This window comes from Arcicella sp. GW458-12-2-14-TSB2 (assembly GCF_059423785.1).
On the sequence record NZ_JBWKYN010000028.1, the window covers coordinates 1 to 41,768 of the forward strand.

Below are 41,768 nucleotides of genomic sequence, written 5' to 3' on the forward strand. Positions count from 1 at the left end.
CCCTTCAAATAGCCTTTAAAGCCAAATTAATCGCTTGTTTTCTCCTATTTATTTTGAAAAACATTACCGTATAATAAAAATACGCTTGTCGTTGTCAGTTTTATTTCAAAAAATTATTAATTTTAATTAACTGAGAGATAGGCAGATGAATGCTATTATTGAACTCAAAGCTGATTGCTCTAAGCTACCTTATTGTTAATTTCTTACTTTTTCAAAATTCAAAAAAATGGCTACAACATCAGAAACAGGACACTACGCTATTCGATTTGTTACGAAGGTCAAATCGAATGAATGATAAAAACATTCTCTGAACGTTTTAAGGTCTTCTTTTTTGATTAAAATCTAATTTTATCAAACCTTCTATTTACCTCTCAGCGCAAGTAGAAGAGCAGTAATAAAAAACGCTTGATAAGAATATCCTACCAAGCGTGTTATTAATCTTCAGCTTTCTCTCTTCCATCTGCCATTCTTACAATTTTAGGAGAAAATCTGGCTAATACATGGACTAGTTCTTCCTGCGACGCCATTACTTTATCAATGTCTTTATAAGCTTGTGGGGCTTCATCTAAATCTGCGCCAATTAGTTGTACTCCTGCTTTATCAAGAGCGTCTTTTAAATCGCTTTTGGTAATCATTCCTAATGCTTTGGTACGCGACATCCTTCGTCCTGCACCGTGTGCAGTCGAATTAATACCAGCATCAATGCCTTTGCCACGAATTACAAATCCTGGCTGTGTCATCGAAGCAGGAATAATCCCTAAGTCGTTAGCTCCTGCTGGTGTTGCTCCTTTTCTATGAACCATCACCTCTGTTCCATCTGACAATTGTTCTTTCCAAGCAAAATTATGGTGGTTTTCAATGCGTTTTAAAGGCGTTTGATTCATGGCTCTCGCAATTTTATCATGAATTTCATGGTGATTTGCCGAGGCGTAATCACCTGCTAAATTCATTGCCAGCCAATATTCTTGTCCTTCGTCGGTATTCATATCCAACCAAGCCAAATGCTTGGCTTCTTTAGGTAACCGAGTTTTATTCATGGCAATTTTTGAATAATGATTCGCAATATTGCCCCCTAAACCACGTGAACCAGAATGTGAAAGTAAGGTTAAGTAGGAGCCTTTAGGCAGATTCATTAAATCGTCTTCTGCCAAAATCTCTAAAACGCCCCATTCAACAAAATGATTTCCTGTTCCCGATGTACCCAATTGTCTATATGCTTTATCCTTTAAATCACGCGTGATTTTGAGTGCTCCCCATTCCGAACGGTCGAATAATGAATCATCGAATTTCTTTCCTGATTCTGCGCCCATGCCAAAGAAAGTGTTTTCAGTTAATACTTTTTTCAACAATTTATCTTCTTTTTGAATCATATTGGCTGGCAAATCAAAAATACTCATACACATTCTACAGGCAATATCAACGCCGACTGCATAAGGAATAATGGTGTTGGCAGTTGTCGCCAATACACCACCAATAGGCAAACCATACCCTTGATGGGCATCAGGCATTAAAGCTCCTGCTACCGAAATAGGTAATTTCATGGCAGTTTGCATTTGGTCTAATGCACCTTGCTCAATTTGAGCAGCACCATAAATTTTATATGCTAAAGCTTCTTCCCTTAAATCAATATCTACATTGGCTTGGCGACCTACTTTAGGTAATTCAAATTTAGGTTTAGCATTCTCTGCTTCGATTAATGACTTACCATATTCACTCAATATGATTTCCTGACCTATTTCCTTTAGGTGCTTGGTATAAAGTGCTAGATTCGTTAGTTTATTTTTAGAAAACGAAAACTTTTTAGGTGATTCTATCATTTGCGCAAACATCAATAGCACTTGTGCTTTTGGATAGACTCCATTATTTATTAAGCCCCCAGCAACTCTTGAAAACTTGGCTAAAGCTTCTTCTGATTGTACGCCCAAGGCTTGCAAATCTTCTTGGACGATTGTTTCTTCTAGTAAAATGTTCATTGGTTTTATTTAATTTTTTCAAAATTGTTTTTCATAGTTTAAATAGAGGAGATTCATAAAGAATAGGTGTAGATGTATTTTATAAGGCAAAAAACAAAAAGAGATTTATTTGCTCTACCAACTGAGCTACAACTCGATTAGAGAAGGTGAGGCTCGAACTCACGACCCAATAGTTAAGACGAAGTATCTCTTTTTTACGGCACTCATTTCTTTGAGGTAACAGGCATCAAATGTTGTATTAAGCTGGGACTCGAACCCAAAGCATAGAGCTTTTACCACGAAGTAACATTTGATTAACGACACTCATTTTACAAGAGCAAAAAGTACACTGAGGGCGGGGCATTGCATTGCTGGAGTCGAACCAAGATGACCTCATTGAATCTTATTCAATCTCGTCATTCCTCCCCTAATCTTGCTACGAAGTAACTCAGCATCTACGGCATCCTGTAAATATCTTAAAGCGCTATTTTCTCTATCATAGATAAAGCTGATTCCCCAGATTCAAGAGCAGATAATACATCAAAAATTTTATCTGACCATCCTGCAATTAAAAATACATCATCTCTTTGCACATTGATGGGTGCTTGACCATACCCAGCTAAATCAAATAAATATAATTTAGCATTTGGAGCGATTCTTTTGTATTGCTTCCAATTATGCGATAAAGATTCATCTGTTCCTCTTGAATCCCACAATTGCATATCAGTAAACATCATTACTTTATCTGCAATGTACTTGCGGTTAATCAAATCTTGTATGACCAAATAGCCATTTGTTGAATAGCCCACTTCTCCTTCTCGTCGGTAAAAAGCATCAACATTTGCCAAAATTCCTTGGGTTGGTAATTGTATTACTTTCCAAGTATCGCCAAATATGCCTGTTACTATGTTTTTGCATTTTGATTGCAAAATCATCCCTAAGAGTAAACCTATATCATACAATAAAATCTTACTTTTAGAAGAAATACTTTTCTGCATAGAGCCTGAAACATCGCAAGCAATGACCACTTTTACATGATTATCAAATCCTTTCAAACTAGCTACACTGTATTTTATAGCTTGTTCTAAAGCATTCAGAATTAATGGAACATTGCCATGATTAACTTTAGATAATTCTCTATACGCTGCTAAAAACCTAAATGGCAATTGTTTTGAATTAGCTACCGCTCGGCTATCTGATAAATAAGTACATACTTTTTGTAAGTATATTTCTTCTACATCAGCTTCAAGTATGTTTCTTAGATTACGCATCAAAGCCATATAGCCTACTTTCTGAGAATCAATTAGTTCTTGCCATTTATGTTTAAAGGCGAGTTTTCTTTCATCCTTATTGTTAAAAGACTGCTGTCCTAAAGCTGAAAGTTCTGTTTCCCATGTGTAGGGAATAGCTAAAGTATTCTGAGCGATTTTATTAAATATTACTTGTTGAGCTTCGTCTTTTGGCTTAGGGTGTACTAAAAATAAAGCATCTCTCAACTTAATCCCATTAGCCTGATTATACTTTGCAAATTGATATTCGTCGAAATTATTAAACGCATTGGCTAAACCTTTCTGAATTTGTTTTGATAATCTATTGAGTTGTTTTGTACCTGTACGAACATTGCTTTTTTGATAATAAGCTAATACTTCTAATATTTCATCTGGTCTGACAACGATATGTTCGATGGTTTTTCTAACTAAACTATTCCCTTGATTAACTTTTGCCAATTCAACAGAGAGCAAGACAGGCACTGTTCGCAAATACATTTGCTGACGTACATACACTGCAAGCTTTGCCACAAACTCGGGACTTACTTTAGTCATTAATTCCTGAATTCTTTTTTGTCTGCTATCCTCATCTTCATAAGTAGTAGCTTCTATCATACTTGTCACTGAGGCAGAATATAATTCCATTTCAGGACTTACTTTATAAGCTGGTGCTCCTTCATAGTTTTTAGAGAGCGTAACAGCATCTTTAAACCAGTTAAATTTCATCATTATAGGCTGTTTTCATTGTTGACACTACAAAGTTGCAAAGCCACAACGCAGTCTTTTTGCGTAGTAAAATTTATTTTCTATTTTTAGCAAAATATTTTATCATTGCCTAAAATAAGTTGCCTTCAAACAGTGACAACCCCTCACTCACAATTCAAAACTCAGTTGATATGCCTACTAACAGAAATGCCCTAATCCGTTATAAAACCATTGATACTTGTTTGCAGAATCGTCAACGAAAATGGACACTCGAAGATTTAATTGAAAGTGTATCGGAAGCCCTTTATGAATATGAGGGAATCGACAAAGGAATTAGCCGCAGAAGTATTCAGGCTGATATTCAAATGATGAGGAGCGAAAAATTGGGCTATGAAGCACCGATTATCGTGATTGATAAAAAGTATTATACTTATGAAGACCCTAATTTTAGTATTACCAAAACACCTCTGACAAGTGCGGATATATCAAGGATGAATGAAGCCCTTGATATGCTAAAACAATTTAAAGGGTTTTCTCATTTTGATCAACTAAGCGAAGTAGTCAATAAGCTTGAAGAACATATTTATAGTAATAAAGAAAAAAGAGCGTCGGTAATTGACTTTGAGAAGAATGAGAATTTGCGTGGGCTGGGTTACTTAGATACCATTTATCAAGCTATTCTTCAGAAAAAAGCAGTATATATCAATTACAAATCATTCAAAGCCAGAGATGCTAACCAATTTCATTTCCATGTATGGTGGTTGAAGGAATATAAAAATAGATGGTTTGCTGTGGGCGTAAAACACGATAGAGACTCTATTACCAATTTGGCTCTTGATAGAATCTTAGATTTACAAGTTGATACAGAGTTTCCTTATATAGAAAACCTAAGGTATAGCCCAGAATTGTATTATTATCATGTGATTGGTGCAACAGTTAGCCATAATATTAGAAACAGTCGAGTACGTATTCAGGTATCAAATCTTCATGCTCCTTATGTAGAAACTAAACCGCTTCATCATTCACAGCAGGTGATAGAAAGAAACCATAAAGGAATAATTATTCAAATAAAAGTTCAGCTAAACTTCGAACTGGAAAGGGAAATATTAGGCTTTGGAGATGGAATGGAAGTATTGGAGCCTAAATTATTAAGAGAAAAGATACAAAAGCGATTAACAATTGCTAGTAATCAATATTAGCATTAGTTACTGATGGCATGACTTGAAGTCATGCCATCAGTTGTATTGGGAAAAATTACTTGCCTTGTGCCTCTACTACGGCAATGGCTACCATGTTGACAATCTCTCTCACAGATGATCCTAATTGAAGTACGTGAACAGGTTTTCTTAATCCCAATAATATTGGTCCAATATATTCTATATCACTCGTTTCTTTCAATAAGTTATAAGCAATGTTAGCAGCTGAAAGGTTAGGGAAGATTAAAGTATTGGCTCCTTCATCTGCTAATTTAGAGAAAGGATAATTTTCCTTAATCAATTCATTATCAAAAGCTAAGTGCGCTTGCATCTCTCCTTCTACAATCATCTCTGGATGCTTCTTTTGTAAAATAGCGGTTGCTTCACGCATTTTTACAGCATCATCACCATTGGCAGTTCCAAAGTTTGAATAAGTCAATAAAGCGATTCTTGGTTTTAAGTTAAAACGCTCTACTGCCTTGGCTGTTAGTTCCGTGATTTCTACGATATCTTCTACTGTTGGGTTGAAGTTTACTGTCGTATCCGAGAAAAATACTGGCCCTTTTTTAGTAAGGAGTATATACATACCTGCTACTTTCTTCACGCCATCTTCACGACCAATAATTTGTAAAGCAGGACGAATAGCATCTGGATAGTTACGCGTAAGACCCGAAATTACGCAATCGGCATCGCCAGTTTCTACCATCATCGAGGCAAAGTAACTGCGTACTTGCATCTGTTTGTGGGCTTCGTATTGGTTATAGCCTTTGCGTTTTCTTTTATTAAAGAATATATCGCCATATTCTTTCAATCGTTCAATCGTTTCTGGGGCACGTGTATCGATGATTTGTACTTCGCTTAAATCTAGGTTATTCTCTTGAATAATTCTTCTGATTTTAGTCTTATCGCCCAACAATATCGGCACACAAATACCTTCATCTTTCGATTGTTGTACAGATTTCAATACCTTCAAGTTTTCAGCATCGGCAAATACTACACGCTTAGGTGAGCGTTTTGCTTTGTTGAAAATGTATTTCATCAATTGGTTATCTAAGCCCAAACGCTTACTCAATTCTAGTTCATAAGCATCCCAGTCTAAAATAGGCTTTTGTGCTAATCCTGCTTCCATCGCTGCTCTGGCTACTGCTGGTGCTACCGTAGTAATCAGTCGTGGGTCAACAGGTTTAGGAATGATATAATTTCTACCAAAAGATAAATTCTTTTCGTTGTAAGCTAAGTTTACAATATCAGGCACTGGCTTTTTGGCTAATTCAGCCAACGCTTTAGCAGCCGCCAATTTCATTGTTTCGTCAATTTCCGTTGCTCTTACATCCAAAGCACCTCTGAAAATATAAGGGAAACCCAATACATTATTCACTTGGTTAGGATAGTCAGAACGACCAGTCGCCATGATGATATCCTCACGAGCAGCTACTGCCTCTTCATAAGAAATCTCTGGTGTTGGGTTAGCCATGGCAAAAACAATAGCATCTTTTGCCATTGTTTTTATCATCTGTTGAGAAACGATATTTCCGACTGATAAGCCAAGAAATACATCCGCCCCAACCATTGCTTCTGCCAGATTATGAATATCAGTACGTTCAGTAGCAAAAGGTTGAACATATTTGTTTAAGTCTGTGCGTTCTTTAGAAACCAGACCGTCTTTATCAAACATCAATATATTCTCTACTTTAGCACCTAAGCCCAAATATAATTTAGCACACGATAAAGCAGCGGCTCCAGCACCCGAAATCGTGAATTTACATTCTTCGATACGTTTGTTTACCAATTCCAAAGCATTCAACAAAGCTGCTGCCGAGATAATGGCCGTGCCGTGTTGGTCATCGTGCATGATAGGAATATTGAGGTCTTTTCTCAGTCTTTCCTCTATTTCAAAACACTCTGGCGACTTGATGTCTTCAAGGTTTACTCCTCCAAAAGTTGGCTCTAGAATCTTTACAGTTCTAATTATTTCTTCGGGGTCTTCTGTATTCAATTCTATATCAAATACATCAATATCTGCAAAGATTTTAAATAATACGCCTTTACCTTCCATCACTGGTTTTGAGGCTTCGGCTCCGATATTACCTAATCCCAACACGGCTGTACCGTTTGAGATTACAGCTACTAAATTACCTTTGGAAGTATATTTATAAACGTCTTCTCGGTTGGCCGCAATCGCCAAACATGGCTCGGCTACACCCGGCGAATAAGCTAATGAAAGGTCTCTCTGTGTTTCGGTTTCTTTGGTGGGAATTACTGCAATTTTACCCGGACGACCTTTTGAATGATAGTCTAAGGCATCTTGTTTCCTAATTGAAATTTGGCTCATAATGAAGTGTCACAAAAAATGGTTTGTTTCAAAAACTGTCGCAAAAGTAAGTCAATGGTTTTTGATAAGCTAAGAAATTACGATGTATTAGGAATAGGTTAAAAAACAATGATGAACCTTTGATTAGAAAAAACATTGCCTAAACAATTCAACATAAAATTTTATTAAACTGATACAGTCCAAGTACGCAAGAATATTTGGTTAGAACCCAAAACTTCCATACCTTCTTTTTCTATTAATTCTTGCTCATGAATTTCGCTATCTGCTATACCACACCAAGGTTCAATACAAACAAAATCGGCATTAATGGCGGCCCAAATTCCTAAAAATGGAAAGCCTTCAAAAGTAAATTTTAATTGTGTCAGAGCTTTATCTGTCTTTAAAACTACTTCTGTAGATTGCAGGTGTTTGAAAACAAGGGCATCCTGATAAAACAATTCTTTTGTTAAAGGCAAACGATTGGTGTTTTCTAAGAAAGTACTCGCTTCTTTTTTGATTAATCCACCATTGGCTAATTCCCATCGTGGAAAATCTTCTGTTTTATCAAATGCCAAATAATAATCTTCATAAACAGTATCTTCCGAAAGTGGCACAGCAAAAGCTGGGTGACCGCCTACTGAAAAATACATTTCATCATTCCCAGTATTTGTAACCGAATATGATACCGACAACGTTTTCCCAATTAATGTATAAATCAAACGAAATTCGAAAGTAAATGGGAATATTTTCAAGGTTCCTTCATCTTCCGTTAACAAGAAAACGATGCTATCTTCTGTTTTTGATTCAACCTTAAATACTTTTTCACGAGCAAAACCATGGCGAGGAAGCGTATAGGTATGTCCTTGATAAATGTATTGATTATTCTTTAATGCTCCTACAATAGGGAATAATACAGGCGAACTCTTTCCCCAAAAAGCGGGGTTGGCTTCCCACATATATTCCACACTATTTTCTTTATTAAATAGGCTTACTAGCTCTGCTCCTAGCGAATTAACACTTGCTCTTAAATATTGATTTTCAATTATTTGCATAATTATTTATCGTAATTATTGTATCGGTTTATATATTTATTCCCTTAAAATTAATAATCAATAGCGACAATCCCTTGCGTTTACCAAATCCTAGAATAATCTCATACAACGGCAACCGCAAGGGATTGCCACTACGTTTTATAAAAAACTCCTCCCTCAAAACTCCAAACTCTGCACTCAAAGCACTCTTTCCATTTGTTCGCGGTCAAACTCTTTTTCATTATTGGCTAACCAGATGGTAGCTACGCCATTTCCAATAAAGTTGGTAATAGCTCTTGCTTCCGACATAAATCTATCAACACCCAACAATAAAGCTAGTCCCTCTACAGGTATTACTTTAATCGCTGTTAGTGTAGAAGCCAATACAATAAAACCACTGCCTGTTACTCCAGCCGCGCCTTTTGAAGTTACCATCAAAATGCCAATGACTGTCAGAATCTGTTGCAAATCTAAATGAACATTGAATACTTGCGCCAAGAAAAGTACTGCCATAGATAAATAAATGGTGGTACCATCTAAATTAAAGGAATATCCCGCGGGCACTACCAAGCCTACTACTGATTTTGAACAACCCATTTTCTCTAGTTTTTCCATCAACGACGGTAAAGCTGCTTCTGATGAAGATGTCCCTAAAACAATCAGTAACTCTTCACGAATATACTTTAAAAATTTCCAGAGATTGACTTTATACATTCTCAAAATAAAATACAATACTACAAAAATGAAAATTGCCATTGTGCAATATACTGTTACCATTAGTTTACCCAAAGGTAAAAGTGTATGAACACCATATTTAGCAATGGTAAAAGCCATTCCTCCAAAAGCACCCACAGGGGCAAAAAGCATTACTTTGTGTAAAGCCCAAAATATTTTCTTAGATACTGGCTGAAGAAATTGGACAATCTCATTTCGTTTGGAATAATTGCTCAATATAACGCCTAATATAATGGCTAAAATAAGGATTTGAAGGGTAGCATTATCCATTAAAAACTTTAGCCAACTGAATGATTCGGCAGATTTAGTATATTTAGAAATATCGCCTCCTTTTATTTCAGAAGTAACTACACCATCGCCCGGGCGAATGATATTTGCCATGATTATTCCAATAAACAGTGCTAATGTCGTAACAACTTCAAAATACAACAACGATTTAGCTCCTACTTTACCCACCTTTTTTAAATCTCCCATCGAAATAATGCCTAGCATGATGGTGATGAAAATAATAGGACAAATAAATATTTTCACAATGCTGATAAAAATACTACTTAGCAATTCACTAAAACTAGTTTTTATCTCAAATTCAGATAAATACAGGCTAAATTTTATCGGTTTTTCTAAAATAGGCTGTAAGGCTATTTCTGGTGCGAAATGCCCTAACAATACCCCCGCTGTGATGGCTGTAAGTACCCAAAAAGTTAAATTTTTAAATAGTTTTTTCATGGAAATTAAAATTGTTTACGTAGTAATTGGTAAATAGTGATTGATGATTAGCATTTCAGTTATTTGACGCTCAATTGTTTAATAAAAAATAGCTTAAGTTGCATTTGTTTATTGGCAATGTTTTCTGAGTAAAATATAAAGTATTTGACAGACGCTATAGGCTTTAAGCAATAAGCAAAATTAATATGTATTTATCGTGAACATTTTGCCTGATGCCTACGGCTTACAGCCTAAAGCAAAATAGTTAAAGGTTAAAAATATAGCATTAGTCCATACCAAATACACACATTCAATAAGGATAAAGGAATACTAATACTGACCATTTGGGTGGCTAAGTTTGGATTGAGCTTATAAGTTACTGCGATGATGGTAGCAGTATTCATTGACCCTAAAGTAGCCCCAATTACACAAAGTTTTCCTAAAGCTGAATATTCTCCTAAAATGAGCATATAAATGATAAAAATCAGCAATGGAGCAATAAATAATTTATAAAACAACCCATAGAAGAGTGCTTTTAAGTCTAATTGGCTCTTGTTAAAATTAATTTGTAAGCCAATAGAAAGTAATGCTAAAAAACTAAAGGGACTTCCGAGTTTATCTAAAATTTGCTGTCCCCATACAGGAAAATGATAATTTGAAAGATTTAGTATTAATGCTAAACAAAAAGCCAGAAATGGAGGAAATTTAAAAATATTAATGGCTACTCTTCCAAATGAAAAATCAGCAGAAGATGAGTAATAGGATGCTGTAAAAATACCTAAAGTGCCACACACCACAAAAGAGCCTGCTTGGCTCATTAATACACCATATTGTAACCCTTCCTTGCCAAAAAGCACTTCGAAAATCGGAAAACCTACAAATGAAATACTACTGATGCCAGCGGTAAGAATTAAAGCTCCTTTGGTATTATCGTCTATTTTTATAAATGGTGCTAGCAAATTAAAAAATATGAATGACCCCACATAAATAATATAAGGCATTAAAACAGGCAATAATAAATGGCTACTAAAATGAATTTCGGTAGTATTTAGGAAAGTCAACGCAGGTAAACAAACATAAATAATAATGGTATTCAACACCGTATGGGCATCCTCAGAAAAACCTTTCAGTTTTCTGAGGAATACACCAATGGTTAGGCAAATAAGTAATAATAATAAATTGGTCAAGTTTTAAATAGTTATTAAGTTGTACTCAGTAATTAATAATAGCTGTGAGCTTTGAGCCTTGAGATTTAACTATCGATACACTTTACAGTCTAATCGATAGGCTACCATAATAATATGCTCCATTGAAACCAAACTGATTCGCATTTCTGGTATAGGGTACTTGTCCGTTTGAATAAGAAGCATAATTGCTCAGCACTTTGTCAGGATAAACGTTTGTAAAATTATTTCCTCCGATAGTAATGCTTAAAGACTTATTGATACTATAGACTACCGAAGCATCAAATAGATTTTTTCCTCCAAATGTTTGGCTACGGTGATTCTGTCCTGACGGCTTCTCCCAAGCGGTAACTTCGCCAAAGTATGAACTTCTGAAGTTTATACTCAACTTGCCTACTTGATAACCTAAAGATACCAAAACTTTAGTATGTGGCTGACTGGTTTCTATGAGGGCTCTACTTACGGTATCAATCAATACTACAGGAGCTTTAGTATCTTGTTGTAAAGCCGTAGGCGTTGCTTTAATCTTAGTAATTTCAGTTTTGTTGACTGTCAGGGCAACGCTTGCCGTAAATTTACTTTTAGGACTGATTGAGTTTTTATAAGACGCCACTACGTCTATCCCCTTTGTTCCAGTATTGATAGCATTGGTAAAAAAGGTGATTTCTTGAAAATTAGGGAATAAGTTTTTCAAGGCAGCTATGTTATTTACATTCAGGTTTTCTGTGATAATAATTCTATCCGTAATGTCAATCTGATAGGCATCAACGGTTAACAAAAGGCTATTGCCCACTTTTGCCGTAATCCCCAAATTATAGTTCCATGAAGTTTCTGGCTTGGGGTCTTCTATCCCGATTTGTTTCAATCGTGGTTCGTCAGAAGGTAATTGTTTAGTACTTCTAATTATGCCATTTTGTACTGTAGAAGTGGTGGCAGCATTCGCAATTTGTTGAAGCAGTGGTGCTCTAAAACCTTTGTTGATTGACCCTCTGATAGATAAATCCTCTGTAATTTTTATTCTTGACGCCAATTTCCCAGAAATATTACTACCAAAATCGCTATAATTCTCATACCGTAAGGCTGCTGCAACTAATAATCGGTTAGTGATATCACTTTCCACATCTGCATATATCCCTATATTAGAACGGTTTACGCTTTTTACATCAGCCTTATCGATACCAACCCTTCCTTGTGAACCTGGTGTTTTGTTTTTTGAAGCTGCCAATGGTCCTATCAAATACGATGCTTCATCACCAGCACTAAGTGAAAAGTTATCTACACGATACTGCGTACCGAAAGCAAAGTTAACAGACTTTGTATTCCACAAACCAAGTATAGTTTTTGAGGCATTTATTTCCGTCAAACTTTGACCAAATGAAATTCTACCGATGTAAAAATCTCTTGGAGAAGATGCTCCCATAGAAGCATTTGAAGAGTTTTTGGCAGATTGATCAAGGTAATTTCTACCATAGCCAGTACTAAAGTCCCAGTTCCAACCTGTAAATGTCTTACGTTTAATACCTGCAAAAGAAGAATAATCAACAGAAGTACCAGGTAGTTCTGGTACATAACCATCAGGATATAAATCTACATTGGAAGTAGCACTAGTAGGCAAAGCGGTACGGAGGAAAGCACGTGCAAATACATCTTTTTGAGAAAAGCCCCCGAAAGAATATAAAGTCCAATCTATCTTTAATGGAATATCAAGGTTATAAAATACTTGACCAGATTTCATTGCATTACTTCCATAAGCTGTAGGGCGAAATGAACCATAAGTACCATCTCCCCAGTATCCTCTTGATTTCAAAGCTGCTTCATCTGTTGCTTTTACGTTGGTATAAATTCCCGTATAAGCTCCTCCTGCTACTGGCTGGGGATTATATGGGTCTGAGCGGTCAGTTCCTTTTACATCTTGGTAACTTCCTGTAAGGTTCAACGAAGCCTTCTTGCCTAATGAGAAACCATAATTGATTGCCGCGGTATATCCACCACCGTCCCCTTCGGAGGTAACACCATACTGAATCTGAGCAGAACCATTGTTGACAGATTTTTTCAACACTAAATTGGCGATACCCGCAATAGCATCAGAGCCATATTGGGCGGCGGCACCGTCGCGTAGAATTTCCATTCTTTCCAATGCCAGTGAAGGCACAGCATTCAAGTCTGTCACCACTGTTCCTTTTCCTACGGTCACATTATTGTTGAGTGCCGCAAACTGATGATGTCTTTTGCCATCAATAAGCACCAACATTTGGTCGGGAGATAGTCCTTTTAAAGATGCTGGGTCAGCATAGTTGGCTACACCATTAATACCATTTTTGGCCGAATTGAATGAGGGCGACATGAATTGCACTTGTTGCGATAATTCCGTTTGCCCAGTCGACTGCAATTCTTTTGCACTGATTACATCTACAGGTACTGGTCTCTCGACATTCGTACGAGCCACTGTAGAACGTGAGCCAATTACTACAACTTCACCCAATTGTTCATTATCTTCTTTCAAAACAACCTGCATTACGTCTTTAAGGCTTACGTTTACTTCCTGTTTTTTGAATCCAATAAATGAAAACACTAGTACTTCGCCATCTTTGGCTACCATACTAAATTTACCTTCAGCGTCACTCACGGTACCTCGTGTAGTTCCTTTTATTAAGATATTTACACCAATGAGGGCTTCTCCTTTTTCGCTAACTACTTTCCCTGATACTTTTTCTTCTTCAATAATAGCCTCTTCTTTTTCACTGGGAAAAACGTTTGATTGTTCTTTATTCCTTTTCAAAATAATCTGTTCTTCAATTACCTCATAACGAATTTGGTTTGGGAAAAGAAGTTTAGGTAATACAATACTGAGGGCTTCACGATTTACTTCAAGACTTACTTCTTTATCAAGATGAATTGAATTATTGCTATACACAAAATGTACACCCGACTGTTTTTCGATTTCCAACAATATCACTTTCAAACTCACATTATTGAGTTTTAAGGATACTTCTCTATTGAGAATCTGCTGTGCTTTGCTCGGAGAGCCTAGAGCAATCACCGAAAAAATAGCAAAGAAAAGGCACTGACTAATTGTAATTTTCATAATCGTAAGCATTAGATGCTTTGTAGCTAGAAGTTTTTTCATCGGTTAATTAAATTTAGTATTGTTTTTGATTTATTTGAGACATATTATCCCACCTCTCTCAAAATTGAGAGAGAGCAGTAAGTATTCTACAGCAATATTGATTTGATAGTTAGTTTAAGAGCATCCGTTTCCTTTCAGTGAAATATTTTGCCCATCTATTACATACTCAGCTTCGATGGATCTACAAATTATTTCGAGGATGGTAGAGAGATGTACATTTTCAAAATTACCGCTCAAGCGACAGTTTCGGAGTTTAGGAGATAAATCGATACTTACATTAAAATTTTGTTCTATTCTTTCTACGACGTTTTGCATGTTATCATCATCGAATTGTAATGATGATAATTCCCAGTAAAAAGTTTTATCAGTAGGTAATAAATTCACCAGCATCTCATCTGTCTTTGTTTCCAACACCACTTGTTGTTTAGGTAATAAAATCACTTCTTTTTCTATTTCATTTTTCACGGATACCTTTCCTGTAACGACTGATACCTCAAAAGTTTCCATAGCAGGATATGCTTTTACATTGAAACTAGTTCCTAAAACTGTGGTAGTCATTTTACCTGAATAAATCAGGAAAGGGCGACTTTCATCTCTTTTCACATCAAAAAAAGCTTCCCCTTTTAAGTTTACCTGTCTATACAAACGGTCAGATTGATTATAACTCAATTGGGTTTTTGGTTGTAATAGCACTACACTTCCATCTGGCAATACCACCTTTAAAATTTTAGCAGAAGAGTTTTCATATTTTGCCCAATCCGAAATTGGAATATCAGATTTGATTTTGCTTATTTTTTCATGGCTATTTGGAATAAAATAAAACGAAAGTCCAGCTACAATGACTAGCATAGCCGCCATACTAGCCACCGCCCAAACCCAACGAGGAGGAGTATATCTTTCCTGACGTTTGATTTCTTCACGAATAGATTTTTTAATCTTATTTTCAAGTTCAATACGTTCTAGTTGGCTTAATTCACTTAGTCCATCTGGATTATTTTCAAATGAAGCGTACCATCTTTCAACAAAGAATATTTCTCCTTCCGAGGCTTCATTGTTCAGATAACGTTCAATAATTTCTTGATTTAGTTTCATTTTATTTCGCTTTCAAATACTAAGTGAAACAAGCCGTACTTTTCCCCTATGCTGATAGAAATATTTTTTTTAACAAATGAAATAATTAAAAGCCATCAATTTACCGAAAAACAAAAAACAAGCCTTTTGAGCTTGTTTGAGTATATTTTATTAAATAATTAAATAGTCTTTACTTTGAAGTATTTTCTATTTTTTTGATAATTTCTTCAACTTCTTTAAACGGAAGTTTTAAAACACTCGCAATATATTCTGCTTTTTTACCATCTTCCCATAATCCTTTTATATGATTGAAAATAATATTCTCTCTTTCTTCCATTCTAATTTCATCTGCAATAGTCATATCAATGTTGTTTAATTAGAAGAGCTTTTCAATTTCTTAATAATTTCCTCTACCTTTTGAATAGATATGCCAAAAGATTTTGAAATTAATTCAATAGAAGCCCCATTTTGAAGTAATCCCTTAACATAATTAAATGTAGTTTTTTCTCTTTCTTCGGCTCTAATTTCATCTGCAATAGTCATAGCAATGTTGTTTACATTTTGTGAAACCTGTGTAAATATAGGCGATAATTTGTTCTGTGTCAAGTTGATACCTTCTTCAATATAGCGAAAAGTAGTCTTAATAAAATCATCCTGATGGGCAATATCTAAAGCATTTAGCTTATTAACCAAGAAAGGTGTTAAACTCAAAAAGTTATTCGCTTTGTCTCTACTATGCTTCATTAACATCGTTGTGACACCCAGCAAATCACTTTTAAAATTTTCAATTTGATAATCTTCAATCTCATTAAGGGAGAATAGCAGGTAATCAAATTGAGGAATAAACTGATGGAGACTTTCATGAGGATTACCAAAATAAGCAATCATCGAAAGCTTTTTCCAATGAGCCTCACCATGATAAATAACCGTGGAGATAACGACAGATAATTGTTTATTTTGTTTCTGTTCTTCTAACCATACGTTATTCATATAACGCAAAAGCTGTAGATGAGGATATTTTTCTGGATAAGATTTGTGCTCAAAAAGTAATGAGACCAAAGCCTTTTGTCCAGCATATTCTGTTTGATAAACAATATCTGCCAAATGCTCTGATAAATCAGCATCCGTAAACGAAGCATTTGTTTTCTTTAATTTAAACAAATTTATTCTCTCTCTAATTTCAGTGGGAAAGGTTTCTTCAATAAAGCTCTGTGCAATCTCTAGTCTGGAGAACGTTTCTTTAAAGAACTTGTCGTGTGGATTATTTAATTGACTCATGATGATGGAACATTTTAATAAATTAACTTTTACATTAGTGTAGTGTAGGTATTAATATAATAGATAGTGCCGTATAATCGCTCAATACTTCTCTTAGTATTTTCAAAGCTTTGGTCATTTGATTTTCAACTGTTTTTTCTGAGATGTCTAGGCGTTCAGAAATTTCTCTTTGTGATAGTCCCGTTCTTTTCAACAAAAATACCTCCCTACATCTTTCAGGCAACGATTGTAACGCTTTTTGATAAGCTTCGTTCAATTCGTCAAAGGCAACCATTTGTTCCGTAAAATTATAGTCGTCCGCTGGTTGTACACTATTAGAATACTTTTCAAACAAATCGTTTTTCTTGTACTGAGCAATTACCAGATATTTCACAGAAGTAAATAAGTAAGCTTCAATAGTTGTAGTGATAGTCAACAACTTACGACGTTCCCACAAGGAAATAAACAATTCTTGTATTACCTCTTCTGTCAACTCACGATTTTGAAGTCGCTTATATGCAGCAGCATAAAGTTTGGAAAAAAACTTTTGATACAGAAAATCAAAAGCTCTTGCATCACTTTCTGCAAGCGACGTAAGTATTTCTTGATCTGTATTGAATATTTTTATTTCCATAGTTTGGCACAAAGTAAATATATATTTGTACTAAACCTTCAACTTGAAAGTATTTTTCATACGATTCGCTTTAATTAACCGTACCATAACAAATATTGACTGCAAAGACCATTATTTTTGACAACTTAATGTCTTTATACCTCTAATAACGTCAATTAAAAGATTTATAAAATATCTAGAATTTTATCTTTAATTTTTACATAATGAAATCAATCAATGTTTTCAAGAGTTTCTGTTTAGTATGCTCATTATTTACCAGTGGAATAGCGGTAGGTCAAACCACTGAGCTGAATAGTCATGCAGGTGCTTTAAACTTTTTAGTAATGGGCGATTGGGGTAGAAATGGTGCCGACCATCAAAAACCTGTAGCTAGCCAAATGGGGAAAGTAGCTACAAAAATCAAGGCCGACTTTATCATTGCTACGGGAGACAACTTTTATCCAAGTGGTGTTAGAAGCGAATTTGACCCACTTTGGAAATATTCTTTTGAGGATATTTATACTGATTTCTCTTTGCAGTGGGACTGGTTTCCAGTGTTGGGGAATCACGATTACAAATCGAATCCAGATGCACAGGTAGCTTATTCAAAAATTAGTCGCCGTTGGAATATGCCTGCTCGTTATTACTCAAAGACGTTTTCTATCAATGGTGATGCCAACCAACAAGTATTGATAGCTTTTATCGATACTAATCCTCTTATCCCTGAATTTTATAAGGGTGAATACAGCAATGCAGTTGTTAGTCAAGATAGTACTGCTCAAAAAGTTTGGTTAGACAAAACACTTTCAAACAATTCTCCATCCATCAAATGGAAAATTGTGGTAGGTCATCATCCTCTTTTTACGGCTACTGAAAAAAGAAGAGAAAGCTATGATACACGTGCTATCCGTGCTTCGTTAAAATCAGTACTAGACAAGCATAAGGTTGATGCCTATTTGTGTGGACATGACCACGATTTACAACACTTATTACCTGAAGGTAAAACACATTATTTTGTATCAGGTTCTGCTTCAGAAAAAACGCCTATTGGCACTTTGCCAATTAGTAAATTAGCACTTTCTGATTATGGTTTTATGGTATTTTCAGCCACTGGGAACAAACTTTTCGTTCAAGTAATCAATGAAGAAGGGAAAGTAGTTTATACTACTGAATTGACAAAATAAGTCTCTTTAATAATTCTTAGAATTATGCATGCGAAGTTCGGTTAAACGCTTGAAAGGCAATGTTTAACTCGAATTTCGCATGTATAGTTTCAGGCTAATCTTTCATTGAGCAGACCATCGTTTTGTGATAAAAATTAGTTTTGTACAAATTATATTTCTCTGTAAATATTTTTACACACTTCAAAAACAAGTTCATATTGCTGACAATCAACAACTTAACATCCATATCACTATTTCATTTTGAATAATTTCTTGGCATTCTGGATTTTATCTGCAATTTTTACGTATAAATTTTTGTTCTCATTTTACTAGCAAACTAGCATAAATATTACAAAAATTAAGTACAAAAAGTATTAAACTTAACAATGGCAGAGCATACCAAATGCCTTATTATAGGCTCAGGACCAGCGGGTTACACCGCAGCAATTTACGCTTCACGTGCAGGATTGACACCGATAATGTATCAAGGGCCACAACCAGGCGGGCAGTTAACAATAACCAACGACGTAGAGAACTTCCCAGGATATCCTAATGGAATTCAAGGACCAGAAATGATGCAAGACCTAGAAAAGCAGGCTCGTAGATTTGGCACTGATGTACGTTATGGAATGGCTACTTCGGTAGATTTTTCAGTAAGTCCAAAAAAAGTTTTCATTGATGATACACACGAAATTTTAGCAGATACCGTTATCATCTCAACGGGCGCTTCAGCCAAATGGTTAGGCTTGCCTTCGGAACAAGCTTTTAATGGTCGTGGCGTGTCAGCTTGTGCTGTTTGTGATGGTTTCTTTTTCCGTAATCAGGAAGTAGCAATCGTTGGTGGTGGTGATACAGCAGCAGAAGAAGCTACTTACTTAGCCAATCTTTGCTCAAAAGTACACATGATTGTACGTCGTGATGAATTACGTGCTTCGCAAATCATGCAAAAAAGAGTTACTTCAAACCCTAAAATTCAAATGCACTGGAATACAGAAACAGATGAAGTGTTAGGTGATGACGGAGGTGTAACAGGCGTAAGAGTAAAAAATACAGTATCAAACGAAACCACTGTTTTACCTGTAACAGGTTTCTTTGTGGCAATTGGTCATAAACCTAACACAGACATTTTCAAAGGTTTCTTGGATATGGATGAGGCAGGATATATTATCACAGAAAAAGGATCGAGCCGTACTAATATTGCAGGGGTATTTGCTTCAGGCGATGCACAAGACAACATTTATCGTCAAGCAATTACAGCAGCAGGAACTGGCTGTATGGCGGCTTTAGATGCAGAAAGATGGTTAGCTGAAAATGAATTACACTAACAGCCTATTTTGATGGCATCTTCGTTCTTTATTAATTTTATTTCAGATGAATACAATTAAAAAATTATTAGTCTTAGTATTTTGTCTCGTTTCATTCATTTCTTTTTCACAAGAATCTGGGAGTTTTAAGAAAAACCCTAAGATTAATGTGAAAACAAATGCAAAGGATAAAAGCAACAAAAATTTAGACGAAGCCTTAGATGAGTTGCCCAAACTGCAATTCAGGACTGACTATGTTCCTGAACCAGTAGCTACTTCGTCGGCTATTACTGCTTCCTCAAAATTTGAACCTGCCAAAGAACTAAATTCTTCGATAAGTATTTTTGATACAACATCTGTTGATGAAAGAGAACCTTTAATTGTTGAGATTGAAGAAGAAACCAGAGCAGAAGGCAGTGATGATTTTGTGTCAGTAGCCACCTATTTTTCTATTTGGGATGCTACTAATATCGACCCTTACGATATTAATCCAAAAGATTTTGACGATGTAGTAGATATTGAGCTATTTAATAAAGAACAAGGTAGATACTGGTCTGTACCAAACACAGCACCAAAATTAACGTCTGTTTTTGGTCCTCGTTGGGGAAGAATGCACTCGGGCGTTGATTTAGATTTAGAAACTGGCGACCCTGTTTATGCTGCATTTGATGGCATTGTCAGAGTATCAGGATATGATGGCGGTGGATATGGTAAATTCTTGGTAGTTCGTCATTATAATGGCTTAGAAACGCTTTATGGTCACTTATCTGCTAAAAACTTTGAATCTGGCGCTTATGTAAAAGCTGGTGACCAAATCGGTTTAGGTGGAAGTACAGGTAGAAGCACAGGTTCACACCTGCACTTTGAGACTCGCTATGAAGGGAACCCTTTCAACCCTGCGATTTATGTATTTAATTTTTCTGGTGAAAGAACTGAACCTGTTTCAGACCATGTATTAATTTCTGCCAGAGTATTCGATACCTACGGACTTTCATTAGATAACGAATATGGTTCAAGTGCTAGAAAAGTAAAAACACGCAGAACTGCTTGGACAACCGTTCGTTCTGGTGATTCATTATATTCTATCGCTAACAGAGCAGGAATTTCGGTAGATAAATTAGCAAGAATGAATGGTATGAGAATTTCTGCTAGTTTAAGAATTGGAAGAAGACTTAGAATTCATTAATTAATAGTAATAATATTTAAAAAGAGCCAACAGCACCAAAATCTGTTGGCTCTTTTGTTTTTTAGCTCAATTTCCTGTTTAAATTGCAACGTTTTTCAATTCAGAAATAAGAATTTATATTACAATGAAGTTAGATATATTGGTGATGGCGGCACATCCAGATGATGCCGAATTAGGTTGTGCTGGAACGATTTGTATGCAAATAGCGCAAGGCAAAAAAGTTGGAATCGTTGATTTTACTCGTGGTGAGCTAGGAACAAGGGGGACACCTGAAATTCGCTTGGCTGAATCTGTTGAAGCTACCAGAATCCTAGGAGTTCATGCGCGCGAAAATCTGGGGTTTAGAGATGGTTTCTTTGTCAATGATGAAGAGCATCTGATGAAACTCATTAGAGTAATCAGACGCTATCGTCCTGAAATCGTGTTAGCCAATGCCATTAACGACCGTCACCCAGACCATATTAAAGGCTGTGAGCTAGCAGTAGATTCATGTTTTAAATCGGGACTACGAATGGTTGAAACGTTTGAGGATGATGGAACTTTACAAGAAGCTTGGCGACCTAAAAATGTTTATCATTATATTCAAGATAGGTATATAGACCCTGATTTCGTAGTAGATATTTCGGCATACTGGCAACAAAAAGAAGATTCAATCAGAGCTTTTAGAAGTCAGTTTTATGACCCAACCTCAAAAGACCCTGATTCATATCTTTCTTCTCCTGCATTTTTGAAATTTGTGGAAGCACGTAATCGTGAAATGGGACATAGTATTGGTGCAGAGTTTGGCGAAGGCTATACGTCTTACAAAAAAATTGGAGTAACTGATTTATTTCATTTGAAATAGTGATATAAAAATTAAGTCAGTGACGCCCAAAAAGTCACTGACTTAATAAAAGTTAAGGAGATAGACGTTCTATCTTCCAAACGTGTTCTTCTAATTTTGTATAAGCAATCCTATCGTGAAGCCTTGACGGACGACCTTGCCAAAATTCAACATAAGTTGGTATTAAGCGATAACCACCCCAATGCGGAGGGCGGGGAATAGGGTCATTACCAAACTTTTCTCTTAAATGTTTTTCTCTTTCTTCCAATACTTCCCTACTTTCAATCACCATACTCTGATTAGAAACCCAAGCTCCTATTTGGCTTCCTAACGGACGGCTTTGAAAATAAGCGTCTGATTCTTCAGCACTTACTTTTTCAATAGTTCCTTCAATGCGTACTTGACGCTCAAGTTCATTCCAAAAAAATGTAATACAAGCATTAGGGTTTTCGGCTAATTCTGTTCCTTTCTTGCTAAGGTAATTTGTATAAAAAGTAAAGCCACTATCAATACCTTTCAACAAGACAATCCTTGCTGAAGGTTTAGCATCGTTGCCAACCGTTGAGACAATCATAGCATTGGGCTCTGGTAGTTTACTGGCGATAGCCTCATTAAACCATTTTTGAAATTGTTCTATCGGAGAAACACTTACGTCTTGAACGTCTAAGCTGCCTTTGCTATAGTTTTCACGAAGTGCAGCAATATCGATTTGTATCATTATTGGATTGACTATCTTTCTATTATATAGTCCTATTTTGGTTACTGATAAATTAGTAAAATGATGCTCATACCATTTACTTTTAAATAAACACAAAGTGTATATAATAGTTGCGTAAACGAGTAAGAATCAACATTACTAACGCACAATTTCGGGAAAATAAACCAAAGCAACAATGAGCAAAGTTATTGTTATATCGCAAATCTGTATTAAATAGATTTATTTAGTCAAGCAAAAACGCTTTCTACGTGAAATTGGAAGGATTCGGCCATCTAACAAAATAAGGTCATATTTATCTACCTCCCGAATGAATTTTTGGTTTACTAAATACTTTCTGTTGATTCTCAAAAATGAATCGGTATTAACTCTTCCTTCAACTTTAGAAAGGGTTTTGGCGATTACCTTTGTTTTTCCAAAAGCAAAGTGAATACGTGTATAATTGATTTCTCCCTCAAAAAATATAATTTCATTCGCAAAAAAAGTAGCTCTTTTACCCAATTTGAATTGGATTGGCAGAATATGTTGTGGTATCATGGTATTGCTATGTTAGGAGGATTTTACATAACAATATTCCCAAAATTTGGTAAGTAGAACAATGTGTTAAATACGGTAAAGTGTACCGTATTTAACCCGTATTTATACATGTAGCTTTTGCTTAATCTTATTTCGCCACCACCTTCTGTGTATTTACTTTGTTGGTATCATTAGTAGGTATTTTATCTTCCCACCCAATATTTACCTCAACATTCGGCAATGCTTTTTGTAAGGCTAATACGCCTTGCTTAGTAACTTTAGTTTGCCAACAATATACTTTTTTTAGGCTTTTCAATTTTGCCAATTCTTTGATGCCAGTATCGCTTATTTGGGTATCAAATAAATTGATGTATTCCAGAAACTTCAAATCCTTTAGTTGGGCTAGCCCAACATCAGTAATGGCTGTGTGTTCTAAATGTAAACGCGTTAAATGTTTTAATTTAGAAATTTCAGCTAAGGACTTATCTGTAATCTTTGTACTACCCAACTTTAACCATATAATTTGATCAGATAGATTGGTCAAAAGATTTATTTTTGAATCATCGAAAGAACGAGCATTCACAAAGTTGACATCTAAAAAGTGCTGTTCTTTTGATACAGACATCACCACAACATTCATTGATGTTAGTTTCTGAATATCACTTTCAGTAGCGGCTGATACTTTTTCGTTAAATACAGGTGAAATACTTTCTCCGCCACTAGTATTATTGGTTTCCCCTCCGCTACTCAAAGATGCTAAGAATGGTTTTACTTTTTCGTCTGGTTTTAGTTGTGCTACTTTCTTATCAAAGCCCGCTCCGTTTTGAATCCACCAATGTAAAAGCGAGATTTCTTGTTCGCTCAGAGGTGTTTTCCCTTTCGGTGGCATGTGGTGTTCGTCTTCTTCGGGCAATAGCAAACGTTTGATTAATTCGCTGTTGGTCGCATCATTTGCTTTGATGATTGCCCCATTTTCTCCACCTTTTATCAAAAGTTCCTGAGTATCCATTCTCAATCCTCCTTTGATTTTATTGGCATTATGGCAAGACCAACATTTTTGTTCCATTACGGGGGCAACAATATCTTGATAGACCAATGCTTCATTGATATTTTCAATTTTCTTTCTAACTCCTGTTCCTCCTTTGGTTCTCGGTGGCAATCCTGCTATCGAACGAAAAGGCTCGGGCGTATAAGCGTATAGATAGTCTTCGCCATGCGTCATATTCCCCCCTAAATGTCCTGTTCCTGTTAATAAAATCACAATTAAATAAACAGCAGGCATATAGGCTTTCTTCATGGTTGGGTCTTGTTGCCAATTCACTTTCATGTACCAAGCCGCTAACGCAACTAATGCTACACCAATACCCATCCACTGGTGAAGGAATAATGTTTCTTCATTGTATTCACCAGAAGTAGAAAGCAGATAACCAAAAATACAAGATATCACTGCCGTAATCATACCCCAAAACAAAATGGGCGCTATAGCAGGTTGTAAAGATTCGAGTCCTTTTTTACGAGAAATAAGTTCTAATATGGCAGCAATCATCAGCATTCCGATAGGTAGGTGAACTACTACAGGATGAAAATGTCCAAAAAACATTGCCCAATCAGAAGGAACATTCGTTTGTAATAAAATCATTGTTTATTGTTTTGAGCTTTTAGCAATCAGATTTGAGCAATGAGCTGTGAGTTCTTGGTCACTCATGGCATGACTTCCAATTACTTGACAAGTATGATAAAGCTAGCAAAGTCATGCCGTGAGTCTTTTTTATGTTAAGCTAAATCATCTATCATGACTAGCGAGAGAATTAATTCCCTCGCTAGTCATGATAGATGATTTTTATAATTATAGCGTCAATAAACTCATTACTCCTACGCAATTCTTTCTAATTTAACTGGATACGTTTTTTTAGAATTCCATTGAGGGACATAAACGTTTTCGTCAGAATCTACATATACATCATGCGGATGCATGAATACTTGATTAGGGTCATCTTTGTACTGACGTTGTAGTTTACCGTCTTTGTAAGTAGGCTCTGAACCACCCGGTGTTGACACTACTTTCATATCTTTATCCAATACTTGTATGTAACCAGAATTATTCCAAGACCCATCTGTACTTCTGAAAGCGGCAGCAAAAATATGATCGCCACGTAATACTGGGCGACACACAAAAGTACCCGGCAAATGATAAACTGCTAAGAATTTTCCATCTAATGTAAAACGTTTCAAACAGTTATGCACACGGTCGGTAACTAGTAACGTAGGATTCTTTTTATCACGAGTATCTACTAAAATACCGTGGCAGGTATCAAATTTCTCGTCGGTATATTCCTTAGAATACCCACCAAAATGACGGATATATCTTCCTTTTATATCGTATTGCGTAATGTATTGCGAGCCGTACCCATCCGCCACATAAATATCACCATTGGCAGGATTAACGGCTGTTTCGGTAGGCACAAAACGATTCGGTGATTCATAAACGCCTGTTTCTTTGGGATATTCAAGCTTCATTACTTCACGCCCTTTCAAATCCGTTTTAATTACTTGGTGACGAGCATTATCGCAAATAAACAAAAACTGTTCTCCGCCTTCATTTGCAATGGTTAAACCGTGTGCACCTGGATAGGTAGTTCCCCAAGCATCTAATAACTTCCCTGATTTATCATAAATCAAGATATTATTTCTGGTTTCATTGGTACACATAATCAAACGTCCTTTGGCATCTTCCACCATTTCGTGACAATCGTTCACAGGATTTTTGTCAGCATCCAATACGCCCCATCCAGCTATTACTTTGTACTTGTGTGAATTGTGTCCAATCACAACGTTTTCCATGTTCTTTTGAATCTTATTCGCCGAAACTGAATTTGCTATTAAGCCAGAACCCACAGCTAAGCTACTGGTTTTAAGAAAGTTTCGTCTTGATTGATGCTCGTTCATTGATTATGCTTTTTTATATTCGTTAAATAGTAATCGGTTTCCAAAAGGGTCTGTTAAACTCATGATGCTTGCCCCCCAAAAGGCTTCTTCTATGGAAGGGCGATAATATTTATAAGGTCTGGTTTGTAATTCGTTGAAGAAACTTTCTAAATCAGAACAGTCAATAAAAACTTTTCCTCCCGGAGTGCAGTCTCCGTAATGTTCGGTAAGATGAAAAGTCAATTCCCCTCTTGAAATCTGGATATAATAAGGCGTATTTTCTTCAAACTGATGTACCCAGTCTTCTTGAAAACCGAGCCAATCAATATAGAATTCTCGGGCTTTATTGACATCAAAGATTCTCAACAAAGGAATTGTCTTTTCTATTTTCATATTATTTTTCTAATTCAATGACGTTATCTAACTCGCTTTTATCTAAAGATGCAATATCAAATACAAAATAGTTATTATCTAATTTTTGAAACTTAATAGGAGTACCATTTTTAAACAACTTCGCACTTTTGAACGCTTGAGGAACTTTCAACATAAACTTATCGTCATTGTATTTCAATAAATGAAGATAGATTTTGTTCCCTTTTTCAGTAACAGCTCCCCATTCCTGCGGACGAATAAAGCCACCTTTAGAGCCATAAATGGTTTCTCCATAAACTTTAGTCCACTCTCCTACTTTCGCCAAACGTTCTACAAATTCTGGTTGGATTTCCCCATTTGGCATTGGCCCAACATTTAATAAAAAGTTAGCTCCATAACCAGCAGCACGTACCAAATAATCTACCAATTGCTTAGGTGTTTTATAGTGGTCATCTTTGATATTATATCCCCATGCACCATTCAAGGTCTCACATGTTTCCAATGGCAATGCTGAAATATCTTGTCCGCTCAATCCTCCTTTGTTTTCTCCCGGTAAGTCACGCTCAAACATTTGAAAGTCTTCTCCTGGTAATGGACTCAAATGGTGATTATTCCCAATCAAACATTGTGGTTGAAGTTTATGAATCAAGCCATAAATCTCATCATATTTCCAGTCAATTTTTGATTGCAAGGTTTTGTCATGGTCATTATCTAGCTGATCCCAATGTCCATCAAACCAAATAGCCGATACTTCGCCATACTTTGTCAATAACTCTGTCAATTGACTTTTCATAAAAGCTAAATAACTGGCATAATTACTCTTTTTAGTACGGCCAGTTCCCTTTCCAGTTTTCCCTGTTTCATAAGGATAATCATCACGGTACCAGTCTAACAAAGAATAATAAAAACAGATTTTAATCCCTTGTTTATGACATTCGTCTGCCAATTCCTTTACAATATCACGCTTATAAGGCGTATTCATGATATTCCAGCTTGACTGCTTCGTATCGAAATTACTAAAGCCATCATGGTGGCGAGTAATCAAGGTAATATATTTCATCCCTGCACCTTTGGCAATATCTACCCATGTTTTGGCATTAAAATCAACAGGATTGAAGGCTCTTTGCAGTTTGGTATAATCCTTCACAGGAATATTTTTTATTTGCATTACCCACTCTCCATCACCCAAAACACTGGATAAACCCCAGTGAATAAACATCCCAAAGCGTGCTTTTTCAAATTCTTCACGTGCTTTAATATTTTCGGGACTTGGCGTATAACCCGTTTGGGCAAATGTTGACAAACTTGTTAATAAAGCCAATAAGGCTATTTGTATCTTTTTCATAATAGTTTAAAATATTTGATTTAAAGGAGTAAGATACAACTGCACAATTATACTCTATTCATGCTATCCTGTTTAATCAGGACAGCACAGGCTTAATCACTTTTCCTGCCGTATCGGTCAATCTAAAGTTTCTTCCTTGAAAAGGATAAGTAAATTCTTCATGATTGAAACCTAAGCAATGCATAATGGTAGCTTGCAAGTCAAAAACGGAAGTTCTATCCTTCGTACCTACATATCCAAGAGGGTCAGTTTCACCATGAGAATATCCTCCTTTGATGCCTCCGCCTGCCATCCAAACGGTAAAGGCTTCGGTATGATGGTCTCTGCCTTTAAAAGCCGCTGCTTTGCCCTCGCGGTTCTCTTGCATGGGTGTTCTACCAAATTCGGCACCCCACACAATCAAGGTTTCGTCTAATAATCCCCGTTGTTTTAAATCTTGTATCAGTGCCGTAATGGCTTTATCGACGGTAGCACATTTATTGGTTAAGCCATTCACGACATCACTGCTTTCAGAAGCTCCCCCGTGCGAATCCCATCCCCAATCAAATAATTGTACAAACCTTACTCCTTGCTCTACTAATTTTCTGGCTAATAAACAGTTGTTGGCAAAGGATTCTTTTCCCATTTCAGTACCATACATTTCATGAATATAGGCAGGTTCTTTGGAAATATCCATTACCTCAGGTACTGTTGTTTGCATCTTAAAAGCCATTTCATATTGCGAAATTCTAGCTAAGGTCTCAGGGTCATGAAATTCTTGATATGACTCCTTATTGATTTCAGTAATAGCATCAATCGTATTTTTCCGAATGTCGCGATTTACCCCTGATGGGTCAGAAATATATAAAACTGGCTCTCCTTGGTTTCTACACTGTACTCCTTGATAAACAGAAGGCAAAAAGCCACTTCCCCACAAGGCTTTACCCCCGTCAGGATTTTTCCCTCCAGATGTTAACACCATATAGCCCGGCAAATTCTGGTTTTCAGACCCTAACCCATACGTTGCCCATGTACCCGTGCTTGGTCGCCCTAAACGTGCCGAGCCTGTATGCAAAAGCAATTGTGCTGGTGCATGATTAAATTGGTCGGTATACATGGCTTTTAAGAAAGAAATATCATCTGCCACGGTTTGTAAATGTGGCATTTTATCCGACATCCATGCTCCGCTTTGTCCTACTTGTTGGAAATTCGCCTGTGGACCCATCATCTGAGGTACTCCACGAATAAAGGCGAATTTCTTACCTTCTAAAAATGACTGAGGACAAAGCTGTCCATCCAATTTCATCAATTCTGGCTTATAGTCGAATAATTCTAATTGCGAAGGAGCGCCCGCCATGTGCAAGTAAATAACAGACTTAGCTTTCCCTGCAAAATGAGGCATTTTAGGCGATAAAGGATTAGCAACATTCGTCATAGCCGAAGGCTGATTGCCTCCACAACTCTGTAGCAAAGAACCCATCGCCATCATTCCTAAACCTGTAGTACATTGTTTTAGAAAATGCCTACGTGTTTCATGACGAAGCGTTTCAAAAAGAAGTTCTTCTTGTAAGTTTTTCATAATTGCTATAAGCTTTATATTAATTGGCTAAAGGAGTCTTTTTTACCCGCAGATTTCAGAGATTTTTTCGCTGATTTTCGCAGATATGATAATAGAAAACTCCTCATTCTAAACTCCAAACTCCTCACTCATCAATCATTCTTTCATAATAAACTCATCCAAATTCAGCAAGGTGCTTGCTACTAAAGTCTTGGCAGCTAAGTCAGGAATATTTTTTGGTTTGATATTATCATCTGGACAAATATTCAACAGCAACGCTGCCTCATTTTTACTTTTCTGATACGTTATTAGTGTGTTAGTATAAAGCTTTTTCAAGATGGCTAATTTCTTGTCTGTAATGTTTTTACACATCGTTAATCGATAAGTATTCTTGATTTGCTCATCAATTGTTTCCCCGCTTGCTTCCATCTTCTTGGCTAGGCTTTTAGCACATTCTAAATAAACGGGGTCATTTAAGGTAACAAGTGCCTGCAAAGGTGTATTGGTTCGGATTCTCCTAGCCAAACAAATATCACGGTTTGCTCCATCAAAAGTTATCATGGATGGATAAGGCGTTGAACGACGCCAATAAGTGTATAAAGCCCGTCGATATTTATCTTCCTTATCACTTAGTTTCCAAGCCATACTACTATAGGGCGTATTCCAAATGCCATCTGGCTGATACGGCATAACACTTTTACCATACATTTTATAGCTCAATAAACCACTTACCAACAATGCTTGGTCTCTGATTTGTTCGGCCGACAAACGTACTCTTGGCCCACGAGCCAACAAGCGATTCATCGGGTCTTTTTCTAATAAATCTTCATTAGCTTTTGAATCTTGCTGATATGTTGCCGACATGACGATTTCCTTCAACAGCTTTTTAGGTTTCCATTGATATTCATCCATAAATTTTATAGCCAGAAAATCTAATAATGCTGCATTAGTAGGCGTGAAACCTTGTGTACCAAAATCCTCTAGGGTTTCTACCAAGCCCGTTCCAAAAAGTTGCTCCCAAAAACGATTCACCGCCACTCTGGCAGTCAATGGATTTTCGTTACTCCCTAGCCACATGGCTAAACCTAAACGATTTTTAGGCGCTCCTTTCGGTAATCTTCCCAAGGCTTCAGGAATATCTGGTTGTACTACTTTCGTTTTTGCTAACCAATTCCCTCGCTCCCAAACATTGGTTTGTCGGGCATATTCAAGAGGGTTATCGAGCATAACGGGCGTGTTTTCAGTATTTGCCCTTATTAATTCCAAAAAGGATTGTTTTTTTTCATTGTACTCTGGCTTTCCTTTGCCCGGAAATTCAGGTAATAAGGTAAAACTTCCAATCACACAAGTACTTTGGTCTGGTTTGACTTTTGCATTCTTGAAAGTCAAGTACCAATCCTGTCGACCGCTCATTTTGGGTAAATCATATAATTGATAGTCCCATGAGTTAGTCCATCCTCCTTTTTGCGTAGTGTCTAATTTTATCGTCGTGAGTACTTTCCCTGTCAATGAGCCTAAGCGAATTTCCATCAACGTTGGGCTTCCTGTTTTGTTTCCATACGCTACCAAAAGCTGTCTTTTGCCCTCCACAGGCAAAGACTTAAACCTTACCGAACCGCCATTTCTTACGCCTAGATATTTATTATCAGCCAATGCCCCATTAATAAATTGGTCGCCCGCATGCGGATGAATTTTAGGTTCTAGAAAAGTCAAATATTGCGTAATTTCTTTTTCTTGCTCACTATTGAAATTAGTTTTTAACCACGTTTGTAATTGAGTTAATCGCTGTTGGTCTTCTGGTTTATTAAATTGTCTGAGATAAGGAGAATCGTCTGGTACATCTTCATCACGAGTATTGTAGAAAAACGCCATTGATTTATAATAGTCTTCATGACGAATAGGGTCATACGGATGCGAGTGGCATTGTACACAAGCAAAGGTTGTAGACTGAAATACCTCCCAAGTAGTATTTACTCTATCTACCATCGTAGCATTTCTAAACTCTTCGTCGTCAGTACCACCCTCATCATTATTAACAGTATTCCGATGAAAGGCCGTAGCGATATATTGTTGTTCGCTTGGGTTTTTCAATAAATCACCCGCCAGTTGTTCTTTAATAAACTGCGTGTAAGGCATATCTTGGTTAAATGCCTTGATGACGTAATCTCTGTATTGCCAGATATTCCTGCCTTCATCTTTTTCATAGCCTTTTGTATCTGAATACCTAGCCATATCCAGCCACATCCCTGCCCACCGTTCACCAAATTGTGAGGATGCCAGCAGGCTATCTACCATCTTTTCATAGGCATTATCACTATCATCCTTCATAAATTCCTCTATTTGTTTTTCGGTAGGTGGTAAGCCTGTTAAATCCAAACAAAGTCTTCTTAATAATATCGATTTTTCCGCTTTAGTTGAAGGTTTTAAGCCTTCTTGCTCCAATTTATTTTTTACAAAATAGTCAATGTCATTCTTCTCCCATTTATCACCAAACAAACTAAAGAATCCTGCAAAAAAGCCTTTGTTCGGCACTGCAGGCATCTCTGGTTTTACAAAAGCCCAATGCTCGCCCCAATTTGCTCCTTGATTCACCCATTTTGTTAATATTTCTATCTCTTCTTTTTTCAGAGGCTCTTTTTTCAAAGGCATCCTTTCTTCAGGGTCTTTATGCGTAAGTCTGATAATAAATTCTGAATGCTCAGCATCGCCTGGGATAATAGCTGGCTTTCCTGATTCGGTTTTTCCCAACGCCTCTTCTCTAAATAGCAAACTGAATCCGCCTTGCTTTTTTACCCCTCCATGACAAGCAATACAATGCTTGTTCAAGATGGGTTTTACTTGCGTACTATAATCTACCTCATTGCCTGTTTTATTCAGGGAATACAGCGAATATCCCCCAATAATGACAATAGAACCGATAAAGATTAATTTACTAATATTCATATTTTTACGAATCTTACAATGTAGTGACCCTTACTTATCAAAACAGTTCACAGTAAAAACCCTATCTATATGCTAAATACTTTTGAATGAGTTTTTTCCCGTTTAATTGTAAACTATTATTTTAAATCAATGGCAGTTTACAAGCTTGCCCTATAAAGATGGATAATGTACTGGAAAATATCATCTATGTTGATGAAAAAGCGAAAAACAAAAACAGTATGTACCAAGTATCCTTATCCTTAATTACGATTGATATTTTGAAATAATCTAATATTTAATTGCAAACTTACCTGTTTAAAGGCTACATTTACATGACTCTTTTTATGAAAAACATAGATAATATTATTATATATATACTTCAATGACTACAAGAGAAGAAGGCTTTTTAGGACAACGGACATACATTATGCCTCATGAGTTATTGTCAAGAGTTATTAAGCACCCATTAGTCGAAACCTTATATATTACTGACATTGGGTATTATCTCAAAGCAAATAACCATGCTTGCGAACGTAAAAATGGTTGTGGACAGCATATTCTAATATATTGTTTAGAGGGCGAAGGCTGGTATATGGTAGATAACCAAAAGTATTTTGTCAATCAAGACCACTTTTTTATTATTCCTGCTAATATTCCACATAGCTATGGTGCCAATATTGATAATCCATGGACAATCTATTGGGTACATTTCGTTGGTACACTATCGGCACATTATATAAACTTCTTATTTGAAAACACTAAAAATTATTCGCCTGTAGCATTGCTTCCCAACAATCAGCGTTTAGTGATGTTTGATGATATTATTTCGCATATCGAAATGTCATTCAATGATGATAACATCGTTTATGCAAACGCACAATTCGCCCATTTTCTAACTACTTTCAAAGCTTCTGTTTTTAACCCCAATCCTCAACACACTACAGAAACTGACCCTATCAGTAAGGTAATTGCTTATATGAAAAAACACCTGACTGAAACACTCACGTTGGAACAATTGGCAGATGTAGCAGGAATGTCTGCATCGCATTTCTCAGCAGTTTTTCGACAGAAAGTACAAAGTTCCCCAATCAACTTTTTCACTTTTCTCAAAGTACAACAAGCCTGTAGCTTATTAGAACATAGCAAATTAAGAGTAAAGGAAATTGCTTACACCATTGGTTATAATGACCCTTATCATTTTAGTAGAATATTTACGACAGTGATGGGTATTTCACCTCGTGAATTCCGTAAAAAAATAAAAGAATAGGTTGACTTATAAAGTAATCAGCATAAAAAAAGCGACTCTGATTGCTCAAAGTCGCTTTTTTTCTTAGGAAATGTTATGATTATCTTGGACGACCACCACCGCCACCAGTAGTTGCTGGAGCTGCTTGTTGTTGCTGACCGCCGCCGTTTCCGCCACCGTCGCCACCATCTTTCAAGTCATCGTTATTAACAGATTTCTTTCTCTTTTTAGGTGCATCAAAAGACATCTTACCAATACGGTAACTGAAGTTAATTTTAAAGTTCATGTTACGTAAAGTAGTAGTACTTTGCTGAGAAATCGTCGAAGATTCTATGTTATTATTAATCTTGAAACCATTAGGTGTAAAGAAGTTTTCAGCTCCAAAACCGATACTTCCTTTTTTGTTTGCCAAGTCTTTCTTAATACTTAAACTGTAAATTCCGAAACCTCCTTGGCTACCTTGTAATTGTACTTGATTACCACGATAGAATGAGAACGCCTGAAAGCCCCAGCCTTTAGAAAGGTTATAACTACCAAACATTCTAAAGCTTGCTACCCATCCTTGGTTTTTAGCATTCAAAAGTGGGTCAGGGTTGTTGTTATTCAAAACAGCATAATAAATATCTGTTCCTCCGCCTAATTGGAATTTGTTAGAGATATTCACACTACCAAACAAGTTCATTCCATAAGCATCTTCATTACCAATGTTACGGTAAGAAGTTAAAAGGAATGGTCTGCCTTGGGCATCTACTTCATTTGTACGAATACTTTGGATAGAACCTGTAGTATTACGCATAAACAATGCTGTTGTCAAGAACGTATTTTTAAAGAATGTATTTATCGTAAATTCATAGTTGTTGGTGAATTCAGGCGATAAGTTTGGATTACCTTCTGTAACGTTTGAAGGGTTTGAAGCATTACGATTCGGGTTTAAAAACTGTAATGATGGTCTTTGAATACGACGGTTATAAGCCAATTTCAAAGTAGTTCCCCCTTTCAAGCTTTTTGATACGTTGAAACTTGGTACCAATGTTCCGTAGCTTGGAATATCAATATTATTCTTTGCTCCACCTTCCGTTGTTTGAATCGCATTGATGTCAGTATGTTCATAACGTACACCACCTTTGAAGCTATATTTTTGCTTAGTTGTTAAGGTATAAGAAAAATAAGATGCTGCAATGTTTTGGTCGTAATCTAATGCTCCATTATTTCCAACTTGAGTAAACGTACTATTTACTTTTCTGAAAATTCCTTTTCCACCAAATTCAATCATTTGTGTTTTACCAATTGGTGATTGATAATCTGCTTGAAGTGTAGTTTCTTGGTTATAACTTGGGTTGATATTCGAAATACGGTTTCTACCTAATTGAACTAAAGAGTCAGATAAACCATAAATAATGTTCGTGAAATTATTTTTACGATCATTACGACTATACTGTGCTGACAAACTTAACTCTTGCTGAGGCTTTTTGAACGTATGCGTATAGTCAACGTTTAAATCTATCGTTCCAGAATTATCTTTCGTTTCTACATCACGTACTGTTGTTGTATTACTTCCATTTGTTCTGATAATGTTTGTAGATAATGCATCTTGAAAAGTATTCTGATTTCTTGCACCATAACGAGCAGAAGCAGTGATTGAGTTAGACTTATTAATATCCCAGTCCCATCCAAATTGATAAGAACCAAACAAACCATCATTTCTAGTTGATGCACTTTGTTTCGTAATTGTTCCATCAGATTTAGCTAGCTGTGTATTAACAAACTCACCATTTACATTATAGTTAGCACGGCCAAAACCACCTAAAGAGAAACCCATGTTTCCTTTTCTATAGTTTCCGTTCAATGACATGTTAGCACCACGAATACCTACACTGCTATCCAAGTTTAGGGTTAAACCTTGTAGAGTATTCTTTTTAGTGATGATGTTGATAATCCCTGATGACCCTTCAGCATCGTACTTAGCAGAAGGCGAAGTAATTACTTCAACAGACTTAATCATGTCTGATGGAATTTGTTTCAAGGCATCTGCAATACTACTAGCTACAATTGTTGAAGGTTTATTATTAATCAACACCTTTACGTTTTGGCTACCACGAAGTGTAACGTTACCATCCAAATCTACTGATAACGAAGGTACTTTTCTTAATACATCTGTTGCGTCACCACCTTTGTTAGTTGCATCTTTTTCAGCATTGTAAACCATTCTGTCAACTTTGTCTTCAATCAAAGAACGCTGACCTTCTACGGTTACTTCTTGTAAAACTTGACTTGTTTGGTTTAATTTAATCACACCTAAATCAATGTCATCGTTTTTGTTCACAATTTTCACATCAATTCTTTTTGAGTGATAACCCAAAAATGAAATAGCCAATACGTAATCACCAGTAGCTACTTTTGCTAATGTAAATTTACCTTTATCATCACACACTGTTCCGTCAACAGGTTTGTTAGTTGCTTTCGCTAATAATGCCACACTCGCAAATTCAACAGCTTTAGTCGCTGATGAGTCGATTACATAACCAGTAATTTTTGCTGACCCTTTTGGCGCAGCTTGAGCCGTTCCCGGAATAGCAGTAGCTTCTTTGGGACGTCCGCCACCCATTCCGCCCATTCCCCCTACTGGAAACTGTGCAAAAAGGTTGGTGCATATAAGGCTAAATAACGTTAAGGATAATAATATTTTTTTCATAAATATATTTTTAAAATGTTCGCTCTTTTCTTTAATCAGAAGCAAAGTTGGAGTAAATAATTTGTTGTAAGAATTAAAAAAGTACAAATGGATTGAATTTGAGATAAGTGGGAAACCCACAAAATTTATCGATTAGACACTCTTAGAACACAAAAATTGCACTGTCTTCTCTTAGATTTAGACAATTTTCGACCAAATACAGAAGTGTGTCGGTGAATGACAATTTTTTATGGACTCAATTTAAAGAAGCTAGAAAAGGCTGATACACAATACCTTTTCTAGGCAATGAGTATGAAATTTATTGCTGATTTAACCTATTTTCTCACCTTGTTTATAGGTGTATTCGGGAGAAAGCAATTATAAACAGTCATTAGTAGTTAGTGTTATGAATAACCTTACCTGTTATCTTCTGTAGAATTTTAGTCGCATGAATCCTTGAATTTTCAATAAATAAGGAATGCGTATTCATTCCTCCACAAATTACCCCTGCTAGATATATATTGGGTAAATTTGTTTCCTGTGTGTCGTCATTATACGTAGGTTTTAGGATTTCATCATTTGATAACGTAATTCCTATTTTCCGTAAAAAATCTAAGTTAGGTTGATAACCCGTCATCGCAATGACATAATCGTTTTCAATCGTAATAATTCCTTCGGGCGTTTGGATATCTATTTCATGTGGACGAATACTGGCAACCTCTGAATTGAAATAGGCTTTGATAGAACCTTCCTTGATTCTGTTTTCAATATCTGGCTTAGCCCAATACTTTACCCTGTTTCCTATTTCGTCCTGTCTGATAACCATTGTTACGCTTGCTCCTTTTCGCCAAGTTTCTAAGGCTGCATCAACCGCAGAATTATTGGCACCAACTACTACTACATTTTGTAAAGCATAAAAATGCGGTTCTTCGTAATAGTGTGTTACTTTTGGTAAGTCTTCACCAGGAACATTCATCAAATATGGAATATCATAAAAACCTGTGGCAATAATAATATGCTGTGCTTGATATTCGCTTTTAGTAGTTTTAATGGTATAAATAATATCTTCTTTTTCGTCCGACTTGTCGATTTGCTCAACACCTTCGAAAAGTTTTATATGCAACTTTCGGTGAATAGCTACCCTCCGATAATATTCTAAGGCTTCAGAACGAGTTGGTTTAGCATTATTTGAAACAAAAGGGACATCACCAATTTCAAGTCTGTCCGAAGTACTAAAAAAGGTCATGTTTGAAGGGTAATTGTAAAGCGAATTTACCAGACATCCTTTTTCTAAAATCACATAGCTTAATCCAGCTGTTTGGGCTTCTAATCCACAAGCCAAACCAATAGGTCCTCCACCAATAATAACCAAGTCGTAATGTTGCATATAAGTAATAATTGTGAATTGAGAGTGGTGAGTCTTCCGTCAATGCGATTCTGAGAGCTACATCTTAACTCACTCAACAACATCATTTATTTTAATAGACACTTATCATCTTTTAATAGAACAAGTTTCTCTGTCTTTCTAACACACAAAACCCCGCAAGAGTTCTGCAACACTTGCGGGGTTTAAGCATTTAGCATTTATTCATGCTATATTTACTCTCCACTCTTTACAGATGAAGCACCAGACACATCAGATCTTACTGATGGCTGTCCTTTGTATCTTACGGATGAAGCACCACTTGCTTCTACATTCAATGTTTTACTAGCGTTTACTCTAGCAGAACTTGCACCAGAAACTTCAGCATCTACATCTCTTGCTACAAAGTTGTATGAATCTACATTACTTGCACCAGAAAGGTCAAAGTTAAGCTTAGAGGTTTTACCGTTTAATTTTACCCTAGATGCTCCAGAGCAATCTAAATTCACTTTGTCGGCATTGATACTAATTTCAGTATTGGCAGCGCCTGAAAATTTCAACGTCACATCTTCTAAATCATTGAAACCTGAGATTTTAGATCTAGTAGCACCCGAGAAATCTACTTGTTTTAGGTTGGGCATAACAATCGTAAAAGATACTTTCTTACGGTTATTATTCCATTTCCAACCACCATTTGAATTACGGTATTTGGCTATAAGCGTTGTGCCACTTACCTTAACTTCCAAATCTTCAATGTCTTCAGTACGTTCAGCATCCACTAATACTTTGTAGGCATTGCCATACTTTACATCAATGATAAAAGCACTTGACATATCTAATTTATCAAAACCTTTCAAAGAAAACTCTTTGGTATTCTGAGCAAACATTACGTTGGCAATTCCTAATAAAAAACTCAATAATAAAGTGTTACGAAAGTAGGTTTTAGTATTCATGTCTTTGTTGTTTTTATTTTTTATTAAGATGCAATGTATGCTACAAAGGTTGCACACTTGTTCTTTTTTTTATAAAAGGTTTAGTATTATGATAAAACGGCTATTATTAGTCTTGTTCTTTTTCTATAGAACCGCCCTCTTGTACTGAACGATTCACTGAAGGTTCGCCACGATAACGAATAGAACCGAAGCCTACAGTTTTGGCATCTAGTTTTTCACGAACATTGATTTCTGCTGAAGCTGTGCCTTTTACTTCTAAAGTGGCACTGACAACATCCAAATCGAACGATTCTAATTTTGATTCATTGTCTAGTTTAGCTTTCAATTTGTTGTAATTTCCGCTAACCTTTAGTTTAACACCATTAGCAAGGTCAACCAAAAGTTCTTCTCCGTCAAAATTCTTTATTTTACTAGTTCCCACACCACCTTTAATAGCAAAGCCTTTTAATCTTGGCATACTAATGTGAATATCATAAATATCACTTGGCTTTTGTCCGTCTTTGGCTTCAATAATCAATGTACCGTCAGACACCGTATATTTCAATTTTTCAAGGGCATTTTCCCCAGCGCTACTTACTTCTACACTAAACTCGTCTGCTTGATTTACCAATACATTCGATATACCAGACAGGTTGACTCTTATGTTTTCAAAATCTTTTAATGGCAAAGTCTGAATAGATACGCCCTCAGGGAAACCATATTGCTCATCATCTGAATTATGGTCTGAATTTCTTTTTGGGAAACGGTTCTCACAAGTAAGGTCTCCGTCTTTGGTAAACTTCCAGATTGAGCCTTTGAATAAATCTCCTGTACTTTCATCAAAATATCCACCATCAAAATTGTTATCTACAAAACTTGCAAAGCCACGAGTCATCGAGAATGTTTTTCCATAAGGAATATATACTTTCATTCTGATTCTTTGGTCACGGAAATGAGCATCATCTTTGAATTCAAATCTGTCATCAAATTTCAAAACAGAGTCTTTCTGAACGATATTATACATAACAGACATTGCATTGATTTCTGCATCTTTTTTGTCAGCACCATCTGCTCTGAAAATTTTCTCAATTTTAATGTCAGTACCATCATAGCCAATTAGCTCAACAGAAGGCTCCCAGTCTTGATCCAACCCTGTATAATTGATATCGAAGATAGGAGTTTTCTGATTGAAGTTAAACGTTACGTTTTCTTCAATAGAGGCTGTTTTTGCAAAGTTTTTAGCATACTTTACACCCGTGTACATAGAACTAAGCAAGCCAATCAAGAACACCCCTAGTAAGCTTTGCCAAACGATTGCATTGAAAAGGTTTCGGCGAATGACCAATGAAATACCAGCACAAGCCACTACAAATGCAGGAACTGCCAATGTTAGGAAACCACCTAAAAATAATAATGGAGAAGCATCACGTGCAATCAAACCTATAGGTAAATGGTCACCAATATATACGTTAGCATTTTCCAACGCTGTTAAGCCTACAAAAAGCGAAAAGAAAAGTGCTATGATAAAGATTACTCCCGAGAAAGTCATCATCCCTCCCACAAAGATTCTGGCAATGGATGCTAAAAAAACTGTAAATGGTCCTAATGCTTTAAATACTTGCGAAATAACACGGAAAGGTAATAACAAGATTCTAGTGAGTGTATCCTCAGGTTTACCTTCTGAATGCAACGTTCTTTTGATGTTTGATTCGATGTTTTCAAGCGTAATAGGTTCGCCCGACATTTGCATTTTATCTGTCAAAGACTTCGCTTCTGGTGCTATCGCCCACAGGATTAAATATAATACAACGCCCGAACCAAAAAGGAAAATACTAAGTACAAATACAAAACGAAGCATACCTAAATCCCAACCTGTATAAGAGGCTATACCGCTTACTACGCCCCCCATTACTTTGCCGTCTGGGTTAAGGTAAAACTTACGGATTCTATCGTCTTCTTCCAATGCTGCATTCGCAGGGAAAGCAATCCAACAAGCGATGTATAACACGAATGTTACGCCGCTTAATATGCCTGCTGTAATCGGACCTATGCCTAGTAAGAAAAATAAAAATGTTAAGCGAATCCAAAGTGGGTCAAAGCCCAAATTATGAGCAAGTCCTGCACAAACGCCACCTAATAGTTTTCTTTTGACATCTCTGTAGAGTTTTCTATCATGTGATGCAAACCTACTATTTTCATAAGTATGTGCTTTACGCTCTTGATATTCCTCTTGTTTTTTCTCTTCTTTAGGTTCTTCTTTTTTCTGTCCACCTACAGCAAAGTCTTCATCTTCTTCGATGGCGGCGAAATCAGACACAGAACCCATTGAGGCAATTAAGCCATCTACATCTTCAATGGTAATTACTTGAGAATCTTCACTTTTATGTTTAGTCCAAAATTTTTCAGCAATTCTGGCTTCGATGTCTGCAACAATTTCTTTTGAGCCTTCATAAGAAGCAAAATATTTCTGAATAGATTTCAGATAGGCATTTAATCGCTCGAAGCCGTCTTCTTCGATATGAAAAACTATGCCTGCAATATTGATTGATATGGTCTTTTTCATGTTTGAATGAATATATGAGTTAATACCCAAATGCTATTATTAGTTTTGTCTGGTTGGCGTTTAGCATATTTTCTTAAACTCCTTCCTGCTCTGACTCTTTGTTATGATGATGAAAAGAATCATGAATTATTTGATTGACAGATGCTTGTAATTCACTCCAAGTTTCGCCAAACTGAACCAAAAATGTTCTTCCAGTATCTGTTAGGATATAATATTTTCTTGGAGGCCCTGATACCGACTCTACCCATTTGTAATCTAACAATCCCGAGTTTTTTAACCGTGTAAGCAAAGGATAGAGCGTTCCTTCCACAACCATTATTTTGGCAGAAGTTAGCTCCTCAAGCATATCAGAGGCGTAAACTTCTCCTCTGGAAATGATGTGCAGGATACAAAATTCTAAAATTCCTTTCCGCATCTGCACTTTGGCATTTTCTAAATCCATATGTATATGTTCTGTTTATATTGTTGGTCTCAAAGTGTTCAACCCTGAATAATAAGCTATTGATTGCGGGCTGTGATATTGGCTTTTCATGTTGAATAAATGGCTTACTAACTGTTGTTTCATTACTCAATGTATAAAGCTTGTGAATCAAACCTTGAACAAAGATATAAAAAGGTACTATGCGATGCAAGGTACTATGGTAAAATATTTTTTGATTTATACAAAAGGATTAAAATAATTACGAAAGGCAAAAGAAAGTCAGTAAAAACTAAGAGGGAAAAAGTAGCATTGGGCTAAAAAAAATTTAGCGAACCTTAATAAGGTTCGCTAAAATGTATCACTAACACACCAAAATATGGTTTCGAGTTTAAAGAGCATAACTCTTCTTGCTAAAAACCTATTTGAATTTATAGATATCACTATTTACTTCATAAGTAAATAGCTAAATTGATCTTCACTTGAAAGAATTAAATAAAACCTAAAGTAAATGATAATAACAAACTTATAACAATAACTTGTTAATTCAAATTTGAATTATATTTTTCTTGAGTAATGGAAAAAAACTTGTTATTTATTATCAATCTGTCT

General features: G+C 36.1%; 30 protein-coding genes. 6 read left to right on the top strand and 24 right to left on the bottom strand.

Annotated features, from left to right (window positions below):
* Window positions 1-434 precede the first annotated feature (434 nt).
* Window positions 435-1,973 (bottom strand): RtcB family protein, encoded by a 1,539-nt coding sequence (locus AC07XN_RS06220; RefSeq protein WP_494742412.1) that lies wholly within the window; start codon window positions 1,971-1,973, stop codon window positions 435-437.
* A 455-nt stretch (window positions 1,974-2,428) separates the two neighbouring features.
* Window positions 2,429-3,949, bottom strand: a complete 1,521-nt coding sequence (locus tag AC07XN_RS06225) for a TROVE domain-containing protein (protein ID WP_494742413.1) — start codon at window positions 3,947-3,949, stop codon at window positions 2,429-2,431.
* A gap of 167 nt (window positions 3,950-4,116) precedes the next feature.
* Here AC07XN_RS06225 and AC07XN_RS06230 point away from each other — a divergent pair, with 167 nt between their 5' ends.
* Window positions 4,117-5,124 (top strand): helix-turn-helix transcriptional regulator, encoded by a 1,008-nt coding sequence (locus AC07XN_RS06230; RefSeq protein ID WP_494742414.1) that lies wholly within the window; start codon window positions 4,117-4,119, stop codon window positions 5,122-5,124.
* Window positions 5,125-5,179: 55 nt separating this feature from the next.
* Here the strand turns inward: AC07XN_RS06230 and AC07XN_RS06235 are convergent, their stop codons facing one another.
* From AC07XN_RS06235 to AC07XN_RS06275, 9 genes are all read right to left on the bottom strand, one after another.
* The gene (locus AC07XN_RS06235; protein ID WP_309912127.1) at window positions 5,180-7,453 is read right to left on the bottom strand and encodes an NADP-dependent malic enzyme; all 2,274 of its coding nucleotides are present in this window, start codon (window positions 7,451-7,453) and stop codon (window positions 5,180-5,182) included.
* A gap of 164 nt (window positions 7,454-7,617) precedes the next feature.
* A complete protein-coding gene (locus AC07XN_RS06240) occupies window positions 7,618-8,484 on the bottom strand; it encodes an aldose 1-epimerase family protein (protein ID WP_494742415.1) in 867 nt (288 codons plus the stop codon).
* Between the two features lie 177 nt (window positions 8,485-8,661).
* A complete protein-coding gene (locus tag AC07XN_RS06245) occupies window positions 8,662-9,924 on the bottom strand; it encodes a cation:dicarboxylate symporter family transporter (RefSeq protein WP_494742416.1) in 1,263 nt (420 codons plus the stop codon).
* Between the two features lie 251 nt (window positions 9,925-10,175).
* Entirely contained in the window at window positions 10,176-11,090 is a 915-nt protein-coding gene (locus AC07XN_RS06250; protein ID WP_494742417.1) for an AEC family transporter, read from the bottom strand.
* Window positions 11,091-11,172: 82 nt separating this feature from the next.
* Window positions 11,173-14,214 carry a TonB-dependent receptor gene (locus AC07XN_RS06255; RefSeq protein WP_494742418.1) on the bottom strand — a complete coding sequence of 1,014 codons (3,042 nt, stop codon included), beginning with the start codon at window positions 14,212-14,214 and terminating at the stop codon, window positions 11,173-11,175.
* 114 nt (window positions 14,215-14,328) lie between these two features.
* Window positions 14,329-15,306, bottom strand: a complete 978-nt coding sequence (locus AC07XN_RS06260; protein ID WP_494742419.1) for a FecR family protein — start codon at window positions 15,304-15,306, stop codon at window positions 14,329-14,331.
* Window positions 15,307-15,475: 169 nt separating this feature from the next.
* Window positions 15,476-15,646 carry a hypothetical protein gene (locus AC07XN_RS06265; protein WP_309912138.1) on the bottom strand — a complete coding sequence of 57 codons (171 nt, stop codon included), beginning with the start codon at window positions 15,644-15,646 and terminating at the stop codon, window positions 15,476-15,478.
* A gap of 11 nt (window positions 15,647-15,657) precedes the next feature.
* A complete protein-coding gene (locus AC07XN_RS06270) occupies window positions 15,658-16,563 on the bottom strand; it encodes an Rpn family recombination-promoting nuclease/putative transposase (RefSeq protein WP_494742420.1) in 906 nt (301 codons plus the stop codon).
* Window positions 16,564-16,597: 34 nt separating this feature from the next.
* Window positions 16,598-17,176, bottom strand: a complete 579-nt coding sequence (locus tag AC07XN_RS06275) for an RNA polymerase sigma-70 factor (RefSeq protein WP_494742421.1) — start codon at window positions 17,174-17,176, stop codon at window positions 16,598-16,600.
* A gap of 203 nt (window positions 17,177-17,379) precedes the next feature.
* Between AC07XN_RS06275 and AC07XN_RS06280 the strand changes: the two genes are divergently transcribed.
* The 4 genes from AC07XN_RS06280 (at window position 17,380) to bshB1 (ending at window position 21,652) form a co-directional block, all read left to right on the top strand.
* Window positions 17,380-18,339, top strand: a complete 960-nt coding sequence (locus tag AC07XN_RS06280) for a purple acid phosphatase family protein (RefSeq protein ID WP_494742422.1) — start codon at window positions 17,380-17,382, stop codon at window positions 18,337-18,339.
* A gap of 365 nt (window positions 18,340-18,704) precedes the next feature.
* Entirely contained in the window at window positions 18,705-19,643 is a 939-nt protein-coding gene (gene trxB / locus AC07XN_RS06285) for a thioredoxin-disulfide reductase (protein WP_309912147.1), read from the top strand.
* Between the two features lie 46 nt (window positions 19,644-19,689).
* The gene (locus AC07XN_RS06290; protein ID WP_323249303.1) at window positions 19,690-20,808 is read left to right on the top strand and encodes a peptidoglycan DD-metalloendopeptidase family protein; all 1,119 of its coding nucleotides are present in this window, start codon (window positions 19,690-19,692) and stop codon (window positions 20,806-20,808) included.
* 124 nt (window positions 20,809-20,932) lie between these two features.
* Window positions 20,933-21,652: a bacillithiol biosynthesis deacetylase BshB1 gene (bshB1, locus tag AC07XN_RS06295; RefSeq protein WP_309912150.1), complete on the top strand. Its 720-nt coding sequence runs from the start codon at window positions 20,933-20,935 to the stop codon at window positions 21,650-21,652.
* Window positions 21,653-21,704: 52 nt separating this feature from the next.
* Here bshB1 and pdxH read toward each other — a convergent pair whose 3' ends face one another.
* The 8 genes from pdxH to AC07XN_RS06335 all read right to left on the bottom strand — a co-directional run bounded on the left by pdxH (window position 21,705) and on the right by AC07XN_RS06335 (window position 31,984).
* Window positions 21,705-22,349 (bottom strand): pyridoxamine 5'-phosphate oxidase, encoded by a 645-nt coding sequence (pdxH, locus tag AC07XN_RS06300; protein ID WP_494742423.1) that lies wholly within the window; start codon window positions 22,347-22,349, stop codon window positions 21,705-21,707.
* A 219-nt stretch (window positions 22,350-22,568) separates the two neighbouring features.
* Window positions 22,569-22,883, bottom strand: coding sequence for a LytR/AlgR family response regulator transcription factor (locus tag AC07XN_RS06305; RefSeq protein ID WP_309912155.1), 315 nt, complete (start codon window positions 22,881-22,883; stop codon window positions 22,569-22,571).
* Window positions 22,884-23,010: 127 nt separating this feature from the next.
* Window positions 23,011-24,501 carry a c-type cytochrome domain-containing protein gene (locus AC07XN_RS06310; protein WP_494742424.1) on the bottom strand — a complete coding sequence of 497 codons (1,491 nt, stop codon included), beginning with the start codon at window positions 24,499-24,501 and terminating at the stop codon, window positions 23,011-23,013.
* Window positions 24,502-24,734: 233 nt separating this feature from the next.
* Window positions 24,735-25,808 carry a twin-arginine translocation signal domain-containing protein gene (locus tag AC07XN_RS06315; RefSeq protein WP_494742425.1) on the bottom strand — a complete coding sequence of 358 codons (1,074 nt, stop codon included), beginning with the start codon at window positions 25,806-25,808 and terminating at the stop codon, window positions 24,735-24,737.
* 3 nt (window positions 25,809-25,811) lie between these two features.
* Window positions 25,812-26,180, bottom strand: a complete 369-nt coding sequence (locus AC07XN_RS06320) for a glyoxalase superfamily protein (protein ID WP_494742426.1) — start codon at window positions 26,178-26,180, stop codon at window positions 25,812-25,814.
* Between the two features lies 1 nt (window position 26,181).
* A complete protein-coding gene (locus tag AC07XN_RS06325; RefSeq protein ID WP_309912162.1) occupies window positions 26,182-27,504 on the bottom strand; it encodes an alpha-L-fucosidase in 1,323 nt (440 codons plus the stop codon).
* 76 nt (window positions 27,505-27,580) lie between these two features.
* Window positions 27,581-29,062: a DUF1501 domain-containing protein gene (locus AC07XN_RS06330; RefSeq protein ID WP_309912164.1), complete on the bottom strand. Its 1,482-nt coding sequence runs from the start codon at window positions 29,060-29,062 to the stop codon at window positions 27,581-27,583.
* Between the two features lie 135 nt (window positions 29,063-29,197).
* Complete coding sequence (locus tag AC07XN_RS06335) at window positions 29,198-31,984, bottom strand: DUF1553 domain-containing protein (RefSeq protein ID WP_494742427.1); 2,787 nt, start codon at window positions 31,982-31,984, stop codon at window positions 29,198-29,200.
* A 361-nt stretch (window positions 31,985-32,345) separates the two neighbouring features.
* Between AC07XN_RS06335 and AC07XN_RS06340 the strand changes: the two genes are divergently transcribed.
* Window positions 32,346-33,230: an AraC family transcriptional regulator gene (locus AC07XN_RS06340; protein ID WP_309912167.1), complete on the top strand. Its 885-nt coding sequence runs from the start codon at window positions 32,346-32,348 to the stop codon at window positions 33,228-33,230.
* A gap of 79 nt (window positions 33,231-33,309) precedes the next feature.
* Here AC07XN_RS06340 and AC07XN_RS06345 read toward each other — a convergent pair whose 3' ends face one another.
* The 5 genes from AC07XN_RS06345 to AC07XN_RS06365 form a co-directional block, all read right to left on the bottom strand.
* On the bottom strand, window positions 33,310-35,901 hold the full coding sequence (locus AC07XN_RS06345; protein ID WP_494742428.1) for a TonB-dependent receptor: 2,592 nt from the start codon (window positions 35,899-35,901) through the stop codon (window positions 33,310-33,312).
* 370 nt (window positions 35,902-36,271) lie between these two features.
* Complete coding sequence (locus tag AC07XN_RS06350) at window positions 36,272-37,267, bottom strand: YpdA family putative bacillithiol disulfide reductase (RefSeq protein ID WP_494742429.1); 996 nt, start codon at window positions 37,265-37,267, stop codon at window positions 36,272-36,274.
* Window positions 37,268-37,479: 212 nt separating this feature from the next.
* On the bottom strand, window positions 37,480-38,196 hold the full coding sequence (locus AC07XN_RS06355; RefSeq protein ID WP_309912174.1) for a head GIN domain-containing protein: 717 nt from the start codon (window positions 38,194-38,196) through the stop codon (window positions 37,480-37,482).
* A gap of 106 nt (window positions 38,197-38,302) precedes the next feature.
* Complete coding sequence (locus AC07XN_RS06360) at window positions 38,303-40,738, bottom strand: PspC domain-containing protein (protein WP_494742430.1); 2,436 nt, start codon at window positions 40,736-40,738, stop codon at window positions 38,303-38,305.
* Window positions 40,739-40,811: 73 nt separating this feature from the next.
* Window positions 40,812-41,180, bottom strand: a complete 369-nt coding sequence (locus tag AC07XN_RS06365; protein ID WP_309912178.1) for a PadR family transcriptional regulator — start codon at window positions 41,178-41,180, stop codon at window positions 40,812-40,814.
* Between the last annotated feature and the right edge of the window lie 588 nt (window positions 41,181-41,768).

Bases quoted from the DNA above. Each gene is read 5' to 3' on its own strand.
- AC07XN_RS06220 (WP_494742412.1), bottom strand. From the start codon at position 1,973: ATGAACATTTTACTAGAAGAAACAATCGTCCAAGAAGATTTGCAAGCC.
- AC07XN_RS06225 (WP_494742413.1), bottom strand. From the start codon at position 3,949: ATGATGAAATTTAACTGGTTTAAAGATGCTGTTACGCTCTCTAAAAAC.
- AC07XN_RS06230 (WP_494742414.1), top strand. From the start codon at position 4,117: ATGCCTACTAACAGAAATGCCCTAATCCGTTATAAAACCATTGATACT.
- AC07XN_RS06235 (WP_309912127.1), bottom strand. From the start codon at position 7,453: ATGAGCCAAATTTCAATTAGGAAACAAGATGCCTTAGACTATCATTCA.
- AC07XN_RS06240 (WP_494742415.1), bottom strand. From the start codon at position 8,484: ATGCAAATAATTGAAAATCAATATTTAAGAGCAAGTGTTAATTCGCTA.
- AC07XN_RS06245 (WP_494742416.1), bottom strand. From the start codon at position 9,924: ATGAAAAAACTATTTAAAAATTTAACTTTTTGGGTACTTACAGCCATC.
- AC07XN_RS06255 (WP_494742418.1), bottom strand. From the start codon at position 14,214: ATGAAAAAACTTCTAGCTACAAAGCATCTAATGCTTACGATTATGAAA.
- AC07XN_RS06260 (WP_494742419.1), bottom strand. From the start codon at position 15,306: ATGAAACTAAATCAAGAAATTATTGAACGTTATCTGAACAATGAAGCC.
- AC07XN_RS06265 (WP_309912138.1), bottom strand. From the start codon at position 15,646: ATGACTATTGCAGATGAAATTAGAATGGAAGAAAGAGAGAATATTATT.
- AC07XN_RS06270 (WP_494742420.1), bottom strand. From the start codon at position 16,563: ATGAGTCAATTAAATAATCCACACGACAAGTTCTTTAAAGAAACGTTC.
- AC07XN_RS06275 (WP_494742421.1), bottom strand. From the start codon at position 17,176: ATGGAAATAAAAATATTCAATACAGATCAAGAAATACTTACGTCGCTT.
- AC07XN_RS06280 (WP_494742422.1), top strand. From the start codon at position 17,380: ATGAAATCAATCAATGTTTTCAAGAGTTTCTGTTTAGTATGCTCATTA.
- trxB (WP_309912147.1), top strand. From the start codon at position 18,705: ATGGCAGAGCATACCAAATGCCTTATTATAGGCTCAGGACCAGCGGGT.
- AC07XN_RS06290 (WP_323249303.1), top strand. From the start codon at position 19,690: ATGAATACAATTAAAAAATTATTAGTCTTAGTATTTTGTCTCGTTTCA.
- bshB1 (WP_309912150.1), top strand. From the start codon at position 20,933: ATGAAGTTAGATATATTGGTGATGGCGGCACATCCAGATGATGCCGAA.
- pdxH (WP_494742423.1), bottom strand. From the start codon at position 22,349: ATGATACAAATCGATATTGCTGCACTTCGTGAAAACTATAGCAAAGGC.
- AC07XN_RS06305 (WP_309912155.1), bottom strand. From the start codon at position 22,883: ATGATACCACAACATATTCTGCCAATCCAATTCAAATTGGGTAAAAGA.
- AC07XN_RS06310 (WP_494742424.1), bottom strand. From the start codon at position 24,501: ATGATTTTATTACAAACGAATGTTCCTTCTGATTGGGCAATGTTTTTT.
- AC07XN_RS06315 (WP_494742425.1), bottom strand. From the start codon at position 25,808: ATGAACGAGCATCAATCAAGACGAAACTTTCTTAAAACCAGTAGCTTA.
- AC07XN_RS06320 (WP_494742426.1), bottom strand. From the start codon at position 26,180: ATGAAAATAGAAAAGACAATTCCTTTGTTGAGAATCTTTGATGTCAAT.
- AC07XN_RS06325 (WP_309912162.1), bottom strand. From the start codon at position 27,504: ATGAAAAAGATACAAATAGCCTTATTGGCTTTATTAACAAGTTTGTCA.
- AC07XN_RS06330 (WP_309912164.1), bottom strand. From the start codon at position 29,062: ATGAAAAACTTACAAGAAGAACTTCTTTTTGAAACGCTTCGTCATGAA.
- AC07XN_RS06335 (WP_494742427.1), bottom strand. From the start codon at position 31,984: ATGAATATTAGTAAATTAATCTTTATCGGTTCTATTGTCATTATTGGG.
- AC07XN_RS06340 (WP_309912167.1), top strand. From the start codon at position 32,346: ATGACTACAAGAGAAGAAGGCTTTTTAGGACAACGGACATACATTATG.
- AC07XN_RS06345 (WP_494742428.1), bottom strand. From the start codon at position 35,901: ATGAAAAAAATATTATTATCCTTAACGTTATTTAGCCTTATATGCACC.
- AC07XN_RS06350 (WP_494742429.1), bottom strand. From the start codon at position 37,267: ATGCAACATTACGACTTGGTTATTATTGGTGGAGGACCTATTGGTTTG.
- AC07XN_RS06355 (WP_309912174.1), bottom strand. From the start codon at position 38,196: ATGAATACTAAAACCTACTTTCGTAACACTTTATTATTGAGTTTTTTA.
- AC07XN_RS06360 (WP_494742430.1), bottom strand. From the start codon at position 40,738: ATGAAAAAGACCATATCAATCAATATTGCAGGCATAGTTTTTCATATC.
- AC07XN_RS06365 (WP_309912178.1), bottom strand. From the start codon at position 41,180: ATGGATTTAGAAAATGCCAAAGTGCAGATGCGGAAAGGAATTTTAGAA.